We start from the raw sequence: 53,588 nt of genomic DNA on the forward strand, positions 1-53,588 counted from the left end.
GCGCGAGCACCGCGCCCTGTTGGAGCAATACGCTTTGATCGCCAGCATGAGTGCCAGAGGCAACTGCTACGACAACGCAGCAATGGAGAGTTGGAACCACAGTCTGAAGGTCGAGGCCATCCATGGTGAACACCTCGCCACACGGGAGCAGGCCAAGGCTCATGTGTTTGACTACATTGAGGTTGACTACAATCGGATCCGGCTGCACTCGACCCTGGGCTACCTCAGCCCAGAGCAGTACGAGCTGGCCAATGTCGCTTAGATAGGTGTCCGTAAATCAGGGGCAAGATCATGGTTCTGGGCCAACGGCAACACGCCACTGACCAGCAGGCTATCGTCGGCGGTGCTGGTCGATGCCCGCTCGGGCGCGCTGACCAAGGTGCTGGAGATGCCGTGGTACCTGCGCGTGCTGGAGCTCTCGCGGCCGCTGCACTTCGGCGACTACGGCGGGCTGCCGCTGAAGGTGCTGTGGGCGGCGCTGGATGCGCTCACCATCGTGGTGCTGGGCAGCGGGCTGTACCTGTGGTTCGCGCGGCGCAGGCACAGCCAGGAGCGCGTGGCGAAGCTCGCCGGGGGCCGCTCCGGCATGCCGCCTGCCGCATCCCGCTTCGGCTCGGGGGCGAAGCCATGAGGTCTTTCGCTTCACCCGGCTCGCTGCGCTTCGTGTGGGGCATGCCCCTGCTGCTGGCCGTGCTGACCGCCTTTGGACTGGTCGCAGCCCTGCTCGGCACCGGCGTCTGGCACGGCGCGGCCTGGCTGGCAATGGCCGTTCCTGTCGGCGTCGGCCTGCGCTGCAGCCTGCGGCGACCGCCCCGGCCGCGGGCCTGACCGCCGTCCCGTATGATCTTTTCGCCCGCCGGCGGATATATATGCCGAAAGGCTTCTTCATTCACGGATGGCGGACGTTCCTCGGGAGAGCACGCGATGACGGTAGAAAAGACGCACGACACGCACTACATCGACGGCGAATGGGTCGCCGCCGCCTCGGCCGAACGGCTGGCGGTGCACGACTCCAACACCGGCGCGGTGATCGGCGCGGTGCCCGCCGGCACGGCCGCCGAGGCCGGGCGCGCGGTGCAGGCCGCTCATGCGGCCTTCGACGGCTGGGCCGCGCTGCAGCCGGCCGTGCGCGCTGCGTACCTCGACCGCATCGCCATCGGCCTGGAGGCGCGGGCCGGCGAACTGGCCCGGCTGATCTCGCGCGAAGTCGGCATGCCGCTGCCGCAGTCGCGCGGCGCCCAGATGGCCGGGCCGATCGGCCACTGGAAGCACTATGCCGAGCTGGCCCGCACGTTCACGTGGGAGCGGCGCGAGGGCAATGCCCTGGTCGTGCGCGAGCCGGTCGGCGTGGTCGGCGCGATCACGCCGTGGAACTATCCGCTGAGCCAGGCGACGCTCAAGGTCGCGCCGGCGCTGGCCGCGGGCGCCACCGTGGTGCTCAAGCCCAGCGAGGTTGCGCCGCTCGACGCCGTGGTCCTGGCCGAGGTGATCGAGGCGGCCGGCCTGCCGCCCGGCGTGTTCAACCTGGTCCACGGCCGCGGCGCCGAGGTGGGCGAGGTGCTGGCGAGCCATCCGCTGGTCGACGCCGTCAGCTTCACCGGTTCGACCCGGGCCGGCCGGCGCGTGGCCGAACTGGCGTCCCAGACGGTCAAGCGCGTGGCGCTCGAACTCGGCGGCAAGTCGGCCAGCCTCGTCCTGCCGGATGCCGACCTGCCCGCGGCCATCAAGGGATCGCTGGCGGCCGGCCTGTTCAACAGCGGCCAGACCTGCTCGGCCCACACGCGGCTGCTGCTGCCCGAGGAGCGGTATGACGAGGCGCGCGAATTGATCCGCGCCGAGCTGGCGAAGTACGCGGTCGGCCCGAGCCTGGACGAGGGCAGCCGCCTGGGCCCGCTGGCCAGCGCGGTGCAGCGCGACCGCGTGCTCGGCTGGCTGGCCCGGGGTCTGGAGGAGGGCGCCGAGGTCATCGCCGGCGATGCGCGCCAGCAGCAAACGGGCGAGGGCGGCTACTTCGTCCAGCCCGTCGTGCTGCGCGTGCAGCCGGGCGACACGCTGGCGCGCGAGGAAATCTTCGGCCCGGTGCTGGTGGTCATCACCTACCGCGGCGAGGAGGAGGGCGTGCGCCTGGCCAACGACAGCATCTACGGCCTGGGCGGCGGCGTCTGGGCCGGCAGCGTGGAAAAAGGCCAGGCCGTGGCGCGGCGCATCCGCACCGGCCAGGTCCATGTGAACGGCGGCGCGTTCAACCCGCGCGCGCCGTTCGGCGGCTACCGCCAGTCGGGCAACGGCCGCGAGGCCGGCGTCTACGGGCTCGGGGAATACCTCGAATACAAGGCGCTGCTGCTGCCCGAATAAAGCCGTGGCGCGCCTGTTCGCCCGTGCCGCCGTGGGCCTGCTCGGCATTGCGCTGCTGGCCGGCGCCGCCTGCGCGGTCTACGTGCAGCGCAGCTTCCCCAGGCTCGACGGCACGCTGGCCGCCCCGGGGCTGCATGCGCCGGTGACGGTGGAGCGCGACGCGGCCGACGTGACCCACATCCTGGCCGCGTCGGAGCGCGACGCCGCCTATGCCATCGGCTTCGTCCACGCGCAGGAGCGCGGCTGGCAGCTGGAGTTCAACCGCCGGCTGCTGCGCGGCGAGCTGTCGGAACTGCTGGGCGAGGCCACGCTCGACACCGACCGGCTGCTGCGCACCCTGGGCATCGTGCCGGCCGCGCGGCGCCAGCTGGCCGGGCTGAGCCCGCACACCCGCGAACTGCTGCAGGCTTATGCGGACGGCGTCAACGCCTTCCACCGCAGTGCCGGCCAGGCGCCGGCGCCGGAGTTCCTGCTGCTGGGCGCCCGTCCCGGCGAATGGACGCCCGAGGACAGCGTCGGCTGGCTGCTGATGATGGCGCTGGACCTGGGCGGCAACTGGGGCACCGAGTTCGCGCGGCTGTCGGCCGCCCAGGTGCTGGACAACGAGCGACTCTGGCAGCTGTTCCCGCCCTATGCCGACGAGCCGCCGGCCTCGGCCACCGACCTGCACCGCTTTTATACTGGCCTGGATATCTACCTCCACGCGGGCGACAAGCGCGCGCTGGCGGAGGATCCTGCCCAGAGTATCGCCACGCCTGGCGACCATCTGACGGCCTGGTCGCGCGAGTTCGCCACCGATGCCGGCTCCGACGCCGGCCGCGGCAGCAACAACTGGGTGGTCGCCGGATCGCACACCGCCAGCGGCAGGCCGCTGCTGGCCAACGACCCGCACCTGGGCCTGTCGGCGCCCGCGATCTGGTACATGGCCCACCTGCAGGCGCCGGCCGGGCCGGACGCGCAGGGGAGGGCGCAGCCGCCGCTCGACGTGATCGGCGCCACGCTGCCTGGCGTGCCCTTCGTGGTGCTGGGCCGCACGGCGCGCGCGGCCTGGGGCTTCACCAACACTGCGCCCGACGTACAGGACCTCTACATCGAGCAGATCGACCCGGCCGACGCCACGCGCTACCGCACGCCCGACGGCTGGGCGGCGTTCGAGGTGCGCAGCGAGACCATCCGAGTCAAGGGCCGGCCCGACGTGACCATCCAGGTGCGCGGCACCCGCCACGGCCCGGTGCTCAGCGACGCCCAGCCGGCGCACGGGCGGCTGATCGACACACGCCGCTACGTTCTGGCGCTGCGCTGGGCCGCGCTCGATGCCGACAACCGCACGGCCGACGCCGCCTTCGCCATCAACCGCGCCCGCTCGGTGCCCGAGCTGCTGGCGGCCTTCGCCGGCTACCACTCGCCGATGCAGAACGTGGTCGCCGCCGACGCCGACGGCCGCATCGCCTACAAGGCCGCCGGCCGCGTGCCGGTGCGCCGGGACGACAACGACATCCGCGGCGTGGCGCCGCAGCCCGGCTGGGACGCGCGCTACGACTGGCAGGGCTGGATCCCGTACGCCGAGACGCCCGAAAGCGACGGCGCCGCCGACGGCTGGATCGCCACCGCCAACCAGCGCATCACGCCGCCGGGCTACCGCCACTACATCGGCCAGGACTGGCACCCGCCGTACCGCTACGACCGCATCGCCGAACTGTTGAAGGCCACGCCCCGGCACGACATGGCCAGCATGGAGGCGATCCAGAACGACGTGCGCTCCAACGCCGCGCTGCGCCTGCTGCCGGCGCTGCGGGCCACGGCATCGGCCCATCCGCTGGCGCCCGCGGTCCAGCGCCTGCTGCACAGCTTCGACGGCCGCATGGCCGCCGACAGCGCCGCGCCGCTGGTCTTCGCCGCCTGGGCCGACGAACTCACGCGCGGCATCGTCGCGCCCCGGCTCGGGGTGGAGCGCTTTGCCTCGCTCTACGGCAAGCGCCACTTCCGCGGCGTGCTCGAATATGCGCTGGAGCACCCCGGCGACCCCTGGTGGTGCGCGCCCTCGGACTGCGCCGCGCAGTCGTCGGCCGCCCTGGGCCGCGCGCTCGACCGCCTGCAGGCCGACTACGGCAGCGACCCGGCCCGCTGGCGCTGGGGCACGGCCCACCCGGCCCTGAGCGTGCACAGGCCGTTCGGCAGCGTGGCCGCGCTGGCCGGCTGGTTCGACGTGGCCGTACCCTCGGGCGGCGACGGCTTCACCGTCAACGTCGGGCAGTACTGGCCCACGGGCGCCGGCCTGCCGTTCGCCAGCCGGCATGCGGCATCGCTGCGCGCCGTGTACGACCTGGCCGACCTGGAGCGGTCGGTCTTCGTCTACCCGACCGGCCAGTCGGGCCTGGCGTTCTCCGACCGCTACCGCGACATGGCAGACGGCTGGGCGCAGGGCCGCTACCGGCCTTTGCAGCGGCTGCCGGCGCAGATCGCCCACAGCCTGCGCCTGATGCCGGACAAATAGAAACCATTCGCATCTGAGGTATGCTCGGCCGGTTCGACGAACAACGAAGGAGCCGAGACCATGCGACTGCGCCACCGCCCGCCGATGCCGACCGACGATGCACGCGCCTTGCGCCTGCAGCTCGACGCCCTGGTGCGCGAGAACGCCGTGCTGGCCCGTGAACTCGCCGCGGCCCAGGAGCGCAGCATGCAGCTGCGCCATGCACAGGCTGCCGAGGTCGCGCGGCTGGAGGCCGCGCTGATCCGCAGCCGCGCCGAGGCCATCGCACAGCGCACGGCGGCCGCCGCCGCCCGGGAGGAACTGGCCGCGCTGCGCCAGGCCGTGCCGGGCCTGCCGCGCCGGGTCGAACTGCTGGCCCATGTCGAGCGCCTGATGGAGGCGCTGCACAGCCTGCGCCGCGACCGCCTGGGGCGCCAGCTGCGCGAGGAGCGCCTGGCCCGCGCCGCCGCGCGACCGGCGCCGCCCACCGGCGGCCTGCGCGAAAAAGCCGTGCTCTGCGTCGGCCGCGAGCCGGGGCTGGCCGCGCTGAGCCAGCGGCTCGTCGAGATCGCCGGCGGCCGCTTTCTGCGCCATGACGGCGGCGACGCAGCAGCGGACGGCGGCACCGAAGACGCGGCCGCGCTCGAAGCCAGCCTGCAGGCCGCCGACCTCGTCATCTGCCAGACCGGCTGCCTGAGCCACGGCGCCTACTGGCGCGTGCAGGACCATTGCCGGCGCACCGGCAAGCAGTGCGTGCTGCTCGACCAGCCGGCCCAGACGGTGCAGGTGGTGCGCGGCCCGCGCGAATTGCAGGCCACGGCGCAGGCGCCGCAGGAATAGCGGGCCGAAAGGAAACGGGGGCGCAGGAAGAGGGGGAGGCGAGGGCGCTGCGGCCCCGGCCGGTCACTGCAGCGTCAGGTGCGGCACCAGCACATGGGCCGCGCGCTGGAGGAAGGAAAGCTCGGTGTCCGGAAGCACCAGGCGCGGTTCGTAGTCGAAGTGGCACAGCGTGCCGAACAGGTCGCCCGGCCGGCGCGACAACGGCAGGCTGTAGTACGACGCGGGCCACCCCGGAGCGGGCTCGCCCGCAGGCGGCGGACCGCTGCCCGCGGCATGCAGGCAGAAGCTGTCGTCCAGCCGGGACACGGTGTGCTGGGCATGCCGCTCGCCCAGGCGGTCGAAGAGATACAGGCTCTGGAGCTGCAGGCCGCGCAGCCGGTAGATCGCGGTGCAGCGGTGCGGCGTGCGGCCGTTGAGAAAGCGCAGCGCACCCTGAATGCCGGACGTGTCGAGCACGTACTCCAGGCGCTGCAGCTCGAAGATTTCCTGCGCCGACATGGTGCGTCACCTCCACTCGTTCGCGTTGCGGCGCGCGGGGCGCCGACGGCCGAATTGTCATGCAGCAGGGGGTATCGCGTGAAGCCCCGTGCAAGCCCCTGCGGCGCACGGGGTCGCGGTGGCATCCTTCAATGATCGTGTTCCAGCGTCAGCGGCGGAACAGGTCGAGGATGCTGCGGCGCTCGGCCGCGTCCGGAGCATCGGCGGACGGGCCGAGCGCGCCCGCATGCACGGGAGTATCCGTTCCAGGCGCCCGTGATCCGCCTGCTCCAGGAACATACTCCTCGTAGGCCCAGGCGCCGTCCACGTTCACCACGCCAGGTGGCAGCGGCGGCTCGTCGACCGGCGCCTTCCTGAGCGCCTGGCCCATGTAGTCGAGCCAGACCGGTAGCGCCACGCCGCCGCCGCTCTCGTGGCGGCCCAGGGAACGCGGTGTGTCGTAGCCGATCCAGGAGACGGCCACCAGGTGCCGCTGGAAGCCGGCGAACCAGGCGTCGACCGCGTCGTTCGTCGTGCCGGTCTTGCCCTGCACGTCGGTGCGGCGCAGCGTGCTCTGCACCCTTGGCGCGGAGCCGCCGGGACGGGTGACCTCCTGGAGCATCTGCGTCATCACGAAGGCGTTGCGTGCGTCGATCACGCGCTGCCCGGGCGCCGGCGCGTCGGGCAGCGGCACTTCGGCCAGCAGTTGCCCGCGCGCGTCGCGGATGCGGCGGATCAGCACCGGCGGCACGCGGTAGCCGCCGTTGGCGAACACCGCATAGCCCGCGGCCAGCTGCAGCGGCGTGACCGAGCCGGCGCCCAGCGCCAGGGTGAGGTAGGGCGGCTGGCGGTCGGGATCGAGGCCGAAGCGGCCGATCCACTGCTGCGCATAGGGCACGCCGATGGCCTGCAGCACACGGATGGCCACCAGGTTCTTCGAGCGGGCCAGCGCCTCGTGCACGGGAATCGGCCCGTCGAAGCGGCCGTCGGCGTTGCGCGGCTCCCAGGCCGGCGCGTTGCCGGTGCCGACGATGTGCAGCGGCTCGTCGTCCACCACGGTCATCGGCGTGAAGCCTTTCTCCAGCGCGGCCGAGTAGATGAAGGGCTTGATGCTGGAGCCCGGCTGGCGCCAGGCCTGTGTCGCGTGGTTGAACGCGCTCTTGTCGAAGTCGAAGCCGCCGACCAGGCTGGCGATGGCGCCGCTGTCCGGGTCGAGCGCCACGAAGGCGCCCTCGACCTGCGGCTGCTGGGTGACCGTCCAGCGCCCGGCGCCGTCGCGCACCACGCGCACGACTGCGCCGGGCTCGATGCGCAGGTCCTTGGCCGCATCCGCGGCGAGCGCGCCGGCCACCGGCCGCAGGCCGTCGCCGGTGACCGCGATGGCATCGCCGGTGCGCAGCAGGGCCTCCACGCGCTGGGGCGAGGCGGCGGTGACGATGGCGGCCTGGAGTTCGTCGTTGTCGGGATAGGGCGCGAGCAGGTCGTCGGCCTCGTCCGCCCGGTCGGCCGCCGACGCGGGCAGGGCCACGCGCGCCTCGGGCCCGCGGTAGGGCTGGCGGCGCTCGTAGTCGAGGATGCCGCGGCGCAGGGCGCGGTAGGCCGCCTCCTGCTGGTCGGCCTTGAGCGTCAGCTCGACCTCGAAGCCGCGCGACGAGGCCTCGTCGCCGAAGCGGTCGTAGAGCGCCTGCCGCGCCAGCTCGGCCGCGTACTGGGCATGCTGCGGCACCTCGGCCTGCGAGCGGTAGTGCAGCACCTCGGCCTTGGCCGCGTCGTATTCGGCGCGGGTGATGAAGCCGTTGTCCAGCATGCGGCCGAGCACGTAGCGCTGGCGCAGCATGGCGCGGGCCGGGTTCACGATCGGGTTAAAGCGCGACGGCGCCTTGGGCAGGCCGGCCAGCATGGCCGCCTCGGCCAGGCTGAGCTGGGCCAGCGGCTTGCCGAAATACACCTCGGCCGCGGCGGCGAAGCCGAAGGCGCGCTGGCCGAGGAAGATCTGGTTCATGTACAGGTCGAGGATCTGCTCCTTGCTGAGCCGCGACTCGATGCGCATCGTCAGCAGCGCCTCGCAGGCCTTGCGCAGGAAGGTTTTCTCCGATGACAGGTAGAATTTCTTCGCGACCTGCATGGTGATGGTCGATGCGCCCTGGCTGCCGACCGAGCCGACATTGGCCAGCGCCGCCCGGGCGAGGCCCCGCCAGTCCATGCCGCCGTGCGCGAAGAAGCGCGCGTCCTCGGCGGCCAGCACGGCATCGCGCATGACCCGGGGCATGCCGGACACGGGCACGTAGCTGCGCTTTTCGCCGTACTCGGCCAGCAGCACGCGGTCGGCCGAATAAACACGGATCGGCAGCCGCGGCCGGTAGTCGGCCAGCGCGGCCACGTCGGGCAGCGGCGGCATGGCCAGGTAGAAGGCCAGCGGAACCAGGACAGCGGTCGAGACGATGGCCGCGGCAAGGGCTGCCAGCAGCGTGCGCAGGCGGGGCAATGCCATCAGGCCGCGGGTGCTGCGATGGCAGTCGGTTTGTGATTTAACATAATATACATCGTATAAAGTACCGGCCAAGTCTGGCGATCCGCTCGCCTCAGCGCAGGAACAGCCGCTGCATGAATTGCTCGACCGGCACCCGCAGCATCGATTCGAGCCGTGGCGGCAGGTCCAGCGGTCGCATCAGCATCTTGAGCGTGAACTGGGGATTGAGGTTGCGGCTGACCGTGCGGCTCACGCGGCTGGTCAGGCGGCGCAGCCAGGCCTTGTCGCCGGCGCAGGCCGGGTCGCGGTGGCTGGCGATGTGGCGCAGCGCGCAGTCGGCATCCTCGCTGCGCAACGCCCAGATGCGGTGTGCCACGGTGCCGAAGACGCGGGTGCGGCCGACGCGTTCCTGGTCGCGGTAGCGGCGGAAGAACCGGTAGAAATGCTTGTAGTGGCTGACCTCGTCGGCCGCGATGCGCAAGGCCAGGTCGATGAACACCGGCTCGGTCGTGGCCCGGGCCAGCGCGCGGTAGTACGTGGCCGTGCCGGTCTCGACCACGCAGCGGGCCGACATCTCGAGCGCCCGGCTGGGCGCCAGCAGCTCGACCTTGCAGTAGCCGGCGTACTCGGCCAGGAAGTCCCGGTATGCCGGCTCCCAGTCGAATTCGGGCCAGACGTGCTGTACGTAGGCCCGCAGCGCCTGGCCGTGCTGCAGCTCTTCCGCCTCCCAGTGCGCGCTCAGCCATTGCGTGACCTCGGCATCTCCCTGGAAGTACTCGATGAGGTTGCGCGTGTACATGTCGGAGCCGCTCTCGACGAACGAGGCGGAACAGGCCAGGTAGAACAGCGTCTCGTCGTTGCGCACCGCGTCGAGGTCGATGCGCGAGAAGTCCAGGTCGGCGATGGTCCAGTGCGCGGCTTCTTGGTGAGCGGGCATGTGGGCTCCTTCGTTCATGAGCGATCCAGTATGGCCGTCGGACGCGCGTTCCGGCGTGAAGGATGGTTAACGGGGTGGCGGCAGGGCTGCGGCCGCCCTCGCCTTGTCGGCCGCGGCCTTGCGCGCGGCATCGCGGGTGGCCCGGTCGATGGCTTCGATCACGTCGCGGCGGTCGCTGCGGCGGGCGAAGTCCAGCGCGGTCAGGCCCTGCTGGTTCCTTATCAGCGGATCGGCGCCCTCCTCGATCAGCAGCCGCACCGCGCCTTCGGAGCCGTAGGTGGCGGCCATCATCAGCGGCGTGGTGCCGTTGGGCGACTGGGCGTCGATGAAGGCGTAGTTCTCCAGCAGCAGCCGGGCGATGGCGAGCTGGTCGGCCTGGTCGCCGGTGACGGCGTAGTGCAGCGGCGCCCAGCCGGGCTTATTGACGTCGGCGTCGCGGGCGATGAGCGTCTTGACCAGTTCCAGGTGGCCGTGCAGGGCCGCGAGCATCAGCGGGCTTTCGTCGTCGCGGTTGCGGCTTTCCACCTGGATGCCGGGCGCGGCCAGCAGCGCGTCGGCCGCGCGCAGGCAGTCGGACTGGACAGCCAGGATCAGCCCGCTGCGGCCCTGTTCGTCGATGGTGTTGGGGTCGAAGCCGCGCCGGATGAGCGCCGTGATGGCACGCGGGTCGTCGCGGCGGATGGCCTGGAAGAAGTCGTCGAACGAGCCGGCCTGCGCGGGCGGCTGCGCCAGCAGCGGCGCCGCGGCCAGCGCCGCCAGAAGCGATCGGCGGCCGGCGGACCTCATGCAGCGGCGGCCCGGCTGAACAGCCGGTCGAAGTTGCGGCTGGTCAGCGCTGCGATGTCCTCGACCGTGCTGCCGCGCAGCTCGGCCAGCTGGCGCGCCACATGGGGCACGTAGGCCGGCATGTTGGTCTTGCCGCGGTACGGCACGGGGGCGAGGTAGGGGCTGTCGGTCTCGATGAGCAGCCGGTCGTCGGGCACGGACTTCGCCACCTCGCGCAGCGCCGCGGCGTTCTTGAAGGTCAGGATGCCCGAGAACGAGATGTAGAAACCCCGGTCCAGCGCCGCGCGGGCGACCGCGTCGGTCTCGGTGAAGCAGTGGAAGACGCCGTGCGACGCGCCCTCCTCCCGCAGGATGACCAGGGTGTCGTCGGACGCGCTGCGGGTGTGGATGATGAGCGGCAGCCCGGTCGCGCGCGCCGCGCGGATGTGCACGCGGAAGCGGTCACGCTGCCACTCCAGGTCGGCGATGCTGCGGCCGCCCTTGCGGTCTTCCATGCCGTAGTAGTCGAGGCCGGTCTCGCCGATGGCGACCACGCGCGGCAGCGCGGCGCGCTCGACCAAGCCGGCCACCGTCGGCTCCTCGACGCCCTCGTTGTCCGGGTGCACGCCGACCGAGCACCAGAGGCCGTCGTCGCCGGTCGCCAGCGCATGGACGCTGCCGAACTCTTCCAGCGTGGTGCAGACGCACAGCGCGCGGTCCACCCGGGTGTCGGCCATGGCCTGGCGGACCTCGGGCAGGCGCTCGGCCAGGCCCGGGTAGGTGAGGTGGCAGTGGGAATCGGTGAACATGCTAGTCGGGGGGTATATGCCTGTCGTGGGCGGGCAGCCAGCGCATCCAGGCCATTACCCCCGGGGTATCTGGGGTGCGGCAGGCGCTAGATCGTCTGCGTCGGCCGGTCCGATGCCAGCGCGCTGCCCAGCAGCTGCTCGATCTTCATCTTCAGCAGGTGCGACTTCTCGTCCTTGGGGAACTGGATACCCACGCCCTGGGCGCGGTTGCCGGCGGCGCGCGGCGGCGTGACCCAGGCGACGCGGCCGGCCACCGGGTAGCGCTGCGGGTCCTCGGGCAGCGTCAGCAGCACGTAGATGTCGTCGCCGAGCCGGTAGTCGCGCGTGGTCGGGATGAACATGCCGCCTTCGGTGAACAGCGGGATGTAGGCGGCGTAGAGCGCGGCCTTTTCCTTGATCGCGAGCTGTACGACGCTGGGACGTGGCGTGGACGGGAGGCTGCTCATGATGCGCGTGAGTTTAGGACGTTTCGGGCCTGGCTCACCAGGGCCTCCAGCAGGAGTCCGGCGTTGAACGGGTGGTCGGCCGTGCGCGCGGCCTTGGCCAGCTCCCGGCTCCACTGGGTCAGCGGGCCGACGGCGGGCGGGGCCGGCAGGCCCTGCGGCGCAAAGTAGCGCGGCGCCGCGCCGCTCGCCACGGCCAGCAGGTCGTGGCAGACCTTTTGCAGGGCATCGACGATCTGCGCCGGCGCCCACTGGGCCAGACCCGCGCCGTCGCCGCGCGCCAGCGCCCGGGGCAGCAGCGACCAGCCCCGCAGGTCGCGGCCGTCCTGCACCCAGGCGAGCGCGTCCTCGGGTCGGCCGCCGGCCGCGCGCAGCAGCGCCGGCGCGTCGGCCTGCGGTACGCCGTGGGCGACCAGCCAGGGCACGGCTTCGGCCGCATCGGGCCAGGCCAGGGTGTGCGACAGGCAGCGGCTGCGGATGGTGGGCAGCAGCTGGTGGGCCGATTCGCTGGCCAGTACGAAGCGCACATCGCCCGGCGGCTCTTCGAGCGTCTTGAGCAGCGCGTTGGCGGTGATGGCGTTCATGCGCTCGGCCGGATAGACCAGCACCGCCTTGCCGCGGCCGCGCGCGCCGGTGCGCTGGGCGAACTCGACCACGCCGCGCATGGCATCGACGCGGATCTCGCGGCTGGCCTTGCGCTTCTTGTCGTCGATCTCGGCCTGGGCTTTCTCGGGCAGCGGCCAGTCGCGGGCGACCATCTCGGTCTCGGGCATCAGCACGGCCAGGTCGGCATGGGTGCGCACGGCGATGGCATGGCAGCTGGCACAGCGGCCGCAGGCGCCGTGCGGCGTGGGCGCTTCGCAGAGCCAGGCGCGGACCAGTTCCAGCCCCAGGCGGTACTGGCCCAGGCCGGATGGGCCTTGCAGCAGCCAGGCGTGGCCGCGCCGGGTCAGCAGGTGTTCGAGCTGCCGGGCGATCCAGGGCGGCGGCGCGTCGTCGTTCACCACGGCGTTCATGGCGCGGCCTCCGGCAGCCAGCTGCGGGCGACGATGGCGGCGCGCACGGCCGTCCAGACGTCCCCACGCGGCTGCGACGCGTCGATGCGGACGAAGCGCTGCGGCGCGGAATCGCAGCGCGCGGCATAGCCGGCGGCCACGCGGCGGAAGAATTCGACGGGCTGGGCCTCGAAGCGGTCTGCCACGCGGGCCGCGGCCAGCCGGGCGGCGGCGGTCTCGGCCGGCAGGTCGAACCAGACCGTCAGGTCCGGCTGCAGCAGCGCGGCGCCGCCCTCCCCGGCCTGCACCCAGCGCTCCAGCGTGCCGAGCACGCCGGTATCGAAGCCGCGGCCCGCGCCTTGGTAGGCGAAGGTGGCGTCGGTGAAGCGGTCGCAGAGCACCACGTCGCCGCGCTCCAGCGCCGGCGCGATCACGGTGCGGATGTGGTCGCGCCGGGCGGCGAAGACCAGCAGCGCCTCGGTCAGCGCGTCCATGTTCTGGTGCAGCAGCAGTTCGCGCAGCGTCTCGGCCAGCGGCGTGCCGCCGGGCTCGCGGGTGCGCACGACGGCGCGGCCGGCAGCGGCCAGCGCCGACGACAGGGCATCGATGTGCGTCGTCTTGCCGGCGCCGTCGATGCCTTCGAAGCTGATGAAGAGGCCAATGCTCATCGGGCCACCGCCGCTGCCGGTGGAGCGACGCCGCGCTGGTACTGGTTGACCGCCCGGTTGTGGTCGTCGAGCGTCGGGCTGAAATGGCTGCTGCCGTCGCCGCGCGAGACGAAATAGAGCGCGTCGGTCCTGTCGGGCTGCGCCGCGGCCAGCAGCGCGGCCTTGCCCGGCATGGCGATCGGCGTGGGCGGCAGGCCGGCGCGGGTGTAGGTGTTCCAGGGCGTGTCGGCCAGCAGGTCCTTCTTGCGCAGGTTGCCGTCGAAGGCCGCGCCCATGCCGTAGATCACCGTCGGGTCGGTCTGCAGCGGCATGTTGATGCGCAGGCGGTTGATGAACACGGCCGCCACCTTGGCGCGGTCGGCGGCGCGGCCTGTTTCCTTCTCGACGATGCTGGCCAGCGTGAGCAGCTGCTCGGGCGACTTCAGCGGCGTGTCGGCCGCGCGCAGCGCCCAGGCGGCGTCGAGGTGGCGGTCCATCGCGCGCAGCGCGCGCTGCAGCAGCGCGACGTCGGTCGAGCCCTTGGAATAGGTGTAGGTATCGGGGAAGAAGCGGCCTTCGGGTGCGACCCCGGGGCGGCCGAGCCTTTCCATGAGCTGGGCATCGTCCAGACCCTGGGTGTCGGCGCGCAGCTGCTCCGCCTTGGCCAGCGCCTCGCGCACCTGGCGCCAGTTCCAGCCCTCGACCAGGGTCACGGCGCGCTGGGCTTCGTCGCCGCGCACCAGCTTGGCCAGCAGGCGGTGCGGCGTGATGCCGGTCTCCAGCTCGTAGCTGCCGGCCTTGATCAACCGGTCCTGGCCCGAGAAGCGGAACCAGGCATAGAGCAGGCGCGGATCGACCCGCACGCCGGCGGCAGCCACCGCGCGGGCCACGCCGCGCGGCGTGGTGCCGGGTTCGATGGACAGGTCCACGGCGGGCGACGGCAGGGCCAGCGGCTGGTGCAGCCACCAGAACAGCGCGCCGGCCGCGGCGATGGCGAGCACGACGGCAAGGATGAAAAGGCGAGCGAGAAAGCGCCGCAAACCCTGGACTCCGGGAGGTGATGGGACCGGGCATGATAATGGACCGATGACCGCTCAACCCCCCGCCGCCGCCCCGGCAACGCTCGACGGAATCCTCGATGGGGCGGCCCCCCTGCCCCACCTCGGCGTGATCCGCGCCGAAGGCGAAGATGCCGCCAGCTTCCTGCACGGCCAGCTCACCAACGACTTCCTGCTGCTGCGCGAGGACCAGGCCCGGCTGGCCGGCTGGCTCTCGGCCAAGGGGCGGCTGCAGGCCAGCTTCGTCGGCTTCAAACGCGGCCCGAACGAGATCCTGCTGGTCGCCAGCCGCGACCTGATCGCCGCCACCGTCAAGCGCCTGTCGATGTACGTGCTGCGGGCCAAGGCGAAGCTCAGCGACGCGAGCGACGCCTTTACCCTGCTCGGCCTGGCCGGCAGCGCCGTACCCGGCGGCGCCCGGGCGCCCTGGACCCTGGCGGCCGACGGCCAGGCCCGCATCGTCCACCTGTACCGGGCCGACGGCACGCCGCGCGCGCTGTGGATCGCGCCCGCCGGAACGCCGCAGCCCGCGGGTGCCGGCCTGGCCGAGGACCGCTGGCGCTGGGGCGAGGTGAGGAGTGGCGTGGCCGCGTCCACGACCGCCGCCGTGGCCGACGCCTTCGTGCCGCAGATGCTGAATTACGAATCGGTCGGCGGCGTGAACTTCAAAAAGGGCTGCTACCCCGGCCAGGAGGTGGTCGCGCGCAGCCAGTTCCGCGGCACGCTCAAGCGCCGCACCTACCTGGTCCATGCCGCCGCGCCGCTGGCCGCGGGCGCCGAGGTGTTCGCGGCGGACGACCCGCAGCAGCCGGCCGGCACGGTGGTGGAGGTCGCCCCGGCGCCGGCCGAGCTCGGCGGCGGCTGGGATGCGCTGGTGTCGCTGCAGGTCAGCGCGGCCCAGGCCGGCGGCCTGCGCACCGGCGGCGACGCGGCCGCCACGGCGCTGGAACTGCGGCCGCTGCCCTACGCCCTGCTCGAAGACATCTAGGAGTATAGGCCCACAGCCTGCGGAAAGCAGTCGCTATGGGCCACTACCTCCAGGGGTATCATTCGGCGAAGCCGAACTTCCCTTCCGCTGCCAGCGCGGCCAGCGGCAGGCGCTGGTTCGGCGCCTCGCGGGCGGCCAGCGCCTCGGGCAGCAGCGACTTGTCGCCGCGCCTGCCGATGGCGGCGATGGCGTGGATCGCGTAATCCTGCGGAACGTCGAGCGCCACGCGCAGGCGGTCGCGGTCGAAGCCGCCGATGCCGTGCGCATGCCAGCCCGACAGCGTCGCCTGGAACGCGAGGCTGGCCCAGGCCGCGCCGGCGTCGAAGGCATGCGTCGTGACCGGCTGCTGCTCGGTCTTGCCCGGCGGCACCCAGACCGTGCGCGAGAGGATCACCACGAGCGCCGCGGCGCGCTTGGCCCAGCCGCCGTTGTATTCGGACAGCGCATCGAAGATCGGCTGCCAGGCCGGGGTGCCGCGGCGCGCGTAGATGAAGCGCCAGGGCTGGGCGTTGAAGCCCGAGGGCGCCCAGCGCGCGGCTTCGAGCAGGCCCAGCAGCGCGGACTGGTCGATGGCCTCCTCGGTGAAGGCGCGCGGCGACCAGCGGCGGGTGAACAGCGGGTCGATCGGGTACTGCGGCTCGCGCGGCGGCGCGGCGGAAGCTTGGGACATGGTTCGCTTTCCTCTCTCTGCGGCGAAGACGGATGGATGACGAAACGGGGACGGTGCAGCATAGCCGCCCCGGCGGCATCCTGCCGGGCGCCGGCCCGCCCGTTCATCGCTGCGCGCATAACGATGTTCGGACGCGCTTGAGGCAGACTGTGCCGCCCCTGTCGCGCCACGCCCATCGCCCAAGACCATGTTCCACTCCCAACGCTTCGCCCCCGCGCTGCGCCGCCGCGCCCTGCTGCCGCTGCCCCTGCTCGCCCTGCCCGGCTGGGCGGCCGCCCAGCAGCGGCCGGCGCCGCTCACCCCGGCCCAGCACGCGGCCCTCGCCGCCGCCGTGGACAGCCCGGCCCGCAGCGCCGCCAGCCGCGCCCGCGACGGCGCCCGCCATCCGCTGGAGACGCTGGAGTTCTTCGGCCTGCGGCCCGACTGGCAGGTCGTCGAGATCGCGCCGGGCGGCGGCTGGTACACCGAGATCCTCGCGCCCTACCTGCACGACCGCGGCCGGCTCTACGCGGCCCATGCGCCGGCCGACGGCACCGAGTACGAGCGCAAAGGCCGCGCCGCCTTCGCCGAGAAGCTGCGCGCCGACCCGAAGACCTACGGCCGCGTCGTGCTCGGCACCCTGCCGCGCGCCGGCGGCTTCACCGACATCCACCCGCGCGGCGGCGCCGATGCGGTGCTGACCTTCCGCAACGTGCACAACTGGATCGCAGCCGGCCACCTCGACGACACGCTGCGCGCCTTCTACGACGTGCTCAAGCCCGGCGGCGTGCTCGGCGTGGAGGAGCACCGCGCGCCGCCCGGCACACCGCTGGCCCGCGTGATCGAGACCGGCTACGTGCCGCAGGACTTCATCGTCGAGCGCGCCCGCGCCGCCGGCTTCGTCTTCGTGGCCGCGAGCGAGATCAACGCCAACCCGCGCGACACGCACGACCACCCGGGCGGCGTCTGGGCGCTGCCGCCCACGCTGCGCAACGGCGCGGCCGACCGCGACCGCTACCTGGCCATCGGCGAGTCCGACCGCGCCACCCTGCTCTTTGCCAAACCGAGGACCGCCGCATGACCGCCGCCGCCAAACGCCAGCTGCGCCTGGGCGCCTTCGTGATGGCCACCGGCCACCACATCGCCGCCTGGCGGCACCCGGGCTCGCAGGTCGATTCGGGCGTCAACATCGACCACTACATCGAGGTCGCCCGCATCGCCGAGCGCGGCCTGTTCGACCAGCTCTTCGTGGCCGACAGCCCCGGACAGCGCCACCAGGGCGACCACGAGTCGCTGCGCCGCCTGGGCCGCGTGTCGCATTTCGAGCCGCTCACGCTGTGGGCCGCGCTGTCGGTGGCCACCCGGCACATCGGCTTCGTCGCCACGGCCTCGACCACGTACGAAGACCCGTTCACGCTGGCGCGCAAGTTCGCCTCGCTCGACCACATCAGCAAGGGCCGCGCGGCCTGGAACGTGGTGACAACCAGCGCCGACAACGTGCACGGCAACTTCGGCCTGGACCGCCATCCGGAGCCGGCCGTGCGCTACGAGCGCGCGCACGAGTTCATCGACGTGGTCAAGGGCCTGTGGGACAGCTTCGAGGACGACGCCTTCATCCGCGACCCGGCCTCGGGCATCTACTTCGACCCGGCCAAGCTGCACCGCATCGACCATGCCGGCAAGCACTTCAAGGTCGAAGGTCCGCTGAACCTGGAGCGCCCGCCGCAGGGCTATCCGGTGATCGTCCAGGCCGGCTCGTCGGAGGCCGGCCGCGAGCTGGCCGCCGCATCGGCCGAAGCCATCTTCACCGCCTGGACCAGCCTGGCCGAGGCGCAGTCCTTCTACCGCGACGTGAAGGGCCGGCTGGTGAAGTACGGCCGCCACCCCGAACAGCTGCTGGTGCTGCCCGGCATCTCGCCCGTGGTCGGCCGCACCCAGGCCGAGGCGCAGGAGAAATGGGCCGAACTGCAGCGGCTGATCCACCCGTCCGTCGGCCTGCAGACCATCCAGCGCTTCTGGCCGCACGAGGACCTGGCGAAGTGGGACCTGGACGCCCCGCCGCCCTATTACCCGGACGCGCCCGGCGGCAGCCCGAGCCGCCACGGCGTGGTGATCGAGCTGGCCCGGCGCGAGCGTTTCACCGTGCGCCAGCTCTACGAATACCTGGCCGGCGCGCGCGGCCACTGGGTGGTCGTCGGCACGCCGCAGCAGATCGCCGACGAGATCCAGTCCTGGTTCGAGAACGAGGCCGCCGACGGCTTCAATGTGATGCCGCCGGTGCTGCCGGCATCGCTCGTGGACTTCGGCGACCTCGTGGTGCCCGAGCTGCAGAAGCGCGGCCTGTTCCGCACCGCCTACGAGGGCCGCACGCTGCGCGAGAACCTCGGCCTCGCGCGGCCGGAGAACCAGTTCGCGCTGCGCCGGCGGCAGGCGCTGGCGGCCTGAGCATGCCGGCGGCCGCTGCGGCATGATGGATGCCCCTGCGCTGCGCGAAGCAGCCCATCCATCGAACCATACACCGCCATGACCCCAGACACCGACGACCCCACCCCGGCCGCGACCGCGGAGCCGCGCAACTCCTTCCTGGAGGAAAAGGCGTTCCGCTCGCGCACCCTGCTGATCTTCGGCGCCATCACCGACGCGGTCGCCGCCGACGTGAGCCGCCGGCTCATCGCGCTCGATGCCGACAGCGCCGACAAACCGATCGACATCCTCGTGAGCTCGCCCGGCGGCCACCTCGAATCGGGCGACGCGATCCACGACGTCGTGCGCTTCATCAGCGCACCGGTCTACATGATCGGCACCGGCTGGGTGGGCAGCGCCGCCACGCACTTGTTCCTCGGCGCGCCGCGCGAGCGCCGCGTGTGCCTGCCCAACACCCGCTTCCTGATCCACCAGCCCAGCGGCGGTGCGGGCGGGCAGGCCACCGACATCGCCATCCAGGCCGAGGAGATCATCAAGGCCCGGCGGCGCATCGCGCACGAGATCGCGCGCGAGACCGGCAGACCGCTCGACGCGGTGCTGGCCGACATCGAGCGCGACCGCTGGCTCTCGGCCAGCGAGGCGGTCGACTACGGGCTGGTGTCGCGCGTGGTCGAGCACAAGTCCCAGCTGCGGGGCTGACCGGCAGGCCGGCGGGCCGGGGTGATATGAATATCCGGTTTCCGACGTTCCCCGCCGCGGGCGGGCTGGCTACCGTGCGGGCTTGCCCATTACCAATGAAAGAACCCTGCCGCCATGCCGAACGACCATCGCTTCCCTTCCCTTGACCTGACCCGCCGCCGGCTCGTGGCCGGTGCCGGCGCACTGGCCTTCGGCGCTCCCGCCCTGGCGCAGCAACCGCCGGGCCGGACGCTGCGCATCGGCTACCAGAAGTACGGCAGCCTCGTGCTGCTCAAGGGCGACGGCGGGCTGGAAAAGCAGTTGGCCGCACAGGGAACGTCGGTGACCTGGACCGAGTTCCCGGGCGGCCCGCAGCTGCTGGAAGCCCTCAATGTCGGCGCGATCGACTTCGGCTCGACCGGCGAGGCGCCGCCGGTGTTCGCCCAGGCCGCCGGCGCCGACCTGGTCTACGTCGGCGTGGAGCCGCCCTCGCCCGCCGGCGAGGCCATCCTGGTCAAGGCCGATTCACCGATCCGCACCGTGGCCGACCTCAAGGGCAGGCGCATCGCCTTCAACAAGGGCTCCAACGTGCACTACCTGCTGGTCAAGGCGCTCGAAGCGGCCGGCGTGCAGTACGGCGAGGTCCAGGCCACCTTTCTCGCACCGGCCGACGGCCGCGCGGCCTTCGCCAGCGGCAGCGTCGATGCCTGGGCGATCTGGGACCCGTTCCTGGCCGCGGCCGAGAAGCAGCTGCCCACACGCACCCTGCGCGACGGCCAGGGCCTGGTCAGCAACTACCAGTTCTACCTGGCCTCGCGCAGGTACGCCCAGGCCCATCCGCAGGTGGTGTCGCTCGCGCTGCGCGAGCTCGACCGCACAGGCAGGTGGGCCAAGGCCCACCTGCCCGAGGCCGCGAAGCAGATCGCGCCGCTGATCGGCCTCACGCCCGAGATCACGCAGCTGGCGCTGGGCCGCCAGGGCTATGGCGCGGCGCCGCTGGGCGCCGAGGTGACGGCGCAGCAGCAGGCCGTGGCCGATGCGTTCTTCCAGCTCAGGCTGATCCCGAAGCCGGTGAAGGTGGCCGACGCGGTCTGGCAGGCCCGGGGCTGACGCGCCGGCCGGCCCGACCGCCGGCAGCCGGCGGTTGGGGCAGTGTGGCGGAAATTCGACGAAAGATGACCGACAGGCGAAAGACAGACACACGTGGCTCCCGTACCCTCCCTGTCTCCTCTCGCACGCACCGCCGCTTCCATGACCGACAAGACCGCCACGCTCGGCAGCCTGCCACTGCCAGCCTCGTCCTCATCCCCCGCCACCGTCTCCGGCGCGGACACCCGCCCGCAGGGCTTCCTGCTGCGCATCGTCGGCGCAGCGGCCTTCGCGCACCTGCTCAACGACCTGATCCAGGCGATGCTGCCGTCGGTCTATCCGATGCTCAAGGACCAGTTCTCGCTGAGCTTCGGGCAGATCGGCATGATTGCGTTGACCTACCAGGTGACGGCATCGCTGCTCCAGCCGTGGATCGGCCTTTATACCGACAAGCATCCCAAACCCTACCTGCTGCCCTCGGGCATGGTGATGACGGCGCTGGGCATCGTGCTGCTGGCCACAGCCGGCAGCTATCCGATGCTGCTGGTCGCATCGGCCGTGGTCGGCATCGGCTCGGCCACCTTCCATCCCGAAGCCTCGCGGGTGGCGCGCATGGCCTCGGGCGGGCGCTTCGGCACGGCGCAGTCGACCTTCCAGGTCGGCGGCAACACCGGCTCGGCCATTGGCCCGCTGCTGACAGCGGCCATCGTCATCCCGCACGGGCAGCGGGCCATCGCCTGGTTCGTCGTCGTGGCCCTGGTCGCCATCGGGGTGCTGTCGCGCCTGACCGGCTGGACGCTGGCCCACGGCCAGGCGCAGCTCAAGGGGCTGGCGCGCAGCCAGGGCGAGGGCCTGAGCGGCCGCCGCATCGTGCAGGCCATCGTGGTGATCTGCATCCTGATGTTCGCCAAGTTCGTCTACATCGCCTCGTTCACCAACTACTTCACCTTCTACCTGATCCAGCGCTTCGGCCTGGCTGTGCAGGAAAGCCAGATGTTCCTGTTCCTGTTCCTCGCGTCGGTCGCGCTCGGCACCTTCGCCGGCGGGCCGGTGGGCGACCGCATCGGCCGCAAGGCGGTGATCTGGATCTCCTTTCTCGGCGTGGCGCCGTTCGCGCTGCTGCTGCCGCATGCCAACCTGTTCTGGACGGCGGTGCTGGCCAGCGTGGTCGGCCTGGTGATGTCCTCGGCCTTCGCGGCGCTGGTGGTCTATGCGCAGGAGGCCGCGCCGGGCCGCGTGGGCATGGTCTCGGGCCTGATGTTCGGCCTGATGTTCGGCATCGGCGGCATCGGCGCCGCCGGCCTGGGGCACTTGGCCGACGTGCACGGCATCGTCTGGGTCTACGGCGTGACCTCGTTCCTGCCGCTGCTGGGCCTGGCCACGGCCTTCCTGCCGAGCAACCGCAAGCGGGCGGACGCCCGTCGGTCGGGCGCGTGACGCCCGCATCCGGCACCTGGGCCAGCGCTGCATCGAAGGACGTGCCGCTGGCCCGCCGGGCCTTCGCTTCGAGGTGTTCGCTTTCCCGGCACAGCATGTCCAGGACCGCATCGCGCGCCTGTTGCGACACCGGAACGCTGCCGGGCCGCGACAGCAGGGCGAACGACGCACCGTTGTGCGACGACCGCAAGGCCGCGACCAGTACGTTGGTGTCCACCAAATCACCGGTGCTATTTGTCCAGTAAGGGTGGCAGCGCCCGGCGCATCTCGATGTGCGCGATGCCGACCTCGTCGAAGGGCTCGCCATGCGGCGCGAAGCCGGCATTGGCATAGAAGCCCTCGGCGCTGCGCTGCGAATGCAGCAGCAGCGTGTGGTCGCCGCGGGCCCGGGCGGTCTCGACCAGCGCGTCGAGCACGGCCCGGCCGAGGCGGCTGCCGCGCAGGCTGCAGTGCACGGCCATGCGGCCGATGCGGCCCTCGCCTTGGCCGTGGCGCAGCAGGCGGCCGGTGGCCAGCGGCTGGCCCAGGCGGTTGACGACGACCGCGTGGATGGCCGTGGCGTCGTCGGCATCCCATTCGTCCTCGGGCGCGATGCCCTGCTCGTCCACGAAGACGGCGGTGCGCACGCGGCCGGCCTGGTTGCCCAGGGCATCCCACGGGCCGGTGTGCACCGCGTAGACCGGCTCGCCGGCCTCGTAGCCCAGCAGCACGCTGCGCAGCGCGGGCGGCACCGGCTGCGGACGCCGCGCGGCGGGATCGACGTAGACGTAGAGCAGTTCGCCGCCAGCCAGCAGCGCATCGCCGCGGAAGACCGCGGCGGCGAACGCGATCGACGAGCGGCCGATGCGCTCGCAGCGCAGCGCGATGTCGAGCTGGTCGTCGTAGAAGGCCGGCGCGTGGTATTCGACCGCGGCCTTCTTCAGGTACAGGTCGCCGCCCAGCGCCTCCATGCTCTCGGCGTAGGGCAGCGCCAGCGCGCGCCAGTAGCCGCCCATGGCGGCGTCGAGGTACAGCAGGTAGTGGCCGCTGAAGACGATTTTCTGCATGTCGACCTCGGCCCTGCGCACGCGCAGGCGGTGGAAGAAGCGGAAGTCGCCGCGGCGCAGCCGGGATGCAGGCACAGGGGTCTCGGTCATGGAGATGTCCGCGGTCAGAAGAAGGCCGTGCGCAGCGCACGCGCGGCATCGGCCTGGGCGGTGCGCGCCTCGGGAATGGCGCGCCCCATCTTGATGAATTCGTGCGTCACGCCGCGGTAGATCTCCAGGTCCACCGGCACGCCGGCGGCGCGCAGCTTGTCGGCATAGGCGCTGCCCTCGTCCACCAGCGGATCGCATTCGGCGAGGCCCACCCAGGCCGGTGCCACACCTTCGACGTCGTCGGCATTCAGCGGGGCGAAGCGCCAGTCATCGCGGTCGGCGCGGCTGCGCACGTACTGCGCGAAGAACCAGGAGATCGATGCCTCGCCCAGTACGGGGCCGTCGGCGAAGCGCCGGTGCGAGGGCGTGTCCTGGTGGGCGGTGGTGCCGGGGTAGATCAGCAGCTGCAGCGCCAGCGGCAGGCCGGCGTCGCGCGCCAGGATGGCGTTGACCGCGGCCAGCGTGCCGCCGGCGCTGTCGCCACCCACGGCCAGCCGGGCCGGGTCGGCGCCGAGCGTGGCGGCGTTGCCCGCGAGCCAGGCGAGCGCATCCCAGGCGTCGTTCGCCGCGGTCGGGAACTTGTGCTCCGGCGCGAGCCGGTAGTCCAGCGATACGACCATGCAGCCGGCCTGGCGGGCCAGTTCGCGGCACAGCGTGTCATGCGTCTCGATGCTGCCGATGGTGAAGCCACCCCCGTGGGTATACAGCAGCAGCGGAAGCGGGCCGCCCGTTTGCGGGGCATACAGGCGGGCCGGCAGGCCGTGGCCGTCGCGCGCGGGGAGGGTGAGGTCTTCGACGCGCGGCAGCGCCGGGCGGGGGATTTCGAGCACGTCGGCGCCGAGCGCGTAGGCCTTGCGCGCAGCGGCGGGCGGCAGGCTGTGCAGCGGCGCTCGGCCGGCGCGCTCCATGCGGTCGATCACGCTGCGCATCTGCGGTGTCAGAGCGGTAGAAGTCATCCGCCAAGCATAGGCGCGCGAGGGACCGGGCGTGACGAAAAAGCAGTGTTTCCAGGTTCAGCGGAAGCTGGCCCGCACCGGCGCGGCGCCCGGCAGGCCGTCGTAGCGCACGCTGATCGACTGGCCGGGCCGGGGCGGCATCAGCGGCGAGAACGAGCCCAGGCTGACCACGTCGCCCGGCTGCAGGGCGAGGTTCTCGCGCTGCAGCGCATCGGCGATCCAGATGACCGCGTTGAGCGGATGGCCCAGGATGTCGCTGCCCCTGCCCTGGGCCAGCGTGGCGCCGCTGCCGTCGCTGACCACCACGGCCATGTCGCGCAGCGCATCGAGCAGCGCATAGCGCTCGGCCCGCAGCTTCGGGATGGCGATCGGCGCACCGGCCACGCCCAGGCGGGCGCCGACGTTGATCGCGGCCACGCCGGGGCCGTCGAGCTGCAGCGGCGACTCGACCACGAGGTCGGGCATCTCGATGAAAGGAATGATGCGGTCGATGCTGGCCAGCACCTCGGCCGGGGTGCGGGCGCTGTTGATGCGCGCGTCCCTCACCCGCACCAGCAGGTCGGCCTCGAACAGCGGCCGGGCGCCGAAGGCCGCGTCGACCGTGGCGCCGTTGGCCAGCACCATGCCCTGGTAGAGCTTGCCCCAGACGGGCTTGTCGTAGTGGAAGCGCTGCTGCACCGCGGTGCTGGTCAGCCCGGCCTTGTAGCCGATGACCTTGCCATGGCGCTGCGCCAGCCAGGCGTTGAACTTGTCGCGGGTACAGGCGGCATCGGCTTCGCTCAGGCCGGCGGGCGTGGGGGCCGGCGTGCGGGCCTCGTAGCTCGACGCCAGGACGGCGACCTGCGCGTCGCTCAGGCATTCGGCGGTCGCGGCGGCCGCGCCGAGGAAGGCCACCACGGCGACGGCAGCGGACGGCAGGCGGCGGAACAAAGGCATGGGACGGTCTCCTGGGAAGGCTGGCGGCACGCCGGACAAGCGCCACGGCGATCCTACGCCGGCTCGCCTCCGCCGTGGGGGATCGCCACGAAATAAGGGGTATTCCTTTATAGGCCTTATGCAGCGGTCGACCGGTATAATTACTCCTGGGTATATATAGCTCTTCTCTTCTAATGGCGGTCCTGCGCCCCCGTCCAGTCGAACGGATCCTGCTGGAGCACCATGTCGATGTCGAGGGAGAGCGCCAGTCCCACTTCGGCCGGGAACGAGACGGTCATCTCGCGCTCGCCCAGCCCGCTGCTGCGCGCGCGGGCGCACCAGCTGGCCAGGTGGACGACGCCGGCCAGCGGTTCGTAGCTGTCGCTGTCGAACGGCGCGTGCTGGTGTTCGAGCGCATCGATCACGGTGGCCGGCAGCTGCCAGTGCCGTGCCAGGGCAGCGCTCACCTGCGCATAGCTGTGGCCGAACAGCCGCTGCTCGGCGCGGGCGCGGCGCGGGTCCAGCGGGCCGGCCAGCGCGTCGACGCGCAGCATGCGCGCCGGCTCGGCCCGCACCATCGCCAGTTCGCCCAGCGCATGCAGCAGGCCGGCGGTGGCGGCCGCCGTCTGGTCCTGGTGGACCAGCCCGGCGAGCGAGCGCACCTGCCGCGCCACGCGCCGGCTGTAGCGCCAGAACTGCCGCAGGTCCACCCCCGGCACGGCCTGCAGCGAACCGCCGACCGGCACCGCCGCGACCACGCCGCGCAGCTGCTCGCGGCTGAGCAGCGCCAGCGCCTGCGGCACGCCGGCCACCTGGCGCTGGAGGAGGAAGTCGGGCGCGTTGGCCCGCTGCAGGATGCGCGCGGCCAGCACCGGGTCGCCGGCGACGAGCTGGTTGATGCGCTGCAGGTCCAGGCCCTCGGCGCCCGGGCGGTCCAGCTCGGCCAGCAGCAGCGCGACGGTGCGCGGGATGCTGGGCAGGGCCGCCTCGACAGCCAGAAAGATGGAGGAATCCATGGCCGCGGACGCTACGCAGCAGTGGCCGGCGGCTGCACCGCCAGCCGCCGGGCGCGCACGGCGAAGCGATCGTCGAAGGTGGCAAGTTCGTCGCAGTCTGCCGACAGCGCCAGATGCCGTGCATCGGCGATGTCGAAACCGGTCGCCGCCTGGCGCAGCGCGGCCTGCCAGGCAGCCGCATGCTGCCACGCCATGCCGGGCAGGCCGTGCAGGTGCCGGAAGGCGCGCAGGACGTCTTGCCCGGCAACGCCGGCGGAGCGCAGCACCCAGGCCAGTTCCAGCCCGACGGTGACCGGCACGAAGTACCGCGCGCCCGATTCGAGCAGGCGCGCGGCGCGCTCGGCCTGCGCCTCGTCGTCGGCGGGCAGGTAGCGCGCGAGGACGTTGGTGTCCAGCGCGATCCTGCGGGCCTCGTCAGCCATGGGTCTGCCGGTCACCCTCGCCGACGGCGCGCAGCAGCGCGGCATCGTCGCCGTCCTGGTCGCGCACCAGACCCCTGAGGACGACGCGCACCGTCGTCGGCTCCGCACGCGCTATCGGCATCAGCACGAGCTCACCGGCAGGCGTGAGCCGGGCTTCCACCCGTCCTGCGCGGCCAGTCCCGCCTGGCGCACGAGCGTGGCGGGCAGGCGCACGGCGAGGCTGTTGCCCCAGCGGGCGATGTGCAGCGGCATGACGTTCTCCAATGCGATGGGAAGGCGGATGGCGCCAATGTATCTACCGCCCGACTCCCTTGAGCCGGGCGAAGGCGTCGGCCATGGCGTTGTTGCCGACCGATGCATCCTGCCGGCGGCCGTAGCCCTGCGCCGGCGCGCCCCGCCCTGCCCCGCCGCCGTTCCCGCGCCCTCCCGCGGGCTCGAAGCGGTTGTCGCGCGGGCCGTCGCGGCGCGCCGGGGCGGCGTCGAGCTTCATCGTGAGACTGATGCGCTTGCGGCCCACGTCCACTTCGAGCACCTTGACCTTGACGATGTCGCCGGTCTTGACGACCTCGCGCGCGTCGTTGACGAATCGGTGGCTCAGCTGGCTCACATGGATCAGGCCGTCCTGGTGCACACCGAGGTCCACGAAGGCGCCGAACTGGGCCACATTGCTGACCGTGCCTTCCAGGACCATGCCTTCCTTCAGATCGGCGATGTCTTCCACGCCGTCATTGAAGCGGGCGACCTTGAAGTCCGGGCGCGGGTCGCGGCCCGGCTTCTCCAGTTCGCCGAGGATGTCCTTTACCGTGATGACGCCGAACCGCTTGTTGGCGAACAGCTCCGGCTTCAGCGTCTTGAGCATGTCGGCGCGGCCCATGAGCTCGGCGACCGGCCTGCCGGTCCTGGCGATGATCTGCTCGACCACCGGGTAGGTCTCAGGGTGCACGCCGGTCATGTCCAGCGGGTTGCTGCCGCCGCGGATGCGCAGAAAGCCCGCGCTCTGCTCGAAGGTCTTGGCGCCCAGGCCGCTCACCTTGAGCAGGTCCTGCCGGCTGGCAAAGGCGCCGTTCGCCTCGCGCCAGCGCACGACCGCCTTGGCCACGCTCGGCGACAGGCCCGAGACGCGCGAGAGCAGCGGCGCGCTGGCGGTGTTGAGGTCCACGCCGACCGCGTTCACGCAGTCCTCGACCACGGCGTCGAGCGTGCGGGCCAGCTCGCCCTGGTTCACGTCGTGCTGGTACTGGCCCACGCCGATGCTCTTGGGGTCGATCTTGACCAGTTCGGCCAGCGGGTCCTGCAGGCGGCGCGCGATGGAGGCGGCGCCGCGCAGGCTCACGTCCACGTCGGGCATCTCCTGCGATGCGTATTCGCTCGCGGAATAGACCGAGGCGCCGGCCTCGCTCACGACCACCTTCTCGATCGTGCGCTCGGCTTTCGCAGCGAGCTTGATCAGGTCGGCGGCCAGCCTGTCGGTCTCGCGGCTGGCGGTGCCGTTGCCGATGGCGATCAGGTTCACGCCATGCTTCTCGACCAACCTGGCCAGGGTATGCAGCGAACCTTCCCAGTCGCGGCGGGGCTCGTGGGGATACACCGTGGAGGTATCCACGAGCTTGCCGGTCGCGTCGACCACCGCCACCTTCACGCCGGTGCGGATGCCCGGGTCCAGGCCCATCACCACGCGCGGGCCGGCCGGGGCGGCCAGCAGCAGGTCGCGCAGGTTGTCGGCGAAGACCTTGATCGCGACCTTCTCCGCCTCCTCGCGCAGGCGCGAGAACAGGTCGCGCTCGGTCGAGAGGCTGAGCTTGACGCGCCAGGTCCAGGCCACGCACCTGCGCAGCAGGTCGTCGGCCGGGCGGCCGGCATGGCTCCAGCCGAGGTGCAGGGCGATGCGGCCCTCGGCGATGCTGACGGGCTTGCCGGCCCCGGGAGAGGAATCCAAACTCGCCTGCGGCTCGGTGGGCAGCACCAGCTTGGCTTCGAGGATCTCCAGCGCCCTGCCGCGGAACACGGCCAGCGCGCGGTGCGACGGCACGCGGCCGATCGGCTCGTCGTAGTCGAAGTAGTCGCGGAACTTGGCGACCTCGGGGTCGGCTTCGCTTTTCGATTCGACCTTCCTGCTCTGCAGCAGGCCCTCGGCCCAAAGCCATTCGCGCAAGGACTGCACCAGCACGGCGTCCTCGGCCCAGCGTTCCGAGAGGATGTCCCGCACGCCGTCGAGCACGGCCGGCACGGTGGAGAAGTCGGCGCCGGGCTTGCCGTCGTCCAGCACCTCGGGCGGCCGGGTGAAGGCCGCGGCCTCCACGGCCGGGTCCAGCGCCGGATCGGCGAACAGCCGGTCAGCCAGCGGCTCGATGCCGAATTCGCGCGCGATCTGGCCCTTGGTGCGGCGCTTCTGCTTGAACGGCAGATAGATGTCTTCCAGTTCCTGCTTGGTCGGCGCGTTGGCGATGGCCAGGCGCAGCGCGTCGGTCAGCTTGCCCTGCTCGTCGATGGCCTTGAGCACCGCGGCGCGGCGGCCCTCCAGCTCGCGCAGGTAGGACAGGCGCGCTTCCAGTTCGCGCAGCTGCACGTCGTCGAGGCCGCCCGTGGCCTCCTTGCGGTAGCGCGCCACGAAGGGCACGGTGGCGCCGCCGTCGAGCAGGTCGACGGCCGCCTGGACCTGTGGTTCGGTGATGCGGATTTCGGCGGCGATCTGCCGGATGATCTTCTGCATGGAGGCGAGCGGCGCGGACACGGAAAAACGAAGCGGGCAAGTGTGCCATAGCGCTACGGCCGCATCCGGATGAATTGGGGTAGCATGGCCGGACCATGGAAAACGTCGAAAACCTGTTGATCGAGCACCTGAAACGCTTTCAGGCGGGGCAGGACCGGATCGAGCGCAAGCTCGATGAAGTCGTGCAGTGCATCGGGCATCTGGAGGTATCGGTGGCCGGACTGGGCAGGGACTTCGCCCACGGTGAAGAGTCCGACGCGTCGATCAGCGTGCGCATCGACCGCGTGGCCGAGCGCGTCGACAGGATCGAGCGCCGGCTGGAGTTGCAGGATTGACCGGCTGACGTTTCGCAAAGCCGCCTTCGGGCGGCTTTGTCGTTAGAACCATGGCCATCGAACACGGCAGCGAACAACTCGTCAAGGCGGTGGTCATCCTCGCCGCCGGCGTGCTGGCCGTGCCGCTCTTCAAGCGCGCCGGGCTCGGCTCGGTGCTGGGCTACCTGGCCGCGGGCCTGGCCATCGGGCCGTTCGGCCTGGGCTTCTTCAGCGATGCCGAGGCCATCCTGCACGTGGCCGAACTCGGCGTGGTGATGTTCCTCTTCGTCATCGGGCTGGAGATGCAGCCCAGCAAGCTCTGGAACCTGCGGCGCGAGATCTTCGGCCTGGGCCTGGCCCAGGTCGCCGCGGCCGGCGCGGTGCTGACCGGCGCCGGCGTCCTGGCCGGCCTGGCGCCTGCGGTGTCCTTCGTCGCGGCCATGGGCTTCGTGCTCTCGTCCACCGCCATCGTGGCCCAGCTGCTCGACGAGCGCGGCGACACCTCCACCCCACGCGGCCAGCGCATCGTCTCCATCCTGCTGCTGGCAGACCTGGCCATCGTGCCGTTGCTGGCCGCCGTGGCGCTGCTGGTGCCGGCCGCCTCCGGCGACCATGGCCATTCGCGCTGGGTGACCATCGGCGCCGCCTTCGCCGCGCTGGTCGGCCTGGTCGCCGTGAGCCGCTGGCTGCTGAACCCGCTGTTCCGCCTGCTGGCGCGCTTCGGCGGGCGCGAGGTGATGACGGGCGCCGCGCTGCTGGTCGTGCTGGGCGCGGCGCTTACCATGCAGTGGGGCGGTCTCTCCATGGCCATGGGCGCGTTCGCCGCCGGCGTGATGCTGTCCGAATCGGCCTTCCGCCACCAGCTGGAGGCCGATGTGGAGCCCTTCCGCGGCCTGCTGCTGGGCCTGTTCTTCATGGGCGTGGGCATGTCGCTCGACGCGGCGCGGGTGGCCGGGCACTGGCGGGAGATCCTGGCCGGCTTGGCCGCGGCCATGGCGCTCAAGATGGCGGCCGTCTACGGCGTGGCCCGGCTGTCGAAGGCCGGGCATGCCGAGGCGCTGGAGCGTGCCGCGCTGATGGCCCAGGGCGGGGAATTCGCCTTCGTGCTCTACGCCGCCGGCGCCGCGGGCGGCCTGCTGTCGGGCCGGGTGCATGCCACGCTGACGGCCACCGTCATCCTGTCGATGGCCTTCACGCCGGTCCTGGCCGCGGCGCTGCACAGGCTGCAGCCGCCGGGCAGGGCCGCGCCCGACCTGAGCGGCATCGAGCGGGTGCAGGACACCCCGGCCTCGGCCGACGGCGGCGTGCTGATGATCGGCTTCGGCCGCTTCGGCCAGATCGCCAGCCAGGCGCTGCTGGCGCGCGGCATCGACATCACCCTGATCGAGAACGACACCGACATGATCCGCTCGGCCGCGCGCTTCGGCTTCAAGGTCTACTACGGCGACGGCCGCCGGCTCGACGTGCTGCACGCCAGCGGCGCCGCCCATGCGCGCGCCATCCTCGTGTGCACCGACCGCAAGGAGACGACCAGCCACATCGTCGAGCTGCTGCGCCACAGCTTTCCGCTGGTGCCGGTGATGGCCCGGGCCTACGACCGCCAGCATGCGGTGTCGCTGATGAAGCAGGGCGTGCAATTCCAGCTGCGCGAGACGCTGGAATCGGCGCTCGGCTTCGGCGCCCAGGCGCTGCGCCAGCTCGGCGAGCGCGAATCGGTCGTGGCCGAGATCGCCGAGGACATCCGCCGGCGCGACGCCGAGCGGCTGCAGCTGCAGCTGGCCGGCGACACCCGCGCCGCGACCATGGACCTGACCCGCGGCAACCACTGGTCGGCCACGCCGCTGACCCGGCCGCAGCATGCCGGCCAGGCGCTCAACCCCGAGGCCGCCACCGCGATGGTGGACCGGGATCGCCAGGCCGCCGGATGACCAGACCGCCCGAGCGCCGCGGCCGCTTCGCCCGCGCACTGCACTTCACCGCCACGCTGCCGCTGGCACTGCTGCTGCTGTTCGAGGAATGGGGCTGGGGCCCGCTGTCGCGCGCGGCGGCCTGGCTCGGCCGGCTGCCGGCCTGGGCCTGGCTCGAACGCCGGATCGCCGCGCTGCCGTCTTGGGCCGCGGTGGCCGTGTTCGGGGTGCCGGTGCTGGCGCTGGTGCCGGTCAAGCTGCTGGCGCTGTGGCTCTTCGGCACCGGCCATGCGGCCTCGGGGCTGGCGCTGCTGGTGGCCGCCAAGGTGGTCGGCACCGCGATCGTCGCGCGGCTCTTCACGCTGACGCAGCCGGCCCTGATGCGCTATGGCTGGTTCGCCCGCGGCTACTGGCGCTGGAAGGGGTGGAAGGATACGCTGCTGCTGCGGTTCCGCAGCTCGGCACCGTGGCAGGCCTGGCGCCGGCTGCGCGCAGGATGGCGCCGCCGGCTGCGACGGCTCTGGCGCCGATTCGGTCCGTGGATGGGCCGGAAACACAGTTGAGCAATTTACCCGGTCGAAATAATAGGCCCGGATAAAATATATTGCATGACGACGCTCCCTCCCCCCGACCCCGGCACCTATTCACTGTTCGACGGGTTCATTCGCGTGGCGCGCGGCACACGCGCCGAGCTGCTGGCCTTTACCCAGGGGTCTGTGCCGCAAGCGCCCGTCCTGCGAACGTTTGACGACTATACTGGCTGCCGTATCGATCTCGACGCACGGCCGCCGCGCCCTGCGGCCGAAAGCGCGTCGCCGCGCGGGCCGGGCCGGCCCCGCCTCGGCGTGGTGGCGCGCGAGGTCACGCTGCTGCCGCGCCACTGGGAATGGCTGGCCCTGCAGCCCGGCGGCGCCTCGGTGGCGCTGCGCCGGCTGGTCGAGGAGGCGCGGCGCACCCATGCGCCGCGCGATGCGGCCCGCGCCGCGCGCGAGGCGGCCTACCGCTTCATGTCGGCCGTGGCCGGCGACCTGCCGGGCTTCGAGGAAGCCTCGCGCGCCCTCTTCGCCGGCGATGCCGGCCGCTTCGCCGCGCAGGTGGCCGGCTGGCCCGAAGACGTGCGCGGCTACGCGCAGCAATTGGCCGCCGGTGCCTGGGAGCCGGCGGCGTGAGCGCCGCCCGGCCGCCCGAAGGCGGTCACACCGCAGCCGAAGGCGGAGGTGTTCCGAGGCGCGCTCTCACGCCGTCCGCGGCCCTGGACGACGACGGCCGCCCGCTGTGGCGCGCCTTCCTCGCCTTCCTGGTACCGATGCTTGGGGCCAACCTGCTGCAATCGCTGTCGGGTACGGTCAACAACATCTACCTGGGCCAGATGCTCGGCGTACATGCGCTGGCCGCGGTGTCCAGCTTCTTCCCGGTGATGTTCTTCTTCATCGCCTTCACCATCGGCCTGGGAGCCGGCGCGTCGGTGCTGATCGGCCAGGCCTGGGGCGCGGGCGAGGTGGAGCGGGCGCGCGCCGTCGTGGGCACGACGCTCACGGTCGGCGTGCTCGGCGGGCTGGCGGTGGCGCTGTTCGGCGGCCTGTTCACCCGGCCGCTGCTGGCGGCGCTCGGCACGCCGGCGGACATCCTGCCGGATGCCACCGCCTATGCGCGGATCATCCTGGTCGCGATGCCGGGCGTGTTCGTGTTCCTGCTGTCCACGGCCATGCTGCGTGGCGTGGGCGACACGGTCTCGCCGCTGCTCACGCTGCTGATCTCGACCGTGCTCGGCCTGCTGCTCACGCCGGCGCTCATCCGCGGCTGGGGCGGGCTGCCGCAGCCGGGCGTGAGCAGCGCGGCCTGGGCCACGGTCGTGTCGTTCGTCGTCGCCACGGCCTGGCTCGCCTGGTTTCTGCGTCGCCGCCGCAGTCCGCTGGCGCCGAACGCGGCGCTGGCGCGGCACCTGCGCATCGACGCCGCCCTGCTGGCCAAGGTGCTGCGCGTGGGCCTGCCCACAGGCATCCAGATGATCGTGGTGGCGCTCGCCGAACTGGCGGTGCTGGCCCTGGTCAACCGCCACGGCTCGCAGGCCACGGCGGCCTATGGCGCGGTCAACCAGGTCTGGGGCTATGTGCAGTTCCCGGCCATCTCGATCTCGATTGCCGCCTCCATCCTCGGCGCCCAGGCCATCGGGGCCGGCCGGCTCGACCGGCTGGGCGCGATCGTGCGCGCCGGCCTGGGCATCAACCTGGCGCTGACCGGCTCGCTCGTGGTGCTGGGCTACCTGTTCTCGCGCCCGCTCATGGGCCTTTTCATCACCAGCGCGCCGGTGGTCGACATGGCCCAGGGGCTGCTGCACGTGGGCCTGTGGTGCTGCGTGGTGTTCGGCATGGCCGGCATCTTCTCGGGGATCATGCGCGCCAGCGGCACGGTGCTGGTGCCGACGGCCGTCTCGGTCGGCTGCATCGCGCTGGTGGAGCTGCCGGTGGCCTGGCTGCTGGATCGCCACTGGGGCCTGGCGGGCATCTGGGCGTCGTACCCGGCCGCGTTCTGCGCCATGCTGGCGCTGCAGTCCGCCTACTACCGCTTTGTCTGGCGCCGCCGGCCGATCCGGCGGCTGGTGTGACGGCGGCCGGTCGGGCGGACGACGCCGGAAGGCCCCTTTTCTGCACCGCGTAAGATGCGCAGCTTTCTCCTACCTGACAACCGCCGTCGTGCCACCGACCCCGACCTTCGATCTGGAACTGCTGCGAACGTTCGTGGCCGTCGTCTCCACCGGAACGTTCGCCGCTGCCGGTGCGCAGCAGGGCCGTTCCCAGTCGGCGGTCACGCAGCAGATGCAGCGGCTGGAGCAGCTGCTCGGCCAGGCCCTTTTCCAGAAGGAAGGCCGCAACAAGCACCTGACCGAGCAGGGCCGCCACCTGCTGCGCTACGCCCGCGAGATCCTGCTGCTCAACGACGATGCCATGGCCTCGCTGCGCAGCGAGAGCGACGGCGGCTCGCTGCGCGTCGGCGCGCCGCACGACATCTCTGACACGCTGCTGCCGCCGCTGCTGTCCTACCTGGGCCGGTTCCTGCCGCGGCTGCGGCTGGAGCTGATCGTCGCCCGCAGTCCGCAGCTCATGGCCTCGCTGCACCGCGGCGAGCTCGACCTGGCGGTGTCCAACCGCGAGGACGCCACGCTCGAAGGCGTTGTGATGCGCACGTCGCGCACCGTATGGCTGTGCTCCGCCCAGTACGTGCACCAGCCCGACCAGCCGCTGCCGCTGGTGCTGGGCGACGAGCCGAGCATCTTCCGCCGCTATGCGCTGGAGGCGCTCGACCGCCACCACATCCCCTGGCGCACCGCCTTCGTCTCCAACAGCCCGGTGGGCGTGCGCGCGGCCGTGCGCGCGGGCCTGGGCATCACGCCGCGCAGCCTGGAGCTGCTGGGGCCGGAGCTGCGCGTGCTCGACGAGCACGACCGCCTGCCCACCCTGCCATCGATCACCTACTGCCTCTGGATGCGGCCGCACAGCGTCAACCCGCTGGTGCGCCAGGCGTTCGGCTTGCTCAAGACCGGGCTCGGCCTCCACGAGGTCGCGCCGGTGGGGCGCAACATCGGATAGGACGGACGGCCCATGCGCGGCGTCCTTGGCTCAAGGCCGCGCCGGTTTCATGGGCTGCGGGTGGCGCGTCAGCGCCACGGGCGACCGGCATATAAGCACATCGCGATATTTTCTTTGTCAAGGCCGGCACGGCTTCCTAGGATGCCCGGTTTGCCGGCCAGGTCGTCCACGACGCAAGGCTTCGAAACCGCCTCCCCCAGCCCCCAGTCCTCGATGCCACCCCACCTCTTCCTTCGCCGCCTGCTCGCCCGGACGCTCCTTGCGCTGCTGCCGCTCGCGGCCGGCGTTGCTCCTTGCGCAGCCGAGCCGGCCGATGCCGCGGCCTATCCGCACAAGCCGATCCGGCTGATCGTGCCGTTCCCGCCGGGCGGCCTGGCCGACCTGATCGCGCGGCCGCTGGCCGAGCGGCTCGCCCAGGCGCTGGGCCAGTCGGTCCTGGTCGAGAACCAGGGCGGCGCTTCGGGCACGCTGGGCACGGCCAATGCCGCCGCCGCCGTGCCCGACGGCTACACGCTGCTGTTCACCACGGCCAACGAGGTCGCCGTGAGCCCGCTGCTCTACAAGAATCTCAGCTACCACCCGCTGCGCTCCTTCACTCCGGTGGGCGGCGTGGTGGAGTTCGCGATGGTGCTGGTGACCGGCCCGCAGCAGACTGGCGGCCTGCCCGAGCTCACCGCCCGCATCCGGCGCGACCCGTCGCAGGTCGGCTTCGCCGTCGCGGGCATCGGCACCACCAACCATCTGGTCGCCGAGCTGTACCGCCAGAACGAGGGCCTGCCGCCGCTGGTCTATGTGCCCTACAAGGGCGGCGGCCCGGCCCAGGTCGACGTGGCCGGCGGCCACGTGCCGGCCATGGTCGCCACGCTGCCTTCCGCGCTGCCGCTGATCGCCGGCGGCAAGCTGCGGCCGCTGGCGGTCAGCACGCCCCGGCGCTCGCCGGTGCTGCCCGACGTGCCCACCTTCGCCGAGGCCGGCGGCAAGCCGCTGGTCGCCGTCACCTGGGCCGGCGTGCTCGGTCCGGCGGGCCTGCCGCCGGCCGTCGGGGGCCGCCTGAGCGCCGAGATCCGCCGCATCGTCGCCTCGCCCGACTTCCGCGAGCGGCTGGCCAAGGTCGGCGCCGAGCCGCGTTTCACCACGCCGCAGGAGCTGGCCGCCAGCATCCGCAGCGACAACGAGCGCTGGGCGGCCATCATCCAGCGCGCCGGCATCACGCCCGAATGACGACGCCGGCCACCGCTCCCCTGGCGCGCCGACTGGGCGCCTATGCGGCCGAAGCTGCCGCCCTGCCGCTGCCGGCCCCGGTGCTCGACGCCGCCCGGCAGTGCCTGGTCGACTGGCTCGCCGTGGTGGTCGGCGCGCGCGACAGCGACGATGCGCGCGTGCTGGCCGCCACGGCCGCGCAGTGGCGCAGCCAGGGTCCGTCGCCGCTCTTCACCGGCGGCACTGCGGCGGCCGGCGTGGCCGCCTGGGTCAATGCCGGGCTGTCGCACGTGCTCGACTTCGACGACACCCACATCCCCTCGATCCTGCACGGCAGCGGTCCGCTCTGGGCCGCCCTGCTGGCCGTGGGCGCGGAGCACGGCGTGGCCGAGCGCCGGCTGCTGGCCGCCTTCTCGGCCGGGCTCCAGGCCGGCGCCCGCGTCGGCGCATCGGACGCCGGCGGCATCAATTTGGGTGTGCGGCTGACCCAGTCCGGCTGGCATGCCACGCCCATCCTCGGCCGCCTGGCCGTGGCCGCGGCCGTCCCCGGCGCGCTCGGCCTCGACGGCGGGCAGGCTGCCCATACGATCGCGATCGCGGCCACGCATGCCAGCGGCTTCGGCGCCTCGTCCGGCACGCTGGCCAAGCCGCTGCACATCGCCCACGCGGCCTTCGACGGCATCGCGTCGGCGCAAGCGGCATCGCACGGCGGCCAGGGTGCGCCGGGCATCCTCGATGGCGAGGGCGGCCTGTTCCAGATACTGCTCCAGGACCGCGGCCTGGTCGTCGCCCCGCGCGACCCGGCCGAAGGCCCGCACGAGCTGCTGCGCAACAGCTGCAAGCCCTACGCGGCCTGCCAGCTGATCCACGCGAGCCTGGATGCGGCCCGGCAGGCCGCAGCCGCAGGCATCGCGCCCGGCGCGGTGCGCGCGGCCCGGGCCTTCGTGCATCCGCTGGCGGCCAGGATCGCCGCGGTGGCGAAGCCGCGCACCACGGCCGAGGGCCGCTTCAGCCTGGCCCACAGCATCGCGCTCGGGCTGCACAGCTACGCGGCCGGTGCCGACGACTTCGAGCCGCCGCGCCTGGCCGATCCACGGCTGGCGGCGCTGGCTTCGCGTGTCAGCGTCGTGGCCGACGCCGGTGCCGAGCGCACCTCGGCCCGCCTGGAACTGGTGCTGGACGACGGCCGCGTGCACGTCGAGCACGTGGCCGCCGCCTTTGGCAGCCCCGAGCGGCCGATGGACTGGCCGGCGCTGCAGGCCAAGTTCACCGCCCTGGCCGCGCCGCGCCTGGGCGACGCAGCCGCCGGCGAAGTCTTCGCGCTGGCGCGCCGCTTCGGCGAGCAGCCCGGAGACCTCGCGCGCCTGCATGCGCTGGCCGTGATACGTTGATCTCCCGATGAGCCACGCCCCCTCTTCCGTGAACTCCCGCTTCGTCGACATCGACACGCCCGACGGCCGCTACACCGCCTGGCATGCCCAGCCGGCGCGACCGCAGGGCGTGGGCATCCTGATGATCCCGGAGACCTACAACCTCAACCGCTGGGTGCGCGGCGTGGCCGACCGCTATGCGGCCGATGGCTTCGACGTGCTGGTGCCGGACCTGTACTGGCGCCAGGAGCCCGGCCTGGGCCTCGACTACAACCCGCAGGACCAGGAGCGCGGCCGCGCGCTCAACCGCAAGCTCGACCGCGCACTCACCGTGCGCGACAACGCTGCTGCCGTGGCCTGGCTGCGCCGGCGGCTGCCGGCCGGCGCGCCGGTGGCCAGCATTGGCTTCTGCCTGGGCGGCGAGCTGGCCTGGCTCGCGGCCGGCGCCGGGCTGGTGGAGGGCGCGGCGCTCTACTACCCCACGCGCATGAGGGAGCACCTGGCCCTGGGATCCACGGTGCGGGTGCCGGTGGTGATCCACTTCGGCGAACTGGATGCGCTGCACACGCCGCCCGATGTGATCGCGGCGGTGACGCAGGCCACGCAGGCCAACCCGCTGGTCGAGCGCCACACCTACCTGGGCGCGGGCCACGGCTTCAGCCGCTATGGCGAAGCCACCGAGCATCCGGAATCGGCCGTGCTGGCCGAACGGCGTACCCGCGCGCTGCTGGCGCGCATTGCACAGGGTTGACATACCCCCGGAGGGTAAACGGCCCAGGCACGCATGGAATGCGGGCCTGGGCCATTCAATTGGGGGAGTATATGAGCGCAGCGAATCAATCCGCCCAGAACACCAGCGCCCGCAGCTCGATGCTGCGCCGCGGAGCCGCATCCGCCGGGCTGGTCGGATCATCGAAGGCCGTGTGGGCGGTGAGCCGGGCCACGTCCTCGCGCGCGTCATAGATCTTCAGCAGCAGCGCCTCGGCCGGCGTGAGTCGGGGGAAGTAGTACCAGCGGTGCGCCGGGCTGTAGAGGAAGGAATAGGTTTCGCCGACCTTGTCCGGATAGACCAGGCTGCTGGGCACCAGGTCCTGCGGCGCGATGGAACGGGCGTCGCACAGCGCCAGCGGCCACTGCTCCACGGTGGCCAGCGGCCGCCAGAGGTTGACGATGGCGAAGCGCCGCTTCAGGCGCCGCTCGGCCTCGTCGGCCGGCAGATGGTCGCGCACGCGGCGCGGGCCCGAGGTGAAAGTCTGGTCGTCGTGCACCCGGCCGACCGGCTCGCGCAGGCCGCCCTGGCTGCGGTCACGCGAGCCGAGCGCGCTGTCGCGCAGCGTGTGGTCGAAGATGACGATCTTCTCCGCGCCGGTGGCCTCACGCAGGATGGCTTCCGACTCCGGATAGTAGACCGCGCGGATGGCCGCCTCGTCGGAGAAGTCCGCGAGTGCCGACGGCCGCACGATCCGCTCGAAGCCGCTCCTGTCGAGCGACAGTTCGCCCAGCGCCGCCAGCGGCCGCGCGTCGCGGATGCGCACCCGGTGCGGCTCGACCTCACCGGTGGTCCACGGCACGCCGGGCGGCGGCTCGAAGGTGTAGCTCACCGGCCGCGGACTGCCCGCGCGCAGGTAGTTGAGTTCGGCCTCGACCTCGCCGGCCGGCACGGCAGGGGCGATCGGGTCCTGGATGGTGGTGCTCATCAGAAGCTCTCCTTATAGGGCCGCAGGTCGAGCTCCTGCGTCCAGGCGCTGCGGTGCTGCGCATGCAGCTGCCAGTAGCTCTCGGCGATCGCGTCGGGATGCAGCAGGCCGTCGGGCCCGGCAGCCTCCACGCGCTGGGGCGCGCCGGTGCGCAGCCGCTTGCCGTCGATCCCGCCGTCGACGATCACATGGGCCACGTGGATGCCCTGCGGGCCGAACTCGCGCGCCAGGCTCTGCGACAGCGAGCGCAGCGCGGCCTTGGCCGCCGCGAAGGCGCCGAACGGCGGCCTGCCGCGCAGCGAGGCCGTGGCGCCGGTGAACAGCAGGCTGCCGCGGCCGGTGGACGCATCGGACGGCGCGCCGTTGGCCAGCAGCAGCCGCAGCGCGGCCTGGGCGAAGACGAAGCCGCCGAGCGCGCTGGTGCGCCAGGCGTCCTCGAACTGGGCGGCCGTCAGCTCCAGCGAAGGCGCGCGCACGGCATTGCCGGCGTTGAACACCGCGGCCGCCAGCGGCCCCAGCGCCCGGACCTGCTCCGCCGCACGGGCCACGGCCGCCTCGTCGCTGGCATCGGCCACCAAGGCATGGGCCTGACCGCCGGCCGCGCGGATCTCGCGGGCCGCGGATTCGAGCCTGTCGGCGCTGCGGCCGGTCAGCGCGACGGTGTGGCCGGCCCGGGCGAAGCGGCGGCCCAGCGCCGCGCCGAGCCCGGCGCTGGCGCCCACGCCGGCAATCCAGGCCACGGAGTGGGAAGAGGCGGAAGAAGTCATGCGCCGCACATTACCGCCGGGCGATCCGCGGCGGAATGACGGTTTGGCGATAACCATATGCGGCTTCCGGTCGCCGGCGCCGCACCTGCGCCGCCGCCGGAAAGCTGCTCAGCGCGCGACGGGCGCCAGCCCGAAATGCTCGCGCAGCGTCGTGCCTTCGTAATCGTGGCGGAACAGCCCGCGCCGACGCAGGATCGGCACGACCTCGCGGGTGAACAGCTCGAACTGGCTGCCGATGATAGGCGGCATCACGTTGAAGCCGTCGGCCGCGCCGGCGGTGAACCAGTCCTCGATCAGGTCGGCCACCTGCTCCGGCGTGCCGGTGGCCGTCAGGTGCCCGCGCGCGCCGGCCAGGCGCTGGAGCAGCTGGCGCAGCGTGAGCTTCTCGCCCACGGCCAGGTCCACGTAGCCGATCACGCGGCTCTTGGACGCTTCGACCTGGTTCGGATCGGGAAAATCGCCGCGCGTCAGCGGCCGGTCCAGCGGCACGCCGCGGAAGTCGTGGCCGCCGAAGCGGGCCGACAGACGCGCCAGCCCGGTCTCGATGCCGGTGAGCGCGTCCAGTTCCTCCCACACCTGCCGGGCCTCGCGCTCGGTGGAGCCGATGGCCGCGCTGATGCCGGGCAGCACGACGATGTCCCCGGGCCGCCGGCCCAGCGCCGTGGCGCGGGATTTCACGTCGCTGTAGAAGTCCCGGGCCGACGCCTGGGTCAGGTGCGCGGTGAAGATCGCCTCGGCCCACTGCGCGGCGAAGGCGCGGCCGTCGTCGGACTGGCCGGCCTGCACGTAGACCGGCCGGCCCTGCGGGCTGCCGGGCACGTTGAGCGGGCCGCGGGTGCGGAAGTGTTCGCCCTCGAAGTCGACGCGCCGCAGCAGCGCGGGGTTGAGGTAGTCGCCGCCCTCGCGGTCGTCGAGCACGGCTTCGGCCGGAAAGCTGCGCCACAGGGCATCGACCGCGCGCAGGAACTCGTCGGCGATGCGGTAGCGCTCGCCATGCTGTACTTCCTGCGTCCGCCCGTAATTGGCGGCCGCGCCGGGCGCCCACGAGGTGACGATGTTCCAGCCCGCCCTGCCCTGCGACAGATGATCGAGCGATGCGAACTGCCGCGCCAGCGTATACGGCAGGCTGTAGGTGGTCGAGGCGGTGGCGATCAGGCCGATGCGCTCGGTGCGGCCGGCCAGCGCGGCCAGCGTGGTGATCGGCTCCAGCGAGCCGGAGGTGAGCACCTGGCCGCCGTTGGGCGCGATCAGCGCGTCGGCCAGGAAGACAGCGTCGAACTTCGCGGCCTCGGCCGTGCGTGCCGCCTCGACGTACAGGTCCAGCTCGGTCGGCCGCCGCCGCGTCGCGCCCGGATGCCGCCAGGCGCCTTCGTGGTGGCCGCGCGGCATGAGGAAGAGGTTCAGGTGGAGGGAGCGTGCGGCTGCCATGGGAGCTTCCTTCTATACGGTGCCGGTGTCCACGCCCAGGCTGCGCAGCAGCGCCCCGCGCAGGGCGGTGGCGTCCGGGTGGTCGGTGCGCCGCGGATGCGGCAGGCCGACCGCGTGGTCCTCGGCGATGCGGCCGTCCTTGAGCACCAGGATGCGGTCGGCCAGTACCAGGGCCTCGTCCACGTCGTGGGTGACGAGGATGACGGTGGGGCGCCGGCGCTCCACCAGCCGGAACAGCAGCGCATGCATGCGCAGCCGGGTGAGCGCATCGAGCGCGCCGAAGGGCTCGTCGGCCAGCAGCACGTCGGGCGCGCGCAGCAGCGAGCGGGCGAGCGATGCCCGCTGCTTCTGCCCGCCCGACAGCGTGGCCGGCCACACGCCCGCCTTGTCGCCCAGGCCCACCGCGTCGAGCATGGCCAGCGCCGCTTCGCGTGCGTCCGGGCGCCGCAGGCCGAGCGTGAGGTTGTCGATCACGGTCAGCCATGGCAACAGCCGCGAATCCTGGAACAGCACCGACACGCTGCCCGGCACGGTAAAGCGCCCGGCCGCCGCGGCGTCGCCGTCGAGCCCGGCCAGCGCACGCAGCAGCGTGGTCTTGCCCGAGCCGGATTCGCCGAGCAGCGCGACGAACTGCCCGGCCGGGATCTCCAGCGAGACGCGGTCGAGCACCGTGCGGCCGCCGAAGCTGCGCGACAGCCGGTCCAGCACCACAGGGGCTGCGGGATGAAGGGGGACTGCGCTCACTGGACGACCTTCGGCCCGATGGCCTGCGGTGCGAGCCTCTGGGGACGGCCCGGCGAGGCTCATGACCCGAGCGACCGGCGGTACGACAGCACGCGCGATTCGATCAGCCGCACCACTGCGTCCGACGCCAGGCCCAGCACCGCGTAGACGATGATGCCGACGACGATCACGTCGGTCTGGCCCCAGTCGCGGGCGCGGTTCATCAGGTAGCCGATGCCGGTCTGGGTGTTGACGAGTTCCAGCACCACCAGCGCCGTCCAGCACAGGGCCACGGCCAGCCGCAGCGAGACGAAGAAGCCGGGCAGCGCGCCCGGCAGCGCCACCTTGCGGATGAACTCGCCGCGTGTGAGGCCCAGCGTCTGCGCCAGCTCGACATGGCCGATGTCGATGCCGCGCAGCGCGGCATGGGTATTGATGTAGACCGGCACCAGCACGGCGGTGAAGATCAGGAAGACCTTCATCGCCTCGCCGATGCCCAGCCAGATGATGACCAGCGGGATCAGCGCCAGCGTCGGAATCGCCCGCTTGACCTGCACCAGCCCGTCGATCAGTGCCTCGCCGGTGCGGGTGAGGCCCGATGCCAGCGCCAGCAGCACGCCGGCCAGCACGCCGAGGAAGAGGCCGCTGTAGGCCCGCGCAGCCGATGCCGCCAGGTGCGGCAGCAGGCTGCCGTCGGCCAGCATCCGCCAGCCGGTGCGCAGCGCGGCGGTCGGTGCCGTCAGCGTCTCGGGCGCCAGCAGGCCCAGGCGCGACGCTGCCTCCCACAGCACCAGCACGACCAGCGGACCAAGGAGCCGCGCGCCCGGCGGCAGCCGGCGCGGCACCAGCGAAGGCCGGTGCGCCGGGGCGGCCGGCCGGGCCGGTGCGCCGCCGCGCGCCTCGTGCGATGGAATGGCGGCCATGGCCGGTCAGCGGTTGGCCGCGATGACGCCGTCGAACGTGTCGACGAACGAGCCTCGGGCGTCGAAGGCCGTCGGTATCGAGCCCGCCTTGTGCAGGATGTCGATCAGCTTCTGGTGGTGCGGGATCGCCTCGCGCGAGGTCTGGAACACCAGCGGGGACTGCGCCTGGATAATCGCCTGCGCACTGTCGGCATCAAGGTGCTGAAAATCGGTGAAGTAATATTTTCCCCACTCCTTTTCATGCGCATTGCTCCATTTTCCGGCGCGCACGAAAGCGGCGATGAATTGCGCGATGGCGGCGGATTTCTTCGGGTCGGCCAGCACCTGCGGGCGCGCGTAGATGTAGCTCGTGGTCGGCAGCAGCCGGCGCTCCTGCGGGTCGCGCACCGGCGTGGCGCCGGCCTGCTCGAGCCGGGTGACGAAGGGCTCCATCAGCACGGCCACGTCGACCGCGCGCGAGCGCAGCGCATCCGGCAGGTCGGCCACGCGCAGGTTGACCGGTTCCACGTCCTTGAGCGTGAGGCCCGCGCGGTTGAGCGCCTCGATCAGGAACACCTGGCGGCCCGAGCCCTCGACGTAGCTGACCTTCCTTCCCTTGAGGTCGGCCAGCCGGTCGATCACCAGCCCCGGGCGGCTGACCAGCCGGTACTGGGCGACTTCGCGGGTGAAGGTGGCGACGATGGGCAGCAGCGTGCCGGCGGCGCGCGCCTGGATCGGCGGCGTGTCGCCCACGTAGGCGATGTCGAGCACGCCGGCGCGGATGGCTTCGAAGATCGCCGGCCCGCCGGCGAAGTTGGGGAATTCGATCTGGAACCCGAGCTTCCTGCGCTCGCCGCTCGCGTCGAGCAGGTTGCGCACCAGTTCACCCTGGTCGGCCACCACCAGCCGGGTCGTGGGATCGACCTTGTCCTGGCCGAAGGCGGTGCCGCCCCAGGCCAGGGCCAACAGGGTGGCGGGGGCGAGGGAGAGAAACGAGCGCTTTTTCATGGATCGGCGTATTGCGGCAGATCGACATATTGGCCGTATCGATTGATCCATTCAAAGGATCGCATCGATCGATTATCGACGCAGCCATGGCATGTCGCGAATCGCAGAAATCTAGCACGCAATTCATAGCGATATTTAATAAGTTAATTTCTTTTTCTTCGTCCACCCGACTCCGCCACAGGGCTGTCTGTCGCGGTGCCGGCGCCCTGCAGCGCCGCGGGCGACAATCGAGGGCATGCCGACCCATGACGATCCTGGCCTGCGCCGCCATGCCGCCCGCGCGGCCAAGCTTGCGGAGGCGCAGGCATGAACACCTCGCCCACCAGCCGCGCCTGCACCACCACCGCTCCTGCATCCCCCGGTCCCGCCTCACCTGCGGCGGCGCCGGCCAGCCTGCCCCCGGCCCGGTCCACGCGCCGATCTGGCTGCTGGCCCTCATCGCGCTCAGCGGTTCGATGGCCATGCATGTCTTCGTCCCGGCGCTGCCGGCCGCGGCGCGCGACCTGCACGCCGGCGTCGCGTCGGTGCAACTCACCATCAGCCTCTACATCCTGGGCATGGCCATCGGCCAGCTGTTCTACGGGCCGCTGTCCGACCGCTTCGGCCGGCGGCCGGTGCTGATGGGCGGGCTGGTGCTCTACACCGTGGCCGGCCTGGGCGCCGCCTTCGCGCCGGACGTGCACAGCCTGGTCGCCGCCCGCCTGCTGCAGGCCTTCGGCGGCTGCGCCGGGCTCGCGCTGGGCCGGGCCATGGTGCGCGACACCTCGGCGCCGCAGGCGGCCGCCCAGCGCCTGGCGCTGATGAACCTGATGACCACCATCGGCCCCGGCCTGGCGCCGCTGATCGGTGCCGCCGTCGTCGGCATCGCGGGCTGGCGCGCGATCTTCGCGCTGTTCACGGTCGCCGGCGCCGCCTGCATCTGGCTGACCTGGCGGCTGGTGCCCGAGACGGCGCGCCCGTCGGCGCAGCTGCACTGGGGCGGGCTGGCCCGCAACTACGCCGGCCTGCTGCGCTCGCCGGCCTTCCTCGGCTATGCGGTAGGCGGCGGCTGCGCGGTGACGTCGATGTATGCCTTCATCGCGCTGGCGCCCTTCGTGTTCACCGAGCAGCTGCACCGCCCCGCCTACGAGGTCGGCTTCTACGTGGCGACCATGGTCTCGGGCATCTGGCTCGGCAGCGTGGCCGCGAGCCGGCTGATCCCGCACATGGACATCGGCCGGCTGATGGTGCGCGGCAACGCGCTGTCGGTGGCCGGGGCCTTCGTGCTGCTGGCCGCGGCACTGTCAGGCCACCTGTCGGTGGCGGCCACGGTGGGCGCGATGTTCGTCTTCACGCTGGGCGCCGGCATGGCCGCGCCCGGGGCGCTGGCGCGCGCGGTGAGCGTCAATCCAAAGGTGATCGGCTCGGCCTCGGGCCTCTACGGGTTCATCCAGATGGCCGTGGGCGCGCTCTGCACCACGGTGGCCGGCCTGGGCCATGCCAATGCGGCGCTGTCGGCAGCGCTGGTGCTGGCGGCAGCCGGCGTGGTCGCGCAGCTGGCGTTCTGGACCGCGGCGCGCTACAGCGGCCGCATACTCCCGGCCTGATAAGCCCAAGGCGCGCGTACAGCGCCCACTTCAGGCTGATACCCTGCGCTTGTTGGCCGGCATCCGCGCCGAGCTGAACACCGCCGCCAGCAGGGCGCTGCCCGCCGCCAGGCCCAGCGCGACCAGCGGCCCGCGGCCGTCGTGCGGGTTCCAGATGCTGAAGACGATGGCCACCAGCATCGCGCCCAGCGTCTGCCCCGTGAGCCGCGCCGTGCCCAGCATGCCGCTGGCCGCGCCGCTGCGGTGCGGCGGCGGCGTGGTGACGATGGCATGGTTGTTGGGCGACTGGAACAGCGCGAAGCCCACGCCGCACAGCGCCATGCGCCAGGCGATGGCGATGTCGCCCGGCTGCGCCGGCAGCATGGCCAGCAGCGCCAGCCCGGCGGCCATCAGCACCATGCCCACGCCACCGAACAGCCCGTCGGGCCAGCGGCCGATGTAGCGGCCGACCAGCGGCGCCGTCACCACGATGGCCAGCGGCCAGGCGGTGATCAGCAGCCCGGCCTGGGCATGGCTGCGTCCCAGGCCGTCGAGCAGCAGGAACGGCAGCGCCACATAGGCCAGCATCTGCGCGCAGAACGCGCTGACCGACGAGGCCATCGAGAGCGCGAACACGGGTATGCGCATCAGGTCCACCGGGAAGAGCGGCAGTGCCAGCGCCGTCTGCCGCCGCAGGTAGAACACGCCCACGAGGACGCCCGCGCCCAGCATCAGCCAGCCCAGCAGCGGCGCGCCCTGCCCGTTGCCGCTGCGAACGCCCAGAGCGTCGGCCCCGGCGAACACCAGCGCGAACATCAGTACATTGAGCAGCACGTCGAGCGCGTTGAACCGCTTGCCCGGCCGCGCGGCCGGCGCATTGGCCGGCAGCACCCGGCGGCCGAGCCACAGCGTGAGCAGGCCCAGCGGCAGGTTCACCGCGAACAGCCAGGGCCACGGCCCGATCGACAGGATGGCCGCGGCCACCGACGGCCCGGCGACCGAGGCCGCCGCGACGGTCAGCGAATTGATGGCCACGCCGCGCCCCAGGAGGTCGGGCGGATAGATCAGCCGCACCAGCGCGGCGTTCACGCTCATGATGCCGGCGGCGCCCAGGCCCTGCACCACCCGCGCCGCCACGAGCGAAGGAAGCGAGTCGGCCAGCATGGCCACCAGCGAGGCCGCGGTGAACAGCGCCGTGCCGCCCAGGTAGATGCGCCGGTAGCCCAGCAGGTCGCCGAACGAGGCCAGCGGCAGCAGCAGCACCAGCACCGCCATCTGGTAGCCGTTGACCACCCAGATCGAATGCGCGGCCTGGGCGCCCACGTCGCGGGCGATGTCGGGCAGCGCCAGGTTCATCAGCGTGCTGTCGAGCACGGCCAGCGCCAGGCCCAGGACGATCACGAACATCGCCTGCGCGCGCCGCGGCTGGGGCAGGCCCGGCGTTTCCTTCGATACGGCAGTGCGGGCCATCACGCAGCCCTCCTCACGCCGGCGCGCGGCCGCAGCGTGCCCTCCGCCAGCAGCCAGGCACCCACCGCGCTGGCGGCGATCGCGGCCAGCATCGGCTGCGCGCCGGCATCGGCGAACGGGCTCACCAGCCCGATCGCCACCGCGCCCAGCCCCAGATGCAGCGTGCCCATCAGCGCCGCGGCCGTGCCGGCGGCGGCACCCTGGTCGTCCATGGTCAGCACGGCCGACAGCGGGATCACGAAGCCCAGGAACCCGTAGCCCAGGAACAGCATCCCCATCAGCAGCGGCAGGCTGCCCAAGCCCAGGATCCACAGTCCGAGCGGCGCGCACATCACCAGGGCGCAGCCGGCGGCCGAGCGCCGCACCACCGGCTTGAGCCCGAAGCGCCGGCCCGCCCCGGCCGCGAACTGCGAGGTGCCGATGAACGAGGCCGCGTTCAGGCCGAACGCCAGGCTGTACCGCGCCGGCGTCAGGCCGTAGTGGCTGATCAGCACGAAGGACGAGTTGGCCAGGTAGGCGAAGAAGCTCGCCACGCCCAGGCCGCCGATGCACGACAGCGCCATGAAATGCCGGTCGCCCAGCAGTTGCCGGTAGGCCCGGGCGATGTCGAGCAGGCTGCCGCGGGCCTGCCCGGCCTGCGGCAGCGTCTCCGGCAGCAGCCGCACGACCGCGGCCAGTCCCGCGACCGCCGCCGCCAGCACCGCCCAGAACACCGAGCGCCAGCCCGCGAGCGACGTCAGCCCGCTGCCGGCCAGCGGCGCCAGGATGGGCGACACGCTGAACACCAGCATCAGCAGCGCCGTCAGCCGCGCGGCCTCGTGACCCGTGTGCAGGTCGCGCACGACGGCACGCGGCACCACGGCCGTGGCCGCGGCGCCCAGCCCCTGCACGAAGCGGAAGGCGACCAGCGCGCCGATGTCAGACGCCAGCGCGCAGCCCACGCTGCCCAGCGCGAACACCGCCAGCCCCGCGAGCATCGGCACGCGCCGGCCCCAGCGGTCGGCCGCCGGGCCGAACACCAGCTGCGCCACGGAGAACGATGCGAAGAACGCCGTCAGGCTGAGCTGCACCTGCCCGGCACCGACGCCGAAACCGGCGCCGATCGATGGGAGCGCCGGCAGGTACCTGTCGATGGCGAACGGCCCGATGGCCGACAGCAGGCCCAGCAGCAGGGCCATGCGGACGAAGGGGGAAACACGAGGGGAAGCGATGGGCATAAGCGCCGGATTGTCGCTGTTGGCCACCAGGCATGCAGCGGCACGGGTAGCGGCGATGTGCTATGAACGGCGGATGGCTTCTTCGCCCACCCCTGCGGCCGGCTTTCGCCGCCCCGTTCCCCTCGACCGCGCCACGCGCCTGCTCAACCACGGGCCGACGGTTCTCGTCAGTGCCGAGCACGCCGGCCGCCGCAACGTGATGGCCGCGGCCTGGAACATGGCGCTGGACTTCGCGCCGCCGAAGGTTGCGGTGGTGATCGACAAGATCGCATTCACGCGCGGGCTGATCGAGGCGTCCGGCCGCTTCGCCCTCTCGGTGCCGGTGCGGGCGCAGGCGGCCTTGACCACGGCCATCGGCGGCACGACCGGCAAGGAGGTCGACAAGGAAGCCGCGCTGGCCGGACTGGCGTGGATCGACGAGCCGAGCAGTACATCGCCGCTGGTCGAGGGCTGCGCGGCCTGGCTGGACTGCCGGCTGATCCCGGAGCCGCACAACCAGCAGGCGTACGACCTCTTCCTCGGCGAGGTGATCGGGGCCTGGGCCGACCGCCGGGTGTATTCGGAGGGCCGGTGGCATTTCGAGGGGTTCGACGACCTGCGGACGCTGCACCATGTGGCCGGCGGGCATTATTTGCTGCCGGGGGAATCGGTGGACGGATAGCCCTCGACACCTTTCTCGAAGTCACCGGCGCGGGCCAGTGCTTCAATCTGGAGGTACAGCCGCGGCAGATCGGCTTTGACCGTCTGCCACACGACTTCGAGGTCGACTTGGTCATAGCCGTAGGACACCCGGTTGCGCATCGTGTACATCACGAGCCAAGGCACGTCCGCATGGGCCTGAGCGAATGCCGGGGCGACGGTCTGGATGTTCCTGGCAGCCTCGCCGATGATTTCGATATTGCGAATGACCGCGTCCTGCGTCATCTCGCTGGCCAGAAAGCCCGCTTCATCGAGGTCCGCAACATACCGGCCGATGCGCTCGATGGCTTGCAGCATGTGCGCGAGATAGTCCGGCACGCGCACCACCTTCTATACAGGCACAGCCGCTGCCAGCACGGCGCTCCTGAACTTCGCAGGCAAGGCCTTGGGGGTGACAACATCGACCGGTACGCCCAGCAGCGCTTCCAGTTCGACCTGGATGCCGGCCACGTCCATCAAGGTGGTTTCCGGTGTCGGGTCGATCAGGATGTCCAGGTCGCTGCCTGCGGTGTCCTGCCCCAGCAGCACCGAGCCGAACACCCGCGCATTGCGGGCGCGGTGGGATTCCACGATCCGGCGGATCGCATGCCGGTTGGCGGCCAGTGCTGCTGAAGGCGTAAGGGGCATGGTCTTCGCTGCAGAAGGGCTCTGTTGTACCCCAGTTGCACGTCGTGATGGTGCCTGGACGTGCTTCTCAAAGCCTGACGACAACCTTGCCGAAGCGTCTGTTGGCTTCCACGTGAGCGAAAGCATCGCCGATTGCATCGAATGCGAAGACGCGATCCACCGGCAATGTCAGCGCTCCGCTTTCCAGCGCCGGCCAAAGGTCATTGCGTACGCGCTGGAAAATATCCCGAATCTCCTGGACGGACCGGGTGCGGAAGGTCACGCCGACATAGCGGATCTGCCGTGCGGCGTGCAGGTCGAAATCGAATTCCCCCTGCGTTCCGCCAAGCCGGCCTACATTGACGACGCGCCCTTCACCTTGGCGGCACGCAGGTTTTGATTGGCGACCTTTCCGGAGATCTGGTCGACGACAAGGTCGACGCCCCGGCCGCCCGTCGCATGCAGAACCTGGTCGGCCCATTCGGACGCATTCGAATCCACCGCGAGGTCTGCGCCGACCTCCTTGAGCCGTCCACGGCGCTTGCGGCCGGACGACGATCCGATCACGAGCCTGGCACCCTGGAGTCTGGCGATTTGAAGGGCCATCAGCCCGACACCCGAGCTGGCGCCCTGCACAAGCACCGATGGACCCGGCTGCAACAGGCCGTTGGTGACCACTGCATCGTGCATCGTGGTCAGGGCGATGGGCAGCGCCGCGGCCTGCTCGAAATCCAGGCCGGCAGGAATCGGCAGCAGTCGGCCCCGGTCCGCGAGCGCATATCCGCAAAGGCGCCGCTGCCCGATCCCATGATCCGGTCGCCAACCGCGACCTCCTAGACGTTGGCGCCGCGCGAGACGACTTCGCCAGCCCATTCCATTTCCAGGACCGTGCCCGCGCCGCCCACCGTCCCATGCGCATGCCCCTTCGAGACACCGATGTCGGCACGATTGAGGGCACAGGCACGGACCGCACCAGGACCTGGTCGTCCTCTGGGACAGGTTCGGGTACTTCCGAAATCCGCGGGCCGCAGATGTCGTTGAGATATGCCTTCATGAAAGGTCCTTTGGCCGGCACGGCCGTTGTGCGCGCCAGTCATTGCCGTGATCGCCAGGCCTACAGCGCCTTCAGCACATACCCGATGCGCGGAAAGTGCACATGCACCGCCCCCGCCCTGTCGTCCGTCCGCGACACCGTGTAGTGCGTGCGCGTCGCCGCCACCAGGATCCCCTCGGTCGCTTCGGTCCCGAAGCTCTCGGGCGTGATGCTGACCGGCGCACCGAGCGCGATGCCGTGTTCGTCCTGGTAGGTGCTGTCGGTCAGCAGTGCCCCCGTCCCGCCCGGCTCGGCCGCGGCGGCCTGGGCGATGGCTTCGGCGGCGTTGGATCGTTCCGGCGTGCCATGGCCGATGGCGGCGATGCGGTCGTGCCACTCGCGCACGGCCGGCACGATGTCGAAGACCGCGGCGAGCCCCGGCGTGCGGTGGCGGGTGAACCACAGCGGGTGGTAGGCGGCGAAGTCGGCGATCGTGGGCTGCTCGCCGAGCAGGAACGGCCGGTCGTCGAGCATGTCGGACAGCCTCCGCAGGTAGGACTTGTAGGCCGCCGCCGCGTCGCCGGGCCGCAGGCGGGCCATGTTGACGGTCATGCGGGCGCGGTCCTCGCCGAAGGCCTTCGCCGCCTCGGGCGGCTGGCCCTGGAAGATCTCGGCCACGCCCCGGGGCTGCATGCTGTAGCCCAGCGCGGCCCAGAACAGGGTGCTGTCGGCCCACTGCGCCAGGGTGCGGGCCAGGCCCTTCTCGGGCTCCGGGTACAGCGTGGGCGCGGGTCGCAGGTGTTCCAGCACGTCGGCGATCAGGGCGGTGTCGACGTAGATGTCGGCACCCGCCTGGAGCACCGGTGTGCGGCGGTAGCCACCGGTGAGCGCAGTCAGGTCGGGCTTGGGCGCGATGGCCGGGATGTGGACCGACTTCCAGGCCAGGCCCTTGTAGCCCAGGAGGAGCCGCGCCTTCTCCGAGAACGGCGAACTGGGGTAGTGGTGCAGGATCAGGTCGGGCATCGCGGATTTCCTTAGAAGGGGTATGCATGGCTGGCTGGCATCTGGCGCCTACCATAAGGCTCTACCCAGGCCAGTATGTATCCATCAGTCGGTGGACGGCAGGCGCTGCGCCTGGGCGCTGGCCGGGCCGGTGGGCAGGCGCTTGCGCACGTACTTGAAGGTGCCGGTCGCGTGGGCGCAGGCGCGCTCCTGGGCATCGTAGATGGTGGCTTCGACGAAGGCCAGCGTGGCGGTGCGGTGGATCAGCCGCCCGCGCGCGGCCAACGGGCCGACGGAGGGCTGCATGAAGCTGGTCTTCATCTCGATGGTGACGACGCCGGTCTGCGGGTCGATGCTGCGCGCCGCGGCGGCCATGGTCACGTCCAGCAAGGTCATGCAGGCGCCGCCGTGGGTCACGTCGAAGGTGTTGAGGTGCTCGGGCTTGGCGGTGTAGCGAATCTCGGACCGGCCTTCGGCGAACCGGGTCAGCTCGAAGCCGAGCAGGCGGGCGAAGGGAATGCGGCTGGTGTAGGCCTGGCGGTCGAAGTCGTCGGTGGTCGTCATGGGGTTCTGCGAAAGGGTCTGCCGTGCAGACGATTGTGGCGTCCCGCGCCGCCCTGCCCTGTCGCCTGGGCGAACGGCGGGTGTCAGTCCGCTTCGCGCAGCCGCGAGTGCAGCCAGATCAGCACGACGCCCACGGCTGCGGCAAGGGCGCCGCCGGCCGCCAGCAGGGTGCCAACGGCGTCGCCGTCGGGCTGGCGCAGCGTGGCCACGCCGAGCACCAGGGCGAGCAGGCCGGCGAAGATCAGCGTCCAGATCAGGTGGTGCAGGCGCTTGATCGCGCGCGGCGAGATGGCAAAGGGCATGGATGCGGAGAAGGTCGATGGATGGCGGGCGCTCACGACGCCCACGGATAGGGCAGCGGCCGCCACGGCCGGCCGACAGCCTTGCGCAGCTGGCGCCACCACTTGGGAAGGCGGTTAAAGGCCAGCTTGGGCTGGATGCGCACGGCCGGGTCCACCTCGTGCAGCAGCGCAACCCAGGCGCCCGGCGGCAGGCCGTCGTGGCGGGCGAAGAACAGCGCCAGGTCGGCGCGGAACTCCTTGAAGTTGTGGTAGTGCAGGATCGCGTGGGTCGTCGCGGCCGGACGGATGCCCCGGCGCGCCAGCACGGCCGAGAGGGCAACCTGCTCCACGGTCGGGATCGGCACCACGGGCCACATGGCGTCGATCAGCGCGATGGTGTCGTCGAGCACCGGCAGCAGGCGGGCGCACAGGCCGATGACGCCGGAATTCCACAGCGTCAGGTCCATCGGCAGGCGGACCGCCTCGCCGCCGACGTCAAAGGCGTGGCGCCGCGCGGCCTTGCAGAGCCGGGCGTGCGAGCGGGTCTGCCGGCGGATGGCGTACAGCCCCCCTTCGGGCTCGTTGAGCAGGACCTCGCCGGCGGCCAGGCGCTCGAACAGCGGCGCCGGGTCGGTGAGGAAGAAGGTGTCTGAATCGACGAACAGGAAGTTGTCGCCCGGCTGCGGCCCCACGCTGCGCGCCGCGTGCGCGATGGCCTGCGGCTTGATGCGGTGCAGGTAGCCCTGCGGGCCGCCGCGCCAGGCGTCGAGCCGGGCGCGGTCCACCGCAAGGCAGCGCAGGTCGGCACCGTCGCCCAGGTAGCGCGCGAAGAACTCCGGCTGGTCGGTGACCACCAGTGCCGTGGCCGGCACCGTGCTCCGCAGGCGCGCCGACAGCAGCGCATAGACCGCTTCCTGCCGGAAGCAGTCGGCGCCGTGGGCCATGGTGATGAGGTAGTTCAAGGCAGACTCCGGCAAGGCGAAGCCGCGATTCTGCCGTGAAGCGAAGTCCTTACAGAACCTCGAAGATGCCGGCTGCTCTCATGCCGCCGCCGATGCACATCTCGACCGCCACGCGCCTGGCGCCGCGGCGCCTGCCTTCGATCAGCGCATGGCCGGTCAATCGCTGGCCCGACACGCCGTAGGGATGGCCCAAGGCGATCGCGCCGCCGTTCACGTTGAGCCGGTCGGTCAGGATGCCGAGCCAGTCGCGGCAGTGGATGACCTGCACGGCGAAGGCCTCGTTGAGCTCCCACAGGTCGACATCGTCCACCTTGCAGGCCCAGCCTGCCCGGCCCCTCTCGGGTCGATGCCGGCGCGGGCCACCGCGTATCCGTGGGCCAACGGGCAGGTCGAGCGGATGAACCGGACCATCAAGGAAGCGACCGTCAAACACTTCCACTACGACGATCAGGCGCATTTGCGCCAGCACCTGGCCAACTTCATCGACGCCTACAACTTCGGCCGCAGGTTGAAGACCTTGAAGGGCCTGACGCCGTATGAATTCATCTGCAAACAGTGGACTTCCGTGCCCGTGCGGTTCGGGATTGATCCGATCCA

General features: G+C 71.8%; 54 protein-coding genes and 4 pseudogenes (1 of these 58 running past the window's edge). 24 read left to right on the forward strand and 34 right to left on the reverse strand.

All coding sequences use genetic code 11. The features are described from left to right. The 6 genes and pseudogenes from GAK38_RS05670 to GAK38_RS05695 all read left to right on the forward strand — a co-directional run. Positions 1-262: IS3 family transposase (locus GAK38_RS05670; protein WP_291774508.1), on the forward strand; the 262-nt coding region annotated here is incomplete at its 5' end. Between the two features lie 36 nt (positions 263-298). Continuing rightward, positions 299-631: pseudogene (locus GAK38_RS05675) on the forward strand (PepSY domain-containing protein); the annotation flags it as partial. Continuing rightward, positions 628-828, forward strand: coding sequence for a hypothetical protein (locus tag GAK38_RS05680; RefSeq protein WP_325342193.1), 201 nt, complete (start codon positions 628-630; stop codon positions 826-828). The pseudogene GAK38_RS05675 and the gene GAK38_RS05680, both read left to right, overlap by 4 nt. Before the next feature lie 96 nt (positions 829-924). Continuing rightward, positions 925-2,355, forward strand: a complete 1,431-nt coding sequence (locus tag GAK38_RS05685; RefSeq protein WP_325342195.1) for an aldehyde dehydrogenase family protein — start codon at positions 925-927, stop codon at positions 2,353-2,355. A gap of 4 nt (positions 2,356-2,359) precedes the next feature. Then, positions 2,360-4,849, forward strand: coding sequence for a penicillin acylase family protein (locus tag GAK38_RS05690; RefSeq protein ID WP_325342196.1), 2,490 nt, complete (start codon positions 2,360-2,362; stop codon positions 4,847-4,849). 60 nt (positions 4,850-4,909) lie between these two features. Beyond that, positions 4,910-5,668, forward strand: a complete 759-nt coding sequence (locus GAK38_RS05695; protein ID WP_325342198.1) for a DUF2325 domain-containing protein — start codon at positions 4,910-4,912, stop codon at positions 5,666-5,668. Between the two features lie 63 nt (positions 5,669-5,731). Here GAK38_RS05695 and GAK38_RS05700 read toward each other — a convergent pair whose 3' ends face one another. From GAK38_RS05700 to mltG, 9 genes are all read right to left on the reverse strand, one after another. Continuing rightward, positions 5,732-6,166 (reverse strand): hypothetical protein, encoded by a 435-nt coding sequence (locus tag GAK38_RS05700; protein ID WP_325342200.1) that lies wholly within the window; start codon positions 6,164-6,166, stop codon positions 5,732-5,734. Between the two features lie 148 nt (positions 6,167-6,314). Next, the gene (locus GAK38_RS05705) at positions 6,315-8,636 is read right to left on the reverse strand and encodes a penicillin-binding protein 1A (protein WP_325342201.1); all 2,322 of its coding nucleotides are present in this window, start codon (positions 8,634-8,636) and stop codon (positions 6,315-6,317) included. Between the two features lie 91 nt (positions 8,637-8,727). Next, positions 8,728-9,552 (reverse strand): ferritin-like domain-containing protein, encoded by an 825-nt coding sequence (locus tag GAK38_RS05710; protein WP_325342203.1) that lies wholly within the window; start codon positions 9,550-9,552, stop codon positions 8,728-8,730. Between the two features lie 66 nt (positions 9,553-9,618). Next, positions 9,619-10,338 (reverse strand): ankyrin repeat domain-containing protein, encoded by a 720-nt coding sequence (locus tag GAK38_RS05715; RefSeq protein ID WP_325342205.1) that lies wholly within the window; start codon positions 10,336-10,338, stop codon positions 9,619-9,621. Next, positions 10,335-11,126, reverse strand: coding sequence for a TatD family hydrolase (locus GAK38_RS05720; protein WP_325342207.1), 792 nt, complete (start codon positions 11,124-11,126; stop codon positions 10,335-10,337). Before GAK38_RS05720 ends, GAK38_RS05715 begins: the two co-directional genes overlap by 4 nt. An 86-nt stretch (positions 11,127-11,212) precedes the next feature. Beyond that, positions 11,213-11,572 carry a PilZ domain-containing protein gene (locus GAK38_RS05725; RefSeq protein ID WP_325342209.1) on the reverse strand — a complete coding sequence of 120 codons (360 nt, stop codon included), beginning with the start codon at positions 11,570-11,572 and terminating at the stop codon, positions 11,213-11,215. Beyond that, complete coding sequence (locus tag GAK38_RS05730; protein ID WP_325342211.1) at positions 11,569-12,585, reverse strand: DNA polymerase III subunit delta'; 1,017 nt, start codon at positions 12,583-12,585, stop codon at positions 11,569-11,571. The genes GAK38_RS05725 and GAK38_RS05730 overlap by 4 nt, the downstream gene beginning before the upstream one ends. Continuing rightward, complete coding sequence (tmk, locus tag GAK38_RS05735) at positions 12,582-13,232, reverse strand: dTMP kinase (protein WP_325342213.1); 651 nt, start codon at positions 13,230-13,232, stop codon at positions 12,582-12,584. The genes GAK38_RS05730 and tmk overlap by 4 nt, the downstream gene beginning before the upstream one ends. Beyond that, positions 13,229-14,251, reverse strand: coding sequence for an endolytic transglycosylase MltG (mltG, locus tag GAK38_RS05740; RefSeq protein WP_325342215.1), 1,023 nt, complete (start codon positions 14,249-14,251; stop codon positions 13,229-13,231). The genes tmk and mltG overlap by 4 nt, the downstream gene beginning before the upstream one ends. Before the next feature lie 46 nt (positions 14,252-14,297). On the opposite strand from mltG, the gene ygfZ reads away from it, so the two are divergent. Continuing rightward, entirely contained in the window at positions 14,298-15,257 is a 960-nt protein-coding gene (ygfZ, locus tag GAK38_RS05745; protein ID WP_325342217.1) for a CAF17-like 4Fe-4S cluster assembly/insertion protein YgfZ, read from the forward strand. 58 nt (positions 15,258-15,315) lie between these two features. Here the strand turns inward: ygfZ and GAK38_RS05750 are convergent, their stop codons facing one another. Then, positions 15,316-15,927, reverse strand: coding sequence for a nitroreductase family protein (locus tag GAK38_RS05750; RefSeq protein ID WP_325342218.1), 612 nt, complete (start codon positions 15,925-15,927; stop codon positions 15,316-15,318). Between the two features lie 187 nt (positions 15,928-16,114). Between GAK38_RS05750 and GAK38_RS05755 the strand changes: the two genes are divergently transcribed. From GAK38_RS05755 to GAK38_RS05775, 5 genes are all read left to right on the forward strand, one after another. Next, positions 16,115-16,987 carry a class I SAM-dependent methyltransferase gene (locus GAK38_RS05755; protein ID WP_325342220.1) on the forward strand — a complete coding sequence of 291 codons (873 nt, stop codon included), beginning with the start codon at positions 16,115-16,117 and terminating at the stop codon, positions 16,985-16,987. After that, on the forward strand, positions 16,984-18,351 hold the full coding sequence (locus GAK38_RS05760) for an LLM class flavin-dependent oxidoreductase (RefSeq protein WP_325342222.1): 1,368 nt from the start codon (positions 16,984-16,986) through the stop codon (positions 18,349-18,351). The genes GAK38_RS05755 and GAK38_RS05760 overlap by 4 nt, the downstream gene beginning before the upstream one ends. 78 nt (positions 18,352-18,429) lie before the next feature. Continuing rightward, a complete protein-coding gene (locus GAK38_RS05765; protein ID WP_325342224.1) occupies positions 18,430-19,029 on the forward strand; it encodes an ATP-dependent Clp protease proteolytic subunit in 600 nt (199 codons plus the stop codon). Between the two features lie 114 nt (positions 19,030-19,143). Then, positions 19,144-20,118: a sulfonate ABC transporter substrate-binding protein gene (locus tag GAK38_RS05770; RefSeq protein WP_325342226.1), complete on the forward strand. Its 975-nt coding sequence runs from the start codon at positions 19,144-19,146 to the stop codon at positions 20,116-20,118. A 141-nt stretch (positions 20,119-20,259) separates the two neighbouring features. Continuing rightward, positions 20,260-21,534 (forward strand): MFS transporter, encoded by a 1,275-nt coding sequence (locus GAK38_RS05775; protein WP_325342228.1) that lies wholly within the window; start codon positions 20,260-20,262, stop codon positions 21,532-21,534. A 230-nt stretch (positions 21,535-21,764) separates the two neighbouring features. Here GAK38_RS05775 and GAK38_RS05780 read toward each other — a convergent pair whose 3' ends face one another. The 7 genes from GAK38_RS05780 to GAK38_RS05810 form a co-directional block, all read right to left on the reverse strand. Beyond that, on the reverse strand, positions 21,765-22,670 hold the full coding sequence (locus GAK38_RS05780) for a YbgC/FadM family acyl-CoA thioesterase (protein ID WP_325342230.1): 906 nt from the start codon (positions 22,668-22,670) through the stop codon (positions 21,765-21,767). Between the two features lie 14 nt (positions 22,671-22,684). Beyond that, positions 22,685-23,626, reverse strand: a complete 942-nt coding sequence (locus GAK38_RS05785; protein WP_325342232.1) for an alpha/beta hydrolase — start codon at positions 23,624-23,626, stop codon at positions 22,685-22,687. A gap of 57 nt (positions 23,627-23,683) precedes the next feature. Beyond that, positions 23,684-24,562, reverse strand: coding sequence for a 2-keto-4-pentenoate hydratase (locus GAK38_RS05790; RefSeq protein ID WP_325342234.1), 879 nt, complete (start codon positions 24,560-24,562; stop codon positions 23,684-23,686). A gap of 170 nt (positions 24,563-24,732) precedes the next feature. Beyond that, positions 24,733-25,557 carry an HDOD domain-containing protein gene (locus GAK38_RS05795; RefSeq protein WP_325342236.1) on the reverse strand — a complete coding sequence of 275 codons (825 nt, stop codon included), beginning with the start codon at positions 25,555-25,557 and terminating at the stop codon, positions 24,733-24,735. Positions 25,558-25,568: 11 nt separating this feature from the next. Then, positions 25,569-25,979 carry a type II toxin-antitoxin system VapC family toxin gene (locus GAK38_RS05800; protein ID WP_325342238.1) on the reverse strand — a complete coding sequence of 137 codons (411 nt, stop codon included), beginning with the start codon at positions 25,977-25,979 and terminating at the stop codon, positions 25,569-25,571. 120 nt (positions 25,980-26,099) lie between these two features. Next, positions 26,100-26,231, reverse strand: coding sequence for an AbrB/MazE/SpoVT family DNA-binding domain-containing protein (locus GAK38_RS05805; protein WP_325342240.1), 132 nt, complete (start codon positions 26,229-26,231; stop codon positions 26,100-26,102). A 43-nt stretch (positions 26,232-26,274) separates the two neighbouring features. Next, a complete protein-coding gene (locus GAK38_RS05810) occupies positions 26,275-28,689 on the reverse strand; it encodes a Tex family protein (protein WP_325342379.1) in 2,415 nt (804 codons plus the stop codon). A 95-nt stretch (positions 28,690-28,784) separates the two neighbouring features. On the opposite strand from GAK38_RS05810, the gene GAK38_RS05815 reads away from it, so the two are divergent. The 9 genes from GAK38_RS05815 to GAK38_RS05855 all read left to right on the forward strand — a co-directional run bounded on the left by GAK38_RS05815 (position 28,785) and on the right by GAK38_RS05855 (position 37,818). Next, positions 28,785-29,024, forward strand: a complete 240-nt coding sequence (locus GAK38_RS05815; protein WP_325342242.1) for a hypothetical protein — start codon at positions 28,785-28,787, stop codon at positions 29,022-29,024. 50 nt (positions 29,025-29,074) lie between these two features. Continuing rightward, positions 29,075-30,931 carry a monovalent cation:proton antiporter-2 (CPA2) family protein gene (locus tag GAK38_RS05820; protein WP_325342244.1) on the forward strand — a complete coding sequence of 619 codons (1,857 nt, stop codon included), beginning with the start codon at positions 29,075-29,077 and terminating at the stop codon, positions 30,929-30,931. After that, positions 30,928-31,473: a hypothetical protein gene (locus GAK38_RS05825; protein ID WP_325342246.1), complete on the forward strand. Its 546-nt coding sequence runs from the start codon at positions 30,928-30,930 to the stop codon at positions 31,471-31,473. The genes GAK38_RS05820 and GAK38_RS05825 overlap by 4 nt, the downstream gene beginning before the upstream one ends. Before the next feature lie 45 nt (positions 31,474-31,518). After that, positions 31,519-32,079 (forward strand): DUF2239 family protein, encoded by a 561-nt coding sequence (locus GAK38_RS05830; protein ID WP_325342247.1) that lies wholly within the window; start codon positions 31,519-31,521, stop codon positions 32,077-32,079. Between the two features lie 137 nt (positions 32,080-32,216). Further along, on the forward strand, positions 32,217-33,515 hold the full coding sequence (locus GAK38_RS05835; protein ID WP_325342381.1) for an MATE family efflux transporter: 1,299 nt from the start codon (positions 32,217-32,219) through the stop codon (positions 33,513-33,515). A gap of 88 nt (positions 33,516-33,603) precedes the next feature. Continuing rightward, complete coding sequence (locus GAK38_RS05840) at positions 33,604-34,497, forward strand: LysR substrate-binding domain-containing protein (protein ID WP_325342249.1); 894 nt, start codon at positions 33,604-33,606, stop codon at positions 34,495-34,497. Between the two features lie 213 nt (positions 34,498-34,710). After that, a complete protein-coding gene (locus GAK38_RS05845; RefSeq protein ID WP_325342251.1) occupies positions 34,711-35,718 on the forward strand; it encodes a Bug family tripartite tricarboxylate transporter substrate binding protein in 1,008 nt (335 codons plus the stop codon). After that, entirely contained in the window at positions 35,715-37,088 is a 1,374-nt protein-coding gene (locus GAK38_RS05850) for an MmgE/PrpD family protein (protein ID WP_325342253.1), read from the forward strand. Before GAK38_RS05845 ends, GAK38_RS05850 begins: the two co-directional genes overlap by 4 nt. A gap of 7 nt (positions 37,089-37,095) precedes the next feature. Continuing rightward, entirely contained in the window at positions 37,096-37,818 is a 723-nt protein-coding gene (locus GAK38_RS05855) for a dienelactone hydrolase family protein (RefSeq protein WP_325342255.1), read from the forward strand. Positions 37,819-37,903: 85 nt separating this feature from the next. On the opposite strand, the gene GAK38_RS05860 is transcribed toward GAK38_RS05855, so the two are convergent. The 6 genes from GAK38_RS05860 to GAK38_RS05885 all read right to left on the reverse strand — a co-directional run bounded on the left by GAK38_RS05860 (position 37,904) and on the right by GAK38_RS05885 (position 43,592). Continuing rightward, complete coding sequence (locus GAK38_RS05860) at positions 37,904-38,764, reverse strand: CmcJ/NvfI family oxidoreductase (protein ID WP_325342257.1); 861 nt, start codon at positions 38,762-38,764, stop codon at positions 37,904-37,906. Next, entirely contained in the window at positions 38,764-39,531 is a 768-nt protein-coding gene (locus tag GAK38_RS05865; protein WP_325342259.1) for an SDR family NAD(P)-dependent oxidoreductase, read from the reverse strand. The genes GAK38_RS05860 and GAK38_RS05865 overlap by 1 nt, the downstream gene beginning before the upstream one ends. Positions 39,532-39,639: 108 nt before the next feature. Beyond that, positions 39,640-40,959: an LLM class flavin-dependent oxidoreductase gene (locus tag GAK38_RS05870; protein ID WP_325342261.1), complete on the reverse strand. Its 1,320-nt coding sequence runs from the start codon at positions 40,957-40,959 to the stop codon at positions 39,640-39,642. A gap of 12 nt (positions 40,960-40,971) precedes the next feature. Beyond that, positions 40,972-41,703: an ABC transporter ATP-binding protein gene (locus GAK38_RS05875; RefSeq protein WP_325342263.1), complete on the reverse strand. Its 732-nt coding sequence runs from the start codon at positions 41,701-41,703 to the stop codon at positions 40,972-40,974. Positions 41,704-41,762: 59 nt separating this feature from the next. Then, a complete protein-coding gene (locus tag GAK38_RS05880; RefSeq protein ID WP_325342265.1) occupies positions 41,763-42,605 on the reverse strand; it encodes an ABC transporter permease in 843 nt (280 codons plus the stop codon). Positions 42,606-42,611: 6 nt separating this feature from the next. Beyond that, complete coding sequence (locus GAK38_RS05885; protein WP_325342267.1) at positions 42,612-43,592, reverse strand: ABC transporter substrate-binding protein; 981 nt, start codon at positions 43,590-43,592, stop codon at positions 42,612-42,614. 455 nt (positions 43,593-44,047) lie between these two features. Here GAK38_RS05885 and GAK38_RS05890 point away from each other — a divergent pair, with 455 nt between their 5' ends. Continuing rightward, positions 44,048-45,178, forward strand: a complete 1,131-nt coding sequence (locus GAK38_RS05890; RefSeq protein ID WP_443089167.1) for a multidrug effflux MFS transporter — start codon at positions 44,048-44,050, stop codon at positions 45,176-45,178. Between the two features lie 30 nt (positions 45,179-45,208). Here GAK38_RS05890 and GAK38_RS05895 read toward each other — a convergent pair whose 3' ends face one another. Beyond that, the gene (locus tag GAK38_RS05895; protein ID WP_325342271.1) at positions 45,209-46,627 is read right to left on the reverse strand and encodes an MFS transporter; all 1,419 of its coding nucleotides are present in this window, start codon (positions 46,625-46,627) and stop codon (positions 45,209-45,211) included. Continuing rightward, positions 46,627-47,805 carry a multidrug effflux MFS transporter gene (locus GAK38_RS05900; protein ID WP_325342273.1) on the reverse strand — a complete coding sequence of 393 codons (1,179 nt, stop codon included), beginning with the start codon at positions 47,803-47,805 and terminating at the stop codon, positions 46,627-46,629. The genes GAK38_RS05895 and GAK38_RS05900 overlap by 1 nt, the downstream gene beginning before the upstream one ends. 112 nt (positions 47,806-47,917) lie before the next feature. Between GAK38_RS05900 and GAK38_RS05905 the strand changes: the two genes are divergently transcribed. Next, the gene (locus tag GAK38_RS05905; protein WP_325342275.1) at positions 47,918-48,505 is read left to right on the forward strand and encodes a flavin reductase family protein; all 588 of its coding nucleotides are present in this window, start codon (positions 47,918-47,920) and stop codon (positions 48,503-48,505) included. Here GAK38_RS05905 and GAK38_RS05910 read toward each other — a convergent pair. The 9 genes and pseudogenes from GAK38_RS05910 to GAK38_RS05950 all read right to left on the reverse strand — a co-directional run. Further along, a complete protein-coding gene (locus GAK38_RS05910; RefSeq protein ID WP_325342277.1) occupies positions 48,472-48,861 on the reverse strand; it encodes a HepT-like ribonuclease domain-containing protein in 390 nt (129 codons plus the stop codon). The two genes, GAK38_RS05905 and GAK38_RS05910, sit on opposite strands and share 34 nt — an antisense overlap. A 12-nt stretch (positions 48,862-48,873) precedes the next feature. Then, entirely contained in the window at positions 48,874-49,170 is a 297-nt protein-coding gene (locus GAK38_RS05915; RefSeq protein WP_325342279.1) for a nucleotidyltransferase family protein, read from the reverse strand. A 67-nt stretch (positions 49,171-49,237) separates the two neighbouring features. Further along, a pseudogene (locus GAK38_RS23850) lies at positions 49,238-49,492 on the reverse strand (zinc-binding dehydrogenase); the annotation flags it as partial. Between the two features lie 11 nt (positions 49,493-49,503). Continuing rightward, on the reverse strand, positions 49,504-50,022 hold the full coding sequence (locus GAK38_RS05925; protein ID WP_325342282.1) for a quinone oxidoreductase family protein: 519 nt from the start codon (positions 50,020-50,022) through the stop codon (positions 49,504-49,506). 241 nt (positions 50,023-50,263) lie between these two features. Continuing rightward, the gene (locus GAK38_RS05930; protein ID WP_325342284.1) at positions 50,264-51,205 is read right to left on the reverse strand and encodes a glutathione S-transferase family protein; all 942 of its coding nucleotides are present in this window, start codon (positions 51,203-51,205) and stop codon (positions 50,264-50,266) included. Between the two features lie 84 nt (positions 51,206-51,289). Beyond that, positions 51,290-51,748, reverse strand: coding sequence for a PaaI family thioesterase (locus GAK38_RS05935; RefSeq protein ID WP_325342286.1), 459 nt, complete (start codon positions 51,746-51,748; stop codon positions 51,290-51,292). Between the two features lie 83 nt (positions 51,749-51,831). Continuing rightward, positions 51,832-52,050: a hypothetical protein gene (locus GAK38_RS05940; RefSeq protein WP_325342288.1), complete on the reverse strand. Its 219-nt coding sequence runs from the start codon at positions 52,048-52,050 to the stop codon at positions 51,832-51,834. A gap of 32 nt (positions 52,051-52,082) precedes the next feature. Further along, entirely contained in the window at positions 52,083-52,991 is a 909-nt protein-coding gene (locus GAK38_RS05945; protein ID WP_325342290.1) for a hypothetical protein, read from the reverse strand. 49 nt (positions 52,992-53,040) lie between these two features. Beyond that, a pseudogene (locus tag GAK38_RS05950) lies at positions 53,041-53,304 on the reverse strand (acetyl-CoA C-acyltransferase); the annotation flags it as partial. 54 nt (positions 53,305-53,358) lie between these two features. Between GAK38_RS05950 and GAK38_RS05955 the strand changes: the two are divergent. Next, a pseudogene (locus GAK38_RS05955) lies at positions 53,359-53,588 on the forward strand (integrase core domain-containing protein) (its annotated part continues 25 nt past the right edge of the window); the annotation flags it as partial.

The sequence above is a fragment of the Xylophilus sp. genome, assembly GCA_009914555.1.
In the GTDB taxonomy this organism is placed as follows: domain Bacteria; phylum Pseudomonadota; class Gammaproteobacteria; order Burkholderiales; family Burkholderiaceae_C; genus WNDY01.

What these genes read in the sequence shown, in the direction of transcription:
- GAK38_RS05865 (WP_325342259.1), bottom strand. Translation starts at nt 39,531, where the DNA reads ATGACTTCTTCCGCCTCTTCCCACTCCGTGGCCTGGATTGCCGGCGTG.
- GAK38_RS05830 (WP_325342247.1), top strand. Translation starts at nt 31,519, where the DNA reads ATGACGACGCTCCCTCCCCCCGACCCCGGCACCTATTCACTGTTCGAC.
- GAK38_RS05780 (WP_325342230.1), bottom strand. Translation starts at nt 22,670, where the DNA reads ATGACCGAGACCCCTGTGCCTGCATCCCGGCTGCGCCGCGGCGACTTC.
- GAK38_RS05935 (WP_325342286.1), bottom strand. Translation starts at nt 51,748, where the DNA reads ATGACGACCACCGACGACTTCGACCGCCAGGCCTACACCAGCCGCATT.
- GAK38_RS05685 (WP_325342195.1), top strand. Translation starts at nt 925, where the DNA reads ATGACGGTAGAAAAGACGCACGACACGCACTACATCGACGGCGAATGG.
- GAK38_RS05750 (WP_325342218.1), bottom strand. Translation starts at nt 15,927, where the DNA reads ATGTCCCAAGCTTCCGCCGCGCCGCCGCGCGAGCCGCAGTACCCGATC.
- GAK38_RS05805 (WP_325342240.1), bottom strand. Translation starts at nt 26,231, where the DNA reads ATGCCGCTGCACATCGCCCGCTGGGGCAACAGCCTCGCCGTGCGCCTG.
- GAK38_RS05725 (WP_325342209.1), bottom strand. Translation starts at nt 11,572, where the DNA reads ATGAGCAGCCTCCCGTCCACGCCACGTCCCAGCGTCGTACAGCTCGCG.
- ygfZ (WP_325342217.1), top strand. Translation starts at nt 14,298, where the DNA reads ATGACCGCTCAACCCCCCGCCGCCGCCCCGGCAACGCTCGACGGAATC.
- GAK38_RS05705 (WP_325342201.1), bottom strand. Translation starts at nt 8,636, where the DNA reads ATGGCATTGCCCCGCCTGCGCACGCTGCTGGCAGCCCTTGCCGCGGCC.
- GAK38_RS05720 (WP_325342207.1), bottom strand. Translation starts at nt 11,126, where the DNA reads ATGTTCACCGATTCCCACTGCCACCTCACCTACCCGGGCCTGGCCGAG.
- GAK38_RS05715 (WP_325342205.1), bottom strand. Translation starts at nt 10,338, where the DNA reads ATGAGGTCCGCCGGCCGCCGATCGCTTCTGGCGGCGCTGGCCGCGGCG.
- GAK38_RS05905 (WP_325342275.1), top strand. Translation starts at nt 47,918, where the DNA reads ATGGCTTCTTCGCCCACCCCTGCGGCCGGCTTTCGCCGCCCCGTTCCC.
- GAK38_RS05800 (WP_325342238.1), bottom strand. Translation starts at nt 25,979, where the DNA reads ATGGCTGACGAGGCCCGCAGGATCGCGCTGGACACCAACGTCCTCGCG.
- tmk (WP_325342213.1), bottom strand. Translation starts at nt 13,232, where the DNA reads ATGAGCATTGGCCTCTTCATCAGCTTCGAAGGCATCGACGGCGCCGGC.
- GAK38_RS05900 (WP_325342273.1), bottom strand. Translation starts at nt 47,805, where the DNA reads ATGGCCCTGCTGCTGGGCCTGCTGTCGGCCATCGGGCCGTTCGCCATC.
- GAK38_RS05895 (WP_325342271.1), bottom strand. Translation starts at nt 46,627, where the DNA reads ATGGCCCGCACTGCCGTATCGAAGGAAACGCCGGGCCTGCCCCAGCCG.
- GAK38_RS05860 (WP_325342257.1), bottom strand. Translation starts at nt 38,764, where the DNA reads ATGAGCACCACCATCCAGGACCCGATCGCCCCTGCCGTGCCGGCCGGC.
- GAK38_RS05790 (WP_325342234.1), bottom strand. Translation starts at nt 24,562, where the DNA reads ATGCCTTTGTTCCGCCGCCTGCCGTCCGCTGCCGTCGCCGTGGTGGCC.
- GAK38_RS05825 (WP_325342246.1), top strand. Translation starts at nt 30,928, where the DNA reads ATGACCAGACCGCCCGAGCGCCGCGGCCGCTTCGCCCGCGCACTGCAC.
- GAK38_RS05820 (WP_325342244.1), top strand. Translation starts at nt 29,075, where the DNA reads ATGGCCATCGAACACGGCAGCGAACAACTCGTCAAGGCGGTGGTCATC.
- GAK38_RS05940 (WP_325342288.1), bottom strand. Translation starts at nt 52,050, where the DNA reads ATGCCCTTTGCCATCTCGCCGCGCGCGATCAAGCGCCTGCACCACCTG.
- GAK38_RS05730 (WP_325342211.1), bottom strand. Translation starts at nt 12,585, where the DNA reads ATGAACGCCGTGGTGAACGACGACGCGCCGCCGCCCTGGATCGCCCGG.
- GAK38_RS05680 (WP_325342193.1), top strand. Translation starts at nt 628, where the DNA reads ATGAGGTCTTTCGCTTCACCCGGCTCGCTGCGCTTCGTGTGGGGCATG.
- GAK38_RS05795 (WP_325342236.1), bottom strand. Translation starts at nt 25,557, where the DNA reads ATGGATTCCTCCATCTTTCTGGCTGTCGAGGCGGCCCTGCCCAGCATC.
- GAK38_RS05785 (WP_325342232.1), bottom strand. Translation starts at nt 23,626, where the DNA reads ATGACTTCTACCGCTCTGACACCGCAGATGCGCAGCGTGATCGACCGC.
- GAK38_RS05700 (WP_325342200.1), bottom strand. Translation starts at nt 6,166, where the DNA reads ATGTCGGCGCAGGAAATCTTCGAGCTGCAGCGCCTGGAGTACGTGCTC.
- GAK38_RS05870 (WP_325342261.1), bottom strand. Translation starts at nt 40,959, where the DNA reads ATGGCAGCCGCACGCTCCCTCCACCTGAACCTCTTCCTCATGCCGCGC.
- GAK38_RS05930 (WP_325342284.1), bottom strand. Translation starts at nt 51,205, where the DNA reads ATGCCCGACCTGATCCTGCACCACTACCCCAGTTCGCCGTTCTCGGAG.
- GAK38_RS05710 (WP_325342203.1), bottom strand. Translation starts at nt 9,552, where the DNA reads ATGCCCGCTCACCAAGAAGCCGCGCACTGGACCATCGCCGACCTGGAC.
- GAK38_RS05845 (WP_325342251.1), top strand. Translation starts at nt 34,711, where the DNA reads ATGCCACCCCACCTCTTCCTTCGCCGCCTGCTCGCCCGGACGCTCCTT.
- GAK38_RS05810 (WP_325342379.1), bottom strand. Translation starts at nt 28,689, where the DNA reads ATGCAGAAGATCATCCGGCAGATCGCCGCCGAAATCCGCATCACCGAA.
- GAK38_RS05885 (WP_325342267.1), bottom strand. Translation starts at nt 43,592, where the DNA reads ATGAAAAAGCGCTCGTTTCTCTCCCTCGCCCCCGCCACCCTGTTGGCC.
- GAK38_RS05765 (WP_325342224.1), top strand. Translation starts at nt 18,430, where the DNA reads ATGACCCCAGACACCGACGACCCCACCCCGGCCGCGACCGCGGAGCCG.
- GAK38_RS05850 (WP_325342253.1), top strand. Translation starts at nt 35,715, where the DNA reads ATGACGACGCCGGCCACCGCTCCCCTGGCGCGCCGACTGGGCGCCTAT.
- GAK38_RS05880 (WP_325342265.1), bottom strand. Translation starts at nt 42,605, where the DNA reads ATGGCCGCCATTCCATCGCACGAGGCGCGCGGCGGCGCACCGGCCCGG.
- GAK38_RS05925 (WP_325342282.1), bottom strand. Translation starts at nt 50,022, where the DNA reads ATGGGCTGGCGAAGTCGTCTCGCGCGGCGCCAACGTCTAGGAGGTCGC.
- GAK38_RS05890 (WP_443089167.1), top strand. Translation starts at nt 44,048, where the DNA reads ATGGCCATGCATGTCTTCGTCCCGGCGCTGCCGGCCGCGGCGCGCGAC.
- GAK38_RS05755 (WP_325342220.1), top strand. Translation starts at nt 16,115, where the DNA reads ATGTTCCACTCCCAACGCTTCGCCCCCGCGCTGCGCCGCCGCGCCCTG.
- GAK38_RS05760 (WP_325342222.1), top strand. Translation starts at nt 16,984, where the DNA reads ATGACCGCCGCCGCCAAACGCCAGCTGCGCCTGGGCGCCTTCGTGATG.
- GAK38_RS05855 (WP_325342255.1), top strand. Translation starts at nt 37,096, where the DNA reads ATGAGCCACGCCCCCTCTTCCGTGAACTCCCGCTTCGTCGACATCGAC.
- GAK38_RS05815 (WP_325342242.1), top strand. Translation starts at nt 28,785, where the DNA reads ATGGAAAACGTCGAAAACCTGTTGATCGAGCACCTGAAACGCTTTCAG.
- GAK38_RS05915 (WP_325342279.1), bottom strand. Translation starts at nt 49,170, where the DNA reads ATGCCCCTTACGCCTTCAGCAGCACTGGCCGCCAACCGGCATGCGATC.
- GAK38_RS05775 (WP_325342228.1), top strand. Translation starts at nt 20,260, where the DNA reads ATGACCGACAAGACCGCCACGCTCGGCAGCCTGCCACTGCCAGCCTCG.
- GAK38_RS05835 (WP_325342381.1), top strand. Translation starts at nt 32,217, where the DNA reads ATGCTTGGGGCCAACCTGCTGCAATCGCTGTCGGGTACGGTCAACAAC.
- GAK38_RS05770 (WP_325342226.1), top strand. Translation starts at nt 19,144, where the DNA reads ATGCCGAACGACCATCGCTTCCCTTCCCTTGACCTGACCCGCCGCCGG.
- GAK38_RS05695 (WP_325342198.1), top strand. Translation starts at nt 4,910, where the DNA reads ATGCGACTGCGCCACCGCCCGCCGATGCCGACCGACGATGCACGCGCC.